The sequence below is a fragment of the Pararobbsia silviterrae genome (assembly GCF_003628125.1).
In the GTDB taxonomy this organism is placed as follows: Bacteria; Pseudomonadota; Gammaproteobacteria; order Burkholderiales; family Burkholderiaceae; genus Pararobbsia; species Pararobbsia silviterrae.
This window is the reverse complement of sequence record NZ_RBZU01000002.1, coordinates 403,161-460,831: the sequence shown is the minus strand read 5'-3', so window position 1 is coordinate 460,831 and position 57,671 is coordinate 403,161. Positions and strand designations below refer to the sequence as shown.

Annotated in this window: 51 protein-coding genes (2 of these 51 cut by a window edge); 15 read left to right on the top strand and 36 right to left on the bottom strand. The window is 62.6% G+C overall.

The genetic code is table 11. The features are described 5' to 3' along the window. Both D7S86_RS07395 and D7S86_RS07390 read right to left on the bottom strand, forming a co-directional pair. Positions 1–1,462, bottom strand: partial view of a sugar ABC transporter ATP-binding protein gene (locus tag D7S86_RS07395; protein WP_121085271.1) — the 5' portion only. 29 nt of this gene lie to the left of the window's left edge; only the first 1,462 of its 1,491 coding nucleotides appear in the window; its start codon is at positions 1,460–1,462; its stop codon lies beyond the left edge, outside the window. A gap of 88 nt (positions 1,463–1,550) precedes the next feature. Continuing rightward, complete coding sequence (locus D7S86_RS07390) at positions 1,551–2,804, bottom strand: sugar ABC transporter substrate-binding protein (protein WP_121085031.1); 1,254 nt, start codon at positions 2,802–2,804, stop codon at positions 1,551–1,553. Positions 2,805–3,293: 489 nt separating this feature from the next. Here D7S86_RS07390 and D7S86_RS07385 point away from each other — a divergent pair, with 489 nt between their 5' ends. After that, the gene (locus D7S86_RS07385) at positions 3,294–4,013 is read left to right on the top strand and encodes a dienelactone hydrolase family protein (protein ID WP_121085270.1); all 720 of its coding nucleotides are present in this window, start codon (positions 3,294–3,296) and stop codon (positions 4,011–4,013) included. A 150-nt stretch (positions 4,014–4,163) separates the two neighbouring features. On the opposite strand, the gene gabD is transcribed toward D7S86_RS07385, so the two are convergent. From gabD to D7S86_RS07370, 3 genes are read right to left on the bottom strand one after another with little or no spacing between them, the layout of a single operon-like run. Beyond that, positions 4,164–5,645, bottom strand: coding sequence for an NADP-dependent succinate-semialdehyde dehydrogenase (gene gabD, locus D7S86_RS07380; RefSeq protein WP_121085029.1), 1,482 nt, complete (start codon positions 5,643–5,645; stop codon positions 4,164–4,166). 58 nt (positions 5,646–5,703) lie between these two features. Beyond that, positions 5,704–6,690: a transketolase family protein gene (locus D7S86_RS07375; protein WP_121085027.1), complete on the bottom strand. Its 987-nt coding sequence runs from the start codon at positions 6,688–6,690 to the stop codon at positions 5,704–5,706. 2 nt (positions 6,691–6,692) lie between these two features. Next, entirely contained in the window at positions 6,693–7,562 is an 870-nt protein-coding gene (locus D7S86_RS07370; protein ID WP_121085025.1) for a transketolase, read from the bottom strand. 362 nt (positions 7,563–7,924) lie between these two features. Between D7S86_RS07370 and D7S86_RS07365 the strand changes: the two genes are divergently transcribed. Next, positions 7,925–8,620, top strand: coding sequence for an SDR family NAD(P)-dependent oxidoreductase (locus tag D7S86_RS07365; protein ID WP_121085023.1), 696 nt, complete (start codon positions 7,925–7,927; stop codon positions 8,618–8,620). Positions 8,621–8,672: 52 nt separating this feature from the next. Here D7S86_RS07365 and D7S86_RS07360 read toward each other — a convergent pair whose 3' ends face one another. The 7 genes from D7S86_RS07360 to D7S86_RS07330 form a co-directional block, all read right to left on the bottom strand. After that, on the bottom strand, positions 8,673–9,878 hold the full coding sequence (locus D7S86_RS07360) for a CaiB/BaiF CoA transferase family protein (RefSeq protein ID WP_121085021.1): 1,206 nt from the start codon (positions 9,876–9,878) through the stop codon (positions 8,673–8,675). A 448-nt stretch (positions 9,879–10,326) separates the two neighbouring features. After that, positions 10,327–11,007: a GntR family transcriptional regulator gene (locus D7S86_RS07355; RefSeq protein WP_121085019.1), complete on the bottom strand. Its 681-nt coding sequence runs from the start codon at positions 11,005–11,007 to the stop codon at positions 10,327–10,329. 117 nt (positions 11,008–11,124) lie between these two features. Further along, positions 11,125–11,955, bottom strand: a complete 831-nt coding sequence (locus D7S86_RS07350) for a shikimate dehydrogenase family protein (RefSeq protein WP_121085017.1) — start codon at positions 11,953–11,955, stop codon at positions 11,125–11,127. 83 nt (positions 11,956–12,038) lie between these two features. After that, on the bottom strand, positions 12,039–13,253 hold the full coding sequence (locus D7S86_RS07345) for a CaiB/BaiF CoA transferase family protein (protein ID WP_121085015.1): 1,215 nt from the start codon (positions 13,251–13,253) through the stop codon (positions 12,039–12,041). Positions 13,254–13,259: 6 nt separating this feature from the next. Further along, positions 13,260–14,075, bottom strand: coding sequence for a CoA-transferase (locus D7S86_RS07340; protein WP_121085013.1), 816 nt, complete (start codon positions 14,073–14,075; stop codon positions 13,260–13,262). Next, positions 14,072–14,962, bottom strand: coding sequence for a CoA transferase subunit A (locus tag D7S86_RS07335; protein WP_121085011.1), 891 nt, complete (start codon positions 14,960–14,962; stop codon positions 14,072–14,074). Before D7S86_RS07335 ends, D7S86_RS07340 begins: the two co-directional genes overlap by 4 nt. Positions 14,963–14,980: 18 nt before the next feature. Then, the gene (locus D7S86_RS07330; RefSeq protein ID WP_121085009.1) at positions 14,981–16,057 is read right to left on the bottom strand and encodes a LacI family DNA-binding transcriptional regulator; all 1,077 of its coding nucleotides are present in this window, start codon (positions 16,055–16,057) and stop codon (positions 14,981–14,983) included. Positions 16,058–16,235: 178 nt separating this feature from the next. Between D7S86_RS07330 and D7S86_RS07325 the strand changes: the two genes are divergently transcribed. The 5 genes from D7S86_RS07325 to D7S86_RS07305 are packed head-to-tail and all read left to right on the top strand — an operon-like array spanning position 16,236 to position 21,508. Next, complete coding sequence (locus D7S86_RS07325; RefSeq protein WP_240648026.1) at positions 16,236–17,744, top strand: sugar ABC transporter ATP-binding protein; 1,509 nt, start codon at positions 16,236–16,238, stop codon at positions 17,742–17,744. A 1-nt stretch (position 17,745) separates the two neighbouring features. Further along, a complete protein-coding gene (locus D7S86_RS07320) occupies positions 17,746–18,720 on the top strand; it encodes an ABC transporter permease (protein ID WP_121085007.1) in 975 nt (324 codons plus the stop codon). Between the two features lie 16 nt (positions 18,721–18,736). Beyond that, entirely contained in the window at positions 18,737–19,759 is a 1,023-nt protein-coding gene (locus D7S86_RS07315; protein WP_121085006.1) for a substrate-binding domain-containing protein, read from the top strand. 34 nt (positions 19,760–19,793) lie between these two features. Beyond that, a complete protein-coding gene (locus D7S86_RS07310) occupies positions 19,794–20,693 on the top strand; it encodes a CoA transferase subunit A (protein ID WP_121085004.1) in 900 nt (299 codons plus the stop codon). Then, on the top strand, positions 20,690–21,508 hold the full coding sequence (locus tag D7S86_RS07305; RefSeq protein ID WP_121085002.1) for a hypothetical protein: 819 nt from the start codon (positions 20,690–20,692) through the stop codon (positions 21,506–21,508). Before D7S86_RS07310 ends, D7S86_RS07305 begins: the two co-directional genes overlap by 4 nt. Before the next feature lie 148 nt (positions 21,509–21,656). Here D7S86_RS07305 and D7S86_RS07300 read toward each other — a convergent pair whose 3' ends face one another. The 7 genes from D7S86_RS07300 to D7S86_RS07270 all read right to left on the bottom strand — a co-directional run bounded on the left by D7S86_RS07300 (position 21,657) and on the right by D7S86_RS07270 (position 29,364). After that, positions 21,657–22,886 (bottom strand): D-arabinono-1,4-lactone oxidase, encoded by a 1,230-nt coding sequence (locus tag D7S86_RS07300; RefSeq protein ID WP_121085269.1) that lies wholly within the window; start codon positions 22,884–22,886, stop codon positions 21,657–21,659. 91 nt (positions 22,887–22,977) lie between these two features. Further along, positions 22,978–23,880, bottom strand: coding sequence for a dihydrodipicolinate synthase family protein (locus tag D7S86_RS07295; RefSeq protein ID WP_121085000.1), 903 nt, complete (start codon positions 23,878–23,880; stop codon positions 22,978–22,980). A gap of 23 nt (positions 23,881–23,903) precedes the next feature. Further along, positions 23,904–24,959 (bottom strand): proline racemase family protein, encoded by a 1,056-nt coding sequence (locus D7S86_RS07290; RefSeq protein WP_121084998.1) that lies wholly within the window; start codon positions 24,957–24,959, stop codon positions 23,904–23,906. Between the two features lie 3 nt (positions 24,960–24,962). Next, a complete protein-coding gene (locus tag D7S86_RS07285; protein WP_121084996.1) occupies positions 24,963–26,441 on the bottom strand; it encodes an aldehyde dehydrogenase in 1,479 nt (492 codons plus the stop codon). Between the two features lie 22 nt (positions 26,442–26,463). Further along, entirely contained in the window at positions 26,464–27,255 is a 792-nt protein-coding gene (locus D7S86_RS07280) for an amino acid ABC transporter ATP-binding protein (protein ID WP_121084994.1), read from the bottom strand. Positions 27,256–27,258: 3 nt separating this feature from the next. Further along, positions 27,259–28,134: an amino acid ABC transporter permease gene (locus tag D7S86_RS07275; RefSeq protein ID WP_121084992.1), complete on the bottom strand. Its 876-nt coding sequence runs from the start codon at positions 28,132–28,134 to the stop codon at positions 27,259–27,261. A gap of 492 nt (positions 28,135–28,626) precedes the next feature. Next, positions 28,627–29,364: a transporter substrate-binding domain-containing protein gene (locus tag D7S86_RS07270; RefSeq protein WP_205962762.1), complete on the bottom strand. Its 738-nt coding sequence runs from the start codon at positions 29,362–29,364 to the stop codon at positions 28,627–28,629. Between the two features lie 340 nt (positions 29,365–29,704). Here D7S86_RS07270 and D7S86_RS07265 point away from each other — a divergent pair, with 340 nt between their 5' ends. Together D7S86_RS07265 and D7S86_RS07260 are read left to right on the top strand one after the other, a co-directional pair. Beyond that, positions 29,705–31,114 carry a flavin monoamine oxidase family protein gene (locus D7S86_RS07265; RefSeq protein WP_205962761.1) on the top strand — a complete coding sequence of 470 codons (1,410 nt, stop codon included), beginning with the start codon at positions 29,705–29,707 and terminating at the stop codon, positions 31,112–31,114. 325 nt (positions 31,115–31,439) lie between these two features. Further along, on the top strand, positions 31,440–32,087 hold the full coding sequence (locus D7S86_RS07260) for a GntR family transcriptional regulator (protein WP_121084986.1): 648 nt from the start codon (positions 31,440–31,442) through the stop codon (positions 32,085–32,087). A 154-nt stretch (positions 32,088–32,241) separates the two neighbouring features. Here the strand turns inward: D7S86_RS07260 and D7S86_RS07255 are convergent, their stop codons facing one another. The 6 genes from D7S86_RS07255 to D7S86_RS07225 all read right to left on the bottom strand — a co-directional run bounded on the left by D7S86_RS07255 (position 32,242) and on the right by D7S86_RS07225 (position 40,491). Next, positions 32,242–33,777 (bottom strand): aldehyde dehydrogenase (NADP(+)), encoded by a 1,536-nt coding sequence (locus D7S86_RS07255; RefSeq protein WP_121084984.1) that lies wholly within the window; start codon positions 33,775–33,777, stop codon positions 32,242–32,244. Positions 33,778–33,918: 141 nt separating this feature from the next. Continuing rightward, on the bottom strand, positions 33,919–34,881 hold the full coding sequence (locus tag D7S86_RS07250) for a dihydrodipicolinate synthase family protein (protein WP_121084982.1): 963 nt from the start codon (positions 34,879–34,881) through the stop codon (positions 33,919–33,921). A 115-nt stretch (positions 34,882–34,996) separates the two neighbouring features. Continuing rightward, positions 34,997–36,103, bottom strand: a complete 1,107-nt coding sequence (locus D7S86_RS07245; RefSeq protein WP_121084980.1) for a mandelate racemase/muconate lactonizing enzyme family protein — start codon at positions 36,101–36,103, stop codon at positions 34,997–34,999. 469 nt (positions 36,104–36,572) lie between these two features. Then, positions 36,573–37,718 (bottom strand): porin, encoded by a 1,146-nt coding sequence (locus D7S86_RS07235; protein WP_121084978.1) that lies wholly within the window; start codon positions 37,716–37,718, stop codon positions 36,573–36,575. A gap of 686 nt (positions 37,719–38,404) precedes the next feature. After that, the gene (locus D7S86_RS07230) at positions 38,405–39,439 is read right to left on the bottom strand and encodes a proline racemase family protein (protein WP_121084976.1); all 1,035 of its coding nucleotides are present in this window, start codon (positions 39,437–39,439) and stop codon (positions 38,405–38,407) included. Next, positions 39,436–40,491 (bottom strand): proline racemase family protein, encoded by a 1,056-nt coding sequence (locus tag D7S86_RS07225; protein ID WP_121084974.1) that lies wholly within the window; start codon positions 40,489–40,491, stop codon positions 39,436–39,438. The genes D7S86_RS07230 and D7S86_RS07225 overlap by 4 nt, the downstream gene beginning before the upstream one ends. 117 nt (positions 40,492–40,608) lie before the next feature. On the opposite strand from D7S86_RS07225, the gene D7S86_RS07220 reads away from it, so the two are divergent. Beyond that, the gene (locus D7S86_RS07220) at positions 40,609–41,514 is read left to right on the top strand and encodes a transporter substrate-binding domain-containing protein (protein ID WP_121084972.1); all 906 of its coding nucleotides are present in this window, start codon (positions 40,609–40,611) and stop codon (positions 41,512–41,514) included. Between the two features lie 512 nt (positions 41,515–42,026). Further along, positions 42,027–42,791, top strand: coding sequence for an SDR family oxidoreductase (locus D7S86_RS07215; protein WP_121084970.1), 765 nt, complete (start codon positions 42,027–42,029; stop codon positions 42,789–42,791). Positions 42,792–42,859: 68 nt separating this feature from the next. Here D7S86_RS07215 and D7S86_RS07210 read toward each other — a convergent pair whose 3' ends face one another. After that, positions 42,860–43,786, bottom strand: a complete 927-nt coding sequence (locus tag D7S86_RS07210; protein WP_121084968.1) for a LysR family transcriptional regulator — start codon at positions 43,784–43,786, stop codon at positions 42,860–42,862. A 112-nt stretch (positions 43,787–43,898) separates the two neighbouring features. Between D7S86_RS07210 and D7S86_RS07205 the strand changes: the two genes are divergently transcribed. The 3 genes from D7S86_RS07205 (at position 43,899) to D7S86_RS29910 (ending at position 46,371) form a co-directional block, all read left to right on the top strand. Beyond that, on the top strand, positions 43,899–44,738 hold the full coding sequence (locus tag D7S86_RS07205) for an alpha/beta fold hydrolase (RefSeq protein WP_121084966.1): 840 nt from the start codon (positions 43,899–43,901) through the stop codon (positions 44,736–44,738). Positions 44,739–44,989: 251 nt separating this feature from the next. Then, positions 44,990–45,505: an SRPBCC family protein gene (locus D7S86_RS29915; protein ID WP_205962760.1), complete on the top strand. Its 516-nt coding sequence runs from the start codon at positions 44,990–44,992 to the stop codon at positions 45,503–45,505. Beyond that, on the top strand, positions 45,457–46,371 hold the full coding sequence (locus D7S86_RS29910; protein WP_338069166.1) for an NAD(P)-dependent oxidoreductase: 915 nt from the start codon (positions 45,457–45,459) through the stop codon (positions 46,369–46,371). Before D7S86_RS29915 ends, D7S86_RS29910 begins: the two co-directional genes overlap by 49 nt. Before the next feature lie 29 nt (positions 46,372–46,400). Here D7S86_RS29910 and D7S86_RS07195 read toward each other — a convergent pair whose 3' ends face one another. The 10 genes from D7S86_RS07195 to D7S86_RS07150 form a co-directional block, all read right to left on the bottom strand. Continuing rightward, entirely contained in the window at positions 46,401–47,381 is a 981-nt protein-coding gene (locus D7S86_RS07195; protein WP_121084964.1) for a sugar kinase, read from the bottom strand. 69 nt (positions 47,382–47,450) lie between these two features. After that, positions 47,451–48,455: an ABC transporter permease gene (locus tag D7S86_RS07190; RefSeq protein ID WP_121084962.1), complete on the bottom strand. Its 1,005-nt coding sequence runs from the start codon at positions 48,453–48,455 to the stop codon at positions 47,451–47,453. Between the two features lie 14 nt (positions 48,456–48,469). Further along, positions 48,470–49,453, bottom strand: a complete 984-nt coding sequence (locus tag D7S86_RS07185; RefSeq protein ID WP_158601888.1) for an ABC transporter permease — start codon at positions 49,451–49,453, stop codon at positions 48,470–48,472. Between the two features lie 26 nt (positions 49,454–49,479). After that, positions 49,480–51,048: a sugar ABC transporter ATP-binding protein gene (locus D7S86_RS07180; protein ID WP_121084959.1), complete on the bottom strand. Its 1,569-nt coding sequence runs from the start codon at positions 51,046–51,048 to the stop codon at positions 49,480–49,482. Positions 51,049–51,121: 73 nt separating this feature from the next. Next, positions 51,122–52,156 (bottom strand): substrate-binding domain-containing protein, encoded by a 1,035-nt coding sequence (locus D7S86_RS07175; RefSeq protein WP_121084957.1) that lies wholly within the window; start codon positions 52,154–52,156, stop codon positions 51,122–51,124. Positions 52,157–52,273: 117 nt separating this feature from the next. Further along, a complete protein-coding gene (locus tag D7S86_RS07170; protein WP_158601887.1) occupies positions 52,274–53,053 on the bottom strand; it encodes an SDR family NAD(P)-dependent oxidoreductase in 780 nt (259 codons plus the stop codon). A 12-nt stretch (positions 53,054–53,065) separates the two neighbouring features. Continuing rightward, the gene (locus tag D7S86_RS07165; protein ID WP_205962758.1) at positions 53,066–54,205 is read right to left on the bottom strand and encodes a mandelate racemase/muconate lactonizing enzyme family protein; all 1,140 of its coding nucleotides are present in this window, start codon (positions 54,203–54,205) and stop codon (positions 53,066–53,068) included. Positions 54,206–54,231: 26 nt separating this feature from the next. Further along, positions 54,232–54,921, bottom strand: coding sequence for a GntR family transcriptional regulator (locus D7S86_RS07160; protein ID WP_121084951.1), 690 nt, complete (start codon positions 54,919–54,921; stop codon positions 54,232–54,234). A gap of 111 nt (positions 54,922–55,032) precedes the next feature. After that, positions 55,033–55,929 (bottom strand): SMP-30/gluconolactonase/LRE family protein, encoded by an 897-nt coding sequence (locus D7S86_RS07155; protein WP_121084949.1) that lies wholly within the window; start codon positions 55,927–55,929, stop codon positions 55,033–55,035. A gap of 198 nt (positions 55,930–56,127) precedes the next feature. Beyond that, the gene (locus tag D7S86_RS07150; protein ID WP_121084947.1) at positions 56,128–57,021 is read right to left on the bottom strand and encodes an NAD(P)-dependent oxidoreductase; all 894 of its coding nucleotides are present in this window, start codon (positions 57,019–57,021) and stop codon (positions 56,128–56,130) included. Between the two features lie 190 nt (positions 57,022–57,211). Between D7S86_RS07150 and D7S86_RS07145 the strand changes: the two genes are divergently transcribed. After that, a protein-coding gene (locus tag D7S86_RS07145; protein WP_121084945.1) for an NUDIX hydrolase crosses the window boundary here: on the top strand, positions 57,212–57,671 show its 5' portion. It continues 5 nt past the right edge of the window; the window shows 460 of its 465 coding nt (coding positions 1–460); it begins with the start codon at positions 57,212–57,214; its stop codon lies off the right edge, out of view.

Sequence of the window (57,671 nt, the reverse complement as noted above, 5' to 3'; positions counted from 1 at the left end):
AGGCATGCTCGTTGATGTCGGCACCGCGCAATTCACCTGCGATTTCTCCCATTCGCATGACCAGCACCCGATCACACAAACCGATGATCTCCGGCATATCCGAAGACACGACGATCACGGCCACCCCTTGTTCCGCCAGCTGATTGATGATTTGATAAATCTCGATCTTGGCCCCGACATCGACGCCGCGTGTCGGTTCATCGAGAATCAGCACACGGCATCCCGACGAGACCCATTTCATCAGCGCGACCTTTTGCTGATTGCCTCCCGAGAGGCTCGACACGGGGTCTTCCATGCTTTGCGTCTTGACGCGCAAGGCACCGATCAGCCGCTGCGTCTCGCGTGCCTCGGCGCGTCGCGCGAGCAGCCATCCTCCACGCGCGAATCGATTGCGAGGCGTCATCATCGCGTTCGCGCGGATCGAAAGATTGAGCAGCACCCCCTGCTGCTTGCGGTCTTCCGGCAACATGCCGATACCCGACATCGCGCCTTGCCTCGGTGAGCGGTGCGCGATCGGCTTACCGTCCAGCAGAATGTCGCCGCCATCGCGTCGATCGGCGCCGAATACGGCGCGAACCGTCTCCGTACGGCCCGCACCGACCAGACCGCTGAACCCGAGCACCTCGCCCGCATGCACATCGAAGGTGACGTTGCGCACGCGCGCCTTCGCATCGAGATTGCGGACTTCGAGCACGCGTTGCCCGATCGTCGCGTGACGCGGCGGAAACAAGTCACCCAGCTCGCGCCCGACCATCAGGCGCACGAGCGCCGTTTCATTCGTGTCGGAGATCCTGACGGTCGCGACATCCCGTCCATCCTTGAGCACCGTCGCCACGTCGCAGATCGAGAAGATCTCCTCGAGACGATGCGAGATATAGATGATGCATACGCCATCGCGCCGCAGTTTCGCGATCAGCTCGAATAATCGCTTTGTTTCTCGATCGGTCAACACCGCCGTCGGTTCGTCGAACACCAGCACGCGCGAAGATCGCGAAAGCGCCTTGCTGATTTCGACGACTTGCTGCTCCGCGACCGAGAGATCGGATACGGGCCGCGTGACATCGAGCTCGCCGAAGCCAAGCGCGTCGAGCTGCTGCTTCGCACGCGCTCGCAGACGCCGCCAAGGGATGATCGACGCGCCCTGCGCAAGATCGTCCAGATAGATGTTCTCGGCGACCGACAAATGCTTCGCGAGAGAAAACTCCTGGTAGATCACGGAAATGCCGTACCCGCGAGCGGCATGAGGCGAATCGATCGCCAGCGTTTCGCCGCCCAGCTCGATGTCGCCTTCATCGGGTCGATACGCGCCCGAAAGGATTTTCATGAGCGTCGATTTTCCGGCGCCATTCTCTCCCATCAAGGCGTGAACCTGTCCCCCCTGCGCGGCGAGGTTGACCGTGCGAAGCGCCTGCAAGCCGCCGAAGCGCTTGCTGATGCCCCGCATCGCCAAATGATTGTTCATCGTGTCGTCCATGTCCGTCGTGTGCGTGCCGACGCATGCCGTCGGGCGATGCGAGAGGCCGTGTCGGCCTCCCTGCCTCACGCGCGCTTCAGCCCTTGCTGAGTTCGCTCTTGATCTGCGGAATCGACTTCACCGGCGGGATCGTGTACTTGTAGAAGGTGTCGCTCTTGTCCGGGTCGATCAACTGATCCACGTTCTCCTTGGTGATGACACCCGCGGGAAAATAGGAGCCCATCGGCAGATTGCTCGCGTCGAGCCCGCCATAGAAGATGTTATGGATGAACTCGACTGCGGCCGCACCGCACTCATCGCCCGAGAACATGCCCGTCGTCAGCAAGTTGCCCGCCTTGACTTGCTCGAGCGCGATCCGCAAGCCGTCGGCCGGCGCCGCGATCTGGATCGCATCGTGTTTCCCGGCATTCTTGACCGCGCGCATCGCGCCAAGCGCCAGCGAGTCGTTGTCCGCGAGGATGTAGTTCATCTCCGCGGCATGCGCCGAAAGCAGATCTTCGGCGGCGGCAAGCCCCGCTTCCTGAGTCAACCGGCCAATGCCGATGCCGACGATTTTGAATTTCAGTTGCGCGTCGTCGAACTTGCCGGACTTCTTGAGCTGTTCGAACAGATTGAAGCCGCGCAACATCGCATCGCTTTTCTTGGCATTCGGATCAGCATCCTTCATGCGTTCGTAGACGATGCCCGACACCATGCCATTGACGCGGCTTTCCGACGTCGAATTGCTAAGACTCGAAATAATCACCGCGGCCGTGATCTGGCGATCCTTCCCTGCGTGCTTGGCGACGTACTGTCCGACCCCGAATCCGCTCTCGTAAGGATTGGGCGTGATGGTCGTGAGAATCCGCGCACTGGGATCCGGCACGGACCCCACGGTGACGACGGGAATACCCGCATCGACGGCGCGATTGATGCACTTCGCGACGCCCGCGACGTCGGTCGGGTCGACCACGATCACATCCATCTTCCGCGTGACGAAACTATCGATCTGCGAGCATTGACGTTGAAGATCGAAATCGGCGACCTCGATATCGGTATCGAACCCGTATTCGGCGGAGGTCTGACGCACTTTGTTCGCAAGGCCGACCCACCACGGATTGCCAAGCGAAATCTCGGCCCAACCGATCTTCAGATGCGCGGGATCGCCGGGCTTCTTGGGCCACGCTTTCTTGATGTCCGTGCGGTCCGGCATATCCGGGTCGATGACGCCCGACAAGGCCGTGTTCGGCAACATCGAATAGATCTCGTCCTTGGCATGGACGGAAAGCGACGCGATCGCCATAAGGCCGAACACGATAGGCGCGCGAAGATGACGCAAGCTCAATTTCATGCATGTCTCCTGTATTCGAAGGGTGTCGTCCGTGCTGCCTTAGCGGCGCCTTCGGGTTGCGCTTGGCTTACCTTTGGGTCGCCTTTGGGCCGCGGCAGATCGACATTCGTCGTCTTATGATTTCGGATATATGATACATTTTATATCCTATACGATGAGATGACGGTCGTTGCGCAATGCCTGCGAATCCAATCTCTTTTTCTTATCGCCCCTTGCCGCACACGCGTGCGGCCGACACCATCCTCAACCGGCGATCCGGCGTCGCGAGCCTTGCCAGAAGGTGTTTCAGATCGCAGACGATTCCGATTCAGCATGTCGATACCCTATGCATTACAAAAGATGACCGAGCAGTCGTGAATGTTTTGGACACTTAAAAGACGCGCCGCAGCGCGGCATCGTCCAAACCTTATTTCGGTCATCGATCCCATAGAACATCGCGCGAGCGCCGCGCTGACGCGCAATATTTTTTCTAACCACGTGGAGCGTTTCGTGAATTCACCATCGAAGTGGATCGACATTCAAACCGACGAGGGCACGTTCAGCGCCTACCTTGCGCTGCCTCGTTCCGGCGAGCGATCCGGTCCGGGGATCGTGCTGATTCAAGAGATCTTCGGCGTCAACGATCACATTCGTGAAGTTGCCGAACACTACGCATCGGACGGCTATACGGTTTTGGCGCCCGATTTGTTTTGGCGCAGCGAACCGCGCGTCAGCCTCGGCTATTCCGATGCGGATCGCACGCGTGCGTTCGCCTTGATGAAGGCGTGCGACATCGCGCGCGCCGCCGGCGATGTCGGATTGACTGCACACGCGTTGCGCTCGCGGATCGCGCCGGGGGAATCCGTTGCCGCGGTCGGCTATTGTCTGGGGGGGCGGCTTGCGTATCAGGCTGCCGCGGCGGGCGCGGTCGATAAAGCCGTTGCGTACTACGGGGGCGGCATCGATTCGATATTGGATCAAGCCGAGCACATTCGCGTGCCCCTGCTCTTTCACTTCGGCGCGCGTGACGCACACATTCCGCAGACGGCGGTCGAAGCGATCCGGCAGACCTTTACCGGTCGCCCGGACGTCGCGGTCCATGTTTACGAGAATGCCGAACACGGCTTTAACTGCCCGATGCGACCTGCGTTCCATCGGCATAGCGCGGCGCTCGCGCGAGGACGCACGCTGACCTTCCTCGAAACGCCTCAGCCTGCCCAGGCTGCTTAGGCTGCATAACGACACCGGGTCGCGCATCGACGGCGCGACCCGGTCGCCCGATCCGGGCGGGAAGCCCGGAGCATCCGCGCTCAGCGATCGATCATCGACGCAAGGTCGTGCTCGATCAAGGCATGGAGCAAGGCCTACACACGATGCGGTTCAAACGATCCCGCCCATGCACAGATATTTGAGCTCCAGATAGTCTTCGATGCCGTACTTCGATCCCTCGCGGCCGAGCCCGCTTTCCTTGACCCCGCCGAACGGAGCGACCTCGGTCGAAATGAGTCCCTCGTTGATTCCGACGATGCCATAGTCGAGCGCTTCGGCGACGCGCCAGACACGACCGATATCGCGGCCATAGAAATACGACGCGAGGCCGAACTCCGTGTCGTTCGCCAGGCGGATCGCTTCGTCTTCGGTGTGGAAGCGAAACACAGGAGCAACGGGTCCGAAGGTCTCCTCGCCGAAGATCTTCATATCGCGGCGCGCTTCCGTGATGACGGTCGGCTCGTAGAAGTTCTCGCCCGCGTCGTGCCGCGTCCCGCCCGTGACCACACGTGCGCCCTTCGCGAGCGCGTCTTCCACATGCTCTTCCACTTTCGCGACGGCCTTCGCATCGATCAGCGGACCGATCTGCACGGTGTCGTCCAGTCCATTGCCGACCGTCAGCGCGCGCACCTTCGAAGTCAGCTTCTCGACGAAAGCGTCATATACCCCGTCCTGCACGAGAAAGCGATTCGCGCAGACACAGGTCTGCCCCGCGTTGCGGTATTTCGATGCGATCGCGCCCTGCACCGCCGCATCGAGATCGGCGTCGTCGAACACGATGAACGGCGCATTGCCGCCGAGCTCCATCGACGCCTTTTTCACGGTCGCCGCGCATTGCGCGAGCAAGCGCTTACCGATCTCCGTCGAACCGGTAAACGACACCTTCTTGACGATCGGATTGCCCGTGAGCTCGGCGCCGATGGCTTCGGCCGATCCGGTCACACACGAAATCACACCCGCCGGGATCCCGGCGCGCTCGGCAAGCACGCAGAGCGCCAACGCCGAAAACGGCGTTTGACTCGCGGGCTTGATCACCATCGTGCATCCGGCGGCGAGTGCGGGTCCGAGCTTGCGCGTCAGCATCGCTGCGGGGAAATTCCAGGGCGTAATCGCCGCGCAAACCCCGATGGGCTGTTTGATCACGACAATGCGCTTATCCGCCGCATGGCCCGGAATCGTATCGCCGTAGACGCGCTTGGCCTCCTCAGCGAACCATTCGATAAACGATGCCGCATACGCGATCTCCGCACGGCTTTCGGCTAAAGGCTTGCCCTGTTCGACGGTCATGATGAGGGCGAGATCCTCGCGACACGCGAGCATCAGGTCATGCCACCGGCGTAACAGCGCCGCACGTTCCTTTGCCGTCTTCGCGCGCCAGGCGCCAAGCGCCTTCGATGCGGCTTCGATCGCGCGCCGGGTCTCGGTCGCGCCCATTCTCGGCACCGTCCCAAGATGCGCGCCCGTGGCCGGATTCGTGACGACGATCGATGTCCCGTCGTCCGCATGCGTCCACTGCCCGCCTATCAAGCATTCATGCCTCAGAAGATCTGAATCACGAAGCGATACTTCCTGCCAACCATCTGCATTCGACATCAAGCATCCTCGCAAGCGAGCCTGCCGCGCGCCGGCGCCAGGCCCTGTAAAAGAGCGATCAGTTCACTTTCGCCAGCGCGCGGCGCGTGACTTCCTCGATGCCGGGTCCGTCGAGCTGATAATGGGCATAGAGATGCGTCGGCGGCGCGATAAGGCTGTATTCGTCATAGATCCCGTGACGCACGACGCGAACGCCTAGACCTTCATCCGCGACGACTTCCGCGACGGCCGCGCCCAGCCCGCCGATCACGTTGTGCTCCTCGACCGTGATCAGGATCTTCGAGCGGCGCGCGGCCGCGATGATGGCCTCGCGATCGAGCGGCTTGATCGTCGGCATATCGATGACGCCGATCGACTTGCCTTCGAGCCCCAGTCTTTCCGCGGCCTGCAAGGCGCCATGCACGGGCCAGCCGCAACCGATGATCGTCGCGTCCGTGCCGCGGCGATGCTCGATCGCCTTACCGATCACGAACGTGACATCGTCTTCATAGACCTTGGGATCACGTCCGCGGCCGATACGGAAATAGATCGGGTCGGGCCAGTTCACCGACGCCCGGATCGCGGCAGCCAGTTGCGCACCGTCGGCCGGCGAGATGACCGTCAGATTCGCCAGCGCGCGCATCGTCGAGATATCTTCGGTCGCATGATGCGACGTCCCATAGAATCCGAGCGAAATGCCCGTGTGATGGCCGATGAGGCGCACAGGCAACTTGCAATACGCGACGTCCATGCGGATTTGTTCGCAGCACAGCAGCCCGAGAAACGACGCAAACGTCGCGACGAAAGGAATCACGCCGGTCGTCGCCATGCCTGCCGCGGCCGACACCATGTTTTGTTCGGATATGCCGAATTGCACGTACTTGTCCGGATACGCGCGGGCGAACTTGTTGAGCCCGTTCGAATACTGGAGGTCCGCCGATCCCGCGACGATCGGATAGCCTTCTTCGACGAGGCCGATCAGCGCATCCGATAGGTAGTCAAGGCCGGGATTGATCGCGTTGAGCGCGCGGTATTGCCACGATTCCGGGTTTTGCGGTTTGGACATGTTCAGATTTCCTTGCTCTTGATTTCTTCGATCGCGCGCCGGCCGTCATCCGGTGCGAGGTATCCGAGGTGCCAGCCCGGCTCGGTTTCCATATAGGAAACGCCTTTGCCCTTGATCGTCTTGGCGATGATGCAAGCAGGCTTTTGACGTGCGCTGTCATGCTTGATCCGACGCAACAGCGGCACGAGCGCCATCAGGTCGTGACCGTCGACTTCATACGTCTCCCAACCGAAGGCTCGCCACTTATCCGCGAGCGATTCGATGCCGATCACGTCATCGACCTTCCCGTCGAGCTGGTAGCCGTTGCGATCGACAATCGCGATCAGATTCGACAGCTTGTGATGCGCGGCGAACAGCGCGGCTTCCCAGACCTGTCCTTCCTGCATCTCGCCGTCGCCGAGCAACGTAAAGACCTTGAACGCGCGCGCATTCATCTGCGCGGCCTTGGCCATGCCCGCGCCGTTGGACAGCGCATGACCGATCGAACCCGAACTGAAATCGATGCCGGCGACCTTCGTCATGTCCGGATGATCCCCAAGCGGATTGCCGAGACGGGTATAGCCGTCCAGCGTCTCGCGATCGATAAAACCGTAGTCGGCGAGAATCGGAAACAGGCCCACGGCCGCATGACCCTTGCCCATCGTGAAGCGATCGCGATCAGCCCACGCGGGTTCGTTCTTGCGCAACGACATGACGTCGTAGTAGAGCGCCGAAAAGATCTCCGCGCACGAAAAGACCGATGAATAGTGTCCGGTCTTCGCGATCTCGATGAGACGAATCGTCTCGAGCCGCACGAATTGCGCCTTCTCGCGCAACCGCGCGAGCTCGCTCGGCGAGAGCGCGCCCTGGCGCTCCTGAGTCACAGTCGACATACATTCTCCTGAGTGAATTCGAACTGACTTGACCGGAATCGAGTGACGCGCCGCGGACAACGGCCCTCGCCGTGCACTTGAGTCGATCCTGATTTCCGATATCCGCGTCATGGCCGCATGGGTTTCGACGCTCAAATCGATATAGGATATATGATGCATTATTTGACGAAGACGCGAAACCAAGGGTTTACCGCGATCGCCCGCCTTCGGTTGCCGCTGTTACTTTATCCATCATCATGCATCATATATTTTCAATGAAGACGCGATGACGCACTTCATCGACGCATGCTTGCTAACCCGATCGGCATCGCATCGCCCTGCCCGACGCGCGGCCGATCTTCCTTGACTCAAACCTAACCACCATGACGCAATCCGTAGCAGTTGTCACAGGCGGCGGCACCGGGATCGGCCGCGCCATCGCCGAATCGTTCGCGCAAACCAGCAAGGTCGTCTGCCTCGGGATGGACGCCGACAGCGATCTCCCCGACTCGATGACGTTTCGCAAAGCCGATGTCACGTCGAGCGCCGACGTCGAGGCCGCACTCGGTGATCTCGAGCGGATCGACGTGCTCGTGAATTGCGCGGGAATCATCCTTCACGAAGGCCGCGAGTTCGTGCCCGAAGGCTTCAAGAAAGTCATCGATGTGAATTTGTGCGGTTCGCAGGTCGTCACGCATATCGCCAAGGACCGCATCGTTCGAAGCCAGGGCGCGGTGGTCAACGTCGCATCGATGTGGAGCTACTTCGGCTCGAAGAACAACCCCGCGTATGCGGCAAGCAAGGCGGGCATCCTGGGTCTCACGCGCTCGTATGCGGTCGCGCTCGCCGAGCATGGCGTCCGCGTGAATGCCGTCGCGCCCGGCTGGATCAAGACGCGGCTGTCATCGGGCGCCATCGACAATGCCGAACGCAGCACCGCGATCATGGCGCGCCTCCCGATGAAGCGATGGGGCATGCCCGACGATGTCGCGCGCGTCGTGCGCTTTCTCTGCTCGGATGACGCGCGCTACGTCACCGGCGTGATCCTTCCTGTCGATGGCGGCTTCGGCATCGCCTGAAAGCGACCCCGCTCCGGGGTGCGGCTCCGCTCAATGGGCCGCACCCATCGATTTAGATGGCCTTCTTGGCACGCAATGCGTCCGCGACATCGGCCCGCATGCCAAGCCATTCGCGCAACACCTCGTCCGTATGTTCGCCGACCGAAGGCGCCGGATGCCGGATCGCCGGCGGCGTGGCGTTCATATCGATCGCGAATCCTTGCACGGGGACTTGACCGCCCTTCTGATCGAGCTGGACGATCAGTTCACTCTCGATGACGTTGCGGTCCTGCACCACGTCGGCAATCGTCGCGACCTTCGCGCTCGGAATCCCGCTCGCTTCGAGCTTTGGCAATATCTGCTCGACCGTATATCGTCCGACCCAATCCTGCACGATGGCCTCGATCTCCGGAACGTGGCGCATGCGTTGCGCGTTGGTCGAGAAATTCGGGTCTTCGAGCAGGTCGTCGCGATCCATGCAGGCCGCCAGCGCATTGAATTTGTCGTCACCGACCGCGAGCAAGAGAATCCACGCCCCGTCCGCGGTCTTGAACGTGTTGCCCGGCGCATTGAAGCGGTCGCGCGTACCGTTGCGCGTCGTCGTATGGCCCGATAGAAGCTGATCGGGAATCGCCGTCACGAGCATGGATAGCGCACTCGATAGCAAGGTCGCTTCGACCAATTGCCCTTCACCGGTCCTTTCACGATGCTGTAGCGCGGCGAGCGTGCCGATCGTCGCGTACATCGCGGTCGAATAGTCGACCACGAACGTCCCCGCCGCCGTCGGCGGACCGTCGGGGTGCCCCGTGAGATCCATCAAGCCCGACATCGCTTGCGCGATCACGTCGAAACACGGCCGGTGCGCATACGGGCCGGTCGATTTGAATCCCGAGATGCGCGTCATGATGAGCCGCGGATTCAGCGCATGCATGGCGTCCCAGCCGCACCCCATCTTCTCGAGTGTTCCGGGCACGAAGTTCTCGATGACGATATCGGCTTTCGCGATGAGCTCACGTAACACCGCCTGCCCTTCGGGGCTGCGGAAGTTGAGCGTCATGCCGCGCTTGTTGCGATTGAATACGATCGTATAGAGGCTTTCTCCGCCGACTTGCGGATCGAAGCTGCGCGTATTTTCGCCTTTGCCCGGCGTCTCGACCTTGATGACGTCCGCGCCCAGATCGCCCAGCAACATCGCGCAATACGGCCCCGCGATGAAACGCGACAGATCCAGAACCTTGAGCCCCGCAAGAGAGCCGGGTACAGCACTCGGTATTTTCATATCGGCAGATCAACTTAAAAAGCGGGGCCGCGTTGGACCCCATCGTTGACGTCGCCCCGCATCGGCACGGTCGACGGGTGTAGGTATGGGCGCGCACGACGACGATAAGAATCAAACACCGAAAATCGGCGACACGATCTTCGAATCTTCTCGTCGAAATTTAGGATATATCATGCGTCATATTTTTAAAGATGACAACGACGCGATGAGTGATCGATGGAAGAAGGAACAGCGGAGGCAAGAGAACGGCGCGTCGCGACGAGCACGAGCACGAGCACGAGCACGAGCACGAGCAGCATCGGTTCGATGCTCAGTCCGTCAAGCGCAGTGTGCGATGAATGTGACGACAGGGAACGACACGCATGCCACGCTTGCAGCGTCCGCAGCGTTCGGAGAGCGTGTTCGCCAATGAGGCATCAGCCGCGAAACGCGGCCTCGATTCGCGCGGCTAGGCCTCGCGCACGACGTTCTGCGCCATCCATTCGAGCAGGATCTTCTCGCCCCAGGCGATGTCTTCCTGGATCGCGCGCGACGTGGCCGCGGCATCTTTCTTCTTGAGTCCGCTCAGCACGCGATAGTGGGGATGATTGCGATTCGAGATCTCGCGACCCGGCAGATGCGAATGGAAAATCTGAAGCAGCGGCCCCATCCGGACCCACATGCTGGCCACGGTGTCATAGAGGCTCGGCATGCGCGCCGTCTCCATCAGCTTGAAATGGAAATCGCGATTGATCCGCGCGGCATCGGTCGAGCTCGTCGATACGGCCTCGATGAATCGCTCATGGATCTCCGCGAGTTCCTCGATCTCGCTCTTGGTCGCGTGTAGCGCGGCGCGTTCCGCCGCCGCGCCTTCGAGGAGCCTGCGCATGAGCTGGATCTCCTCGACGGTCGACGCGTCGAGCTCGGGCACCTTGATCGATGTCGCCGCCGTCATTTCGAGCGCCTGCTCGCTGACGAGCCGAAACAGCGCCTCGCGCACCGGCGTAATGCTGATGCCCAGCGATTCAGCGAGATTCGCAATACGCAACCGTTCGCCCGGCGAGTATTCGCCGTTCATCAGCGCGCTACGGATCTGGTCATACGTGCGGGACGAAAGATTGCTTTTCTCGAGGCGAAGAACGGTTTTCATGATCGATCTGGGCTGGGGCGTGCATCATACATCATAGTGTATTGCACCTTTCCGATGACGCCCGGATTTCCTGCGCAGGACGGCGGTTCGGCGCCGCTCACCGATCGCTTCGCGACGCTATTGCCCTCTCGATCCGCCCGACAGCAGAAACTCGACGAACAGGTCGAGTTGCGCATCGACCATCCGTTCCCCTTTGTGAATGCGCGCGCCGCGTCGCGATGCGTCCTCGAGAAATCGCGTGACCGCGGGCTGCATGACGACGTCCGCGACGACCGCGCCCGCTTCGAGGCCCGCAAGATCGCACGGCAAGGGATCGTCCGGTTTCAAGCCGAGCGACGTCGCATTGACGATGACGTCGTGTCCCGCGGCGTTCGCGTGGCCGGTCCGGACCCGGATGCCGGGCACGGTGTGCGCGAGCATGTCCGCGAGACGCTGTCCTTTCGCGGCATCCCGGTTCGCAATGGTCAACGCACCGATATCCTGCCGTGCGAGCGACAGGGCGATCGACGTCGCGGCGCCGCCCGCGCCGATCATCAACACGCGACGGCCCCGCAATTCGATCCCCGCGCGCAGCAGACCCTCGACGAAGCCGAGGCCGTCATAGATGCGCCCCGTGAACGTACCTTCGTCGTTGCGCCGGATCGTATTCGCCACGCCCAACGCCAAGGCATCGCCTTCCAGGACATCGCAAAGACCGGCCGCGGTCTGCTTGTGCGGAATCGTGAGGATCATGCCCGCGAGATTGTCGACGCGCCGCAGTCCTTCCCATGCGGTCTTCAAATCATCGGGACCGACCGCCCACGGCACCATGATCGCGTTGATGCCGCGCCGCGCGCACATGGCATTGAAGAACCCCGGCGTGCGGACGTGGCTGGCCGGCCAGGCAAGCAAAGCAATCACCTGTGTCTTGCCGTTGACCCGCGCGCCCGCGTCGGATGTCTCAGTCATGCCCGTGTCTCCCGTCTAAATTCATGTGTCGCACATAATATATGATGCATCACATAGCAACAAGGCAACCGTGCTTGGCGCGATCAGATCACACAGTCGTCGCGCAATGCCGCGATCTCGTGGCTCGATTTCCCGAGCCAGTCTTTCAAGATCGTCTCCGTGTCATGGCCGAGCGTCGGCGCCGCCGATCGGATCCGCGCGGGCGATTCGCTCAGCCGGATCGGCAGGCCTTGAGTCGGGAAGCGGCCGACCGTCGGATGATCCACATCGACGATATGGCCCGCATCGCGCATATACGGATCGTCCGTCACCTCGTCGATCGTCGCGACGCGCGCAACCGGAAGCTCCGCGCGCCGCGCGAGCGCGATGACTTCATCGGCCGTATGACGCGCGACCCATTGCGCCACGATCGCTTCGATGTCCGCGCGATGCGTCATTCGGGCTTCGAGCGATTCGAACTTCGGATGCGAAAGCAGATCGGGGCGCTCCATGACCGCGGCCAGGCGCGGAAACAGCGTGTTATTCCCCGAGATCAGATAGATCCAGTGATCGTCACGCGTCTTGTAGACCTCGGCGGGGGCCGAATAGCGATCCTTGTTGCCGCGTCTCGACATCGATTTGCCGAGCAGCAACTGTTCCGGGATCGCGGTCATCAGCAGCGACGTCGCGGCCCCCATCAGGCTCACGTCGACCCACTGCCCCTTCCCCGTCGTATGACGCCGTTCGAGCGCGGCCATGATGCCGATCGTGGCATAGAGCGCCGAACAATAGTCGACGACGAAACTGCCGGCCACCGTCGGCGGCCCATCCGCCTGCCCCGTCATCGACATGAGTCCCGACGACGCCTGCGCGATGCCGTCGAAACAGGGCTCACCCGCGAGCGCGCCCGTCTGCCCATACCCCGAAATACTCGCCTGGACGAGTCTTGGATTGAGCGCGTGAAGCGTCTCCCATCCGCAGCCCATCTTGTCCATCGTGCCGGGCCGGAAGTTCTCGACGAGCACATCGGCATCGGCCGCGAGTTCGCGCAGCAGCGCCTGCCCCCGCGGATCGCGAAAGTTCAGCGTCATGCTGCGCTTGTTCCGATTGAACGTCATGAAGTAGAAGCTTTCCCCGCCGATCTGAGGAAACACGGCACGCGTGTCGTCTCCCGTCGCGCGGCGTTCGATCTTCACGACGTCGGCACCGAAATCCGCAAGTTGCATCGTGCAGTGCGGGCCGGCGATGAAGCGCGAGAGATCGAGCACCTTGAGCCCTTCGAGCGCTGCCCCTGTGGTTTGCGAAAGCGCACTGTGCATGATGAATCAGGACGGACGAAGAAGCGTGCGATGCGGATCGATCACATCGCGAATCAGATGGATCTGCTCGGACGTCGGTGACGGCGTGACCTCGACGACATCGGCGATCACCGGTTCGAAACTCATGCGCGTCAACACGTCGTCAAGTTCGACGCCCGGATGAAGCGAACGCAGCCTCATCGTGCACGACGTCGGATCGAAATCGAACAGGGCCTTGTCGGTCACGACGAGTTGCGGCCCGCCGGGCGGCAGTCCGAGATCCGCGCGCGTGGCGTCGTTGCGCCGATGCCCGACGCTCGTCACGAAGTCGACTTGATCGACGAACACGCGACGATCGAGATCGATCATGACCACGGGATACGGGACAAACGCAAGATGCTCGGGTTGCGCGAGACATCCGACCAGTCGGACCGACGGCGCGCGATAGTCGCCGAGCGCCGTGATGTTCAAATTGCCGTAACGATCGATTTGCGCGGCCGAATCGAAGCAGACATCAAAGGCGCGACGCGTCAGCATGTCGCATTTGAGTCCCGTATCGGACACGCTTGCCGCCGCGCGCCATCGCGTCAACGTGTCCTGACGAATATCCGTCGGTGCGACCGAGAGATCCGGCTCGAGAAGATTGCCCCAGTAAACCGATGCAGCGGGCGCGTGGGTCAATTGCGCAAGACGCGTGGCCGCCAAGGGAATGCCGACGGCAAGCGTGAAGGCGCGCCCCGTCGACCCTACGCCGACGAAGGCGAGATCGCCGTCCTTGATTTTCGATGCGACCGCGCACACGGCAAGTTCGTCGGTCGAGAAAGCCTGCGATGCATGCGTCATGCGTGCGCTCCCACATGAAGCGCGCGCAGATTCGCCGCGCCGACATAGTCGACATACGCATCATGCGTGGGCCGTTCGAGTGTGAATTCGCGCAGATACGACGAGGCGCCCTCCTTCGTTTTGCAGCGCGCGACATAGTCGCGCAGATGCGCCTCGTCCTCGTCGTAGACCGTGTCGCACGCGACAGGATGCGCGCCGTACGGCGCCTCGACGACCGATTCAACCCATTCGCCCGGAATATACGTGAGCGCCGGCGTGTTCAGAATCTGCTCGGTCGGCACGATCCTTTCGACGGTCACGATCAACCGTTTCGCCGCGCTCGCGATCAGTTGATCGATGTCGTCGCTGTCGCGCACCACGGGCCACTGCACATTGCCGTTCTCGTCGGCCGCATAGCCGTGAATCAAGGTGAAATCGGCCTCGGCCGGCGGCACCGCCTGCAGCTTCGCGCCCGTGAACGGACACGCGATGTCCTTGAATTGTTCGGGGTTCAGGCGCGACACATCCGATCCCATCAATGCGCGCGTCGGGAAAAACGGCAGCCCCGCCGACGCCGCGCGAAACCGGCCGACCATCGTCGACTCCGAAAAATCGCGCACGTCGATATGCCCCTGCTCGACCTCGCGCCGAAAGTTCGGCGCGAGGCCGAAGCTGAACATGCCCGCATATGCGCCTTCGTACCGGCTGACCGCGCCGGCCGCGCAAAGCAAGTCGAGCGACGTCGTCGGCACCCATCCGAGCACCGTCAGATCGCTCACGCCGCGCCGAATGAGTTCGCGCACCGCGGCATTCGGTTGCCGCCGGAGCAATGCGCCGCCCAATGCGATCGTGTGCCCGGATTGAACGGGGGCCAGCGCGTCGCTCAACGCGCGCAACTTCCTTTTCATGTCTGCTCCTGCTTGGCGTTATTGCGGAATCAATTTGCGGCGCGTCGCGGGGCGCGCGCGCCCCGTCGTGCCCCGGATCTTCAGATTCGCGGTCAACATGACGACGCGAGGCGGTTCGGCAGGACCGCCCTCGATGCGCTCCAGCAGCAGGCGCGCGGCCGTCGTTCCCGTTTCGTATTTGGGTTGTTCGATCGTCGTCAGATTGATCAAGGGGTGGCTCGAAATCGACACATCGTCGAAGCCGGCGACCGAGACGTCTTCGGGAACCGAAATCCCTTTGTCCCGCAGCGCGCCGAGCACGCCGATCGCCATCATGTCGTTCGCCGCGACAATCGCCGTGGGCGGACTCGACATCTCGACGAGCCGGCGTCCGGCAATCGCACCCGACTCGATCGTGTAGTCCCCCTGGATCGTCAACTCGTGATCGACGAGAAGTCCCTGGTGCTTCATCGCCGCCCGATAGGCCTTGTGACGCGCGGCCGCCGACGTCGATGACGTCAGTCCTTTGACGAATGCGATGCGCTTGTGTCCTAGCGCAAACAGATGATTCATCAGATCCGTCACGCCCTGCTCGTTGTCGACCGTGACGTGATCGCTCGGAATCGCCTCGCTGACGCGATTGATCGTGACCAGCGGCGGCAGCCGCTTGATATCGAATGCGCTCGCCTCCTTGACGGTCAGCGTCTGCGTGACGAGGATCAATCCATCGACGTGCTTGTCGATCAACGACTGGATGTACGCGATCTTGCGTTCGGAACGAAAACCCGTATTGCACAGAATCAGATTGTTCTTGCGCTCCCACAGCGCCTCTTCGACGCCGCCGACGACCTCGGGACTGAACGGATTCGCGATATCGCCGACCACGACGCCGATCGACCACGTGCGGTTCATCCGCAATCCGCGCGCGGTCGCGGACGCCACGTACTTGAGCTCTTGCACCTTCGCGAGCACGAGCGCCCGTGTTTCGGCCGAAATATGCCGCTTCTCGGCGAGCACGTTCGATACCGTGGCCGGCGATACGCCGCACGCCGCGGCGACATCCAGAATGGTAGGACGGCGTCCGGAAGGTGCGAGCACCGGATCCTGCTTCGTCATGGTTAACCCCCGACTGACTTCGTTGTGACTTGCGGTGAATCTTAAAACGTTTTACGCTCCGTTGCACTTAAAACGTTTTACGTTTGTCCCTAGCGTAAAACGTTTTATGAAGAATGGCGCCGAAGCTGCACCCAAGCTCGATTCAGCGTCTTCGCTAAAAAAGAACCGGAGACTTGGCGTGTCAACATCTCGACAGCTTCTCGGCCTGTCCGGCATCACAAAGGACTTTCCCGGCGTCAAAGCCCTGCGCGGTCTCGACTTCAGCGTCAACGCCGGCGAAGTGCACGCCCTGGTCGGCGAGAACGGCGCCGGCAAGTCGACGCTCATGAAGATCATCGGCGGCATCTATCAGCCTACCTCGGGCGAGATCGTGATCGACGGCGTGCCGGTTCGACTGAAAACGCCGCATACGGCGTCGCAACACGGCATCGCGATGGTTCATCAGGAACCCAAACTGTGCGAAGCCCTGTCGATCGCGGAAAACGTCTTGCTCGGTCATCTGCCGACACGCGGCGCGGCCGTCGACTGGCGCGTCGCGCAAGCCCGGGCACGCACGCTGCTCGCGCGTGTGGGCTTGAAACACGATCCGCGCCGCCCGGTGCGCGAGCTCTCGATCGCCGATCGTCAGCTTCTGCAGATCGCCAAGGCGCTCGCGCTCGACGCCACGCTCATCATTCTCGACGAACCGACCGCGAGTCTCACGCCCGTCGAGGTCGATCTGCTGTTCGACGTCGTCGAGGAGCTTCGCCGAGACGGCGTCGGGTTCGTCTACATCTCGCACCATCTCGACGAAATCTTCCGGATCGCGCAACGCGTGACCGTGATGAAGGACGGGCAGAAAGTGGCCGAGCACGCCGTCCAGGCGACGAACAAGCAAACGCTGATCGCACAAATGGTCGGGCGCGAACTCGACGATCGCTTTCCGCCGAAGCACCGTGCCGCATCAAGCGTCGCGATCGAAGTCATCGATCTCGGCGGACGCGGCTTTCAGGCCGCCTCGCTCACGGTCAACTACGGCGAAGTGCTCGGCATCGCCGGTCTCGTCGGCTCGGGGCGCACGGAGCTCGCGCGCGCGATCTGCGGAGCGGACCGTTTCACGCGCGGCCGGATCCGCGTCGACGGCATCGAGACCGTCATGCGTAGTCCGAGGGCCGCAATCGAGCATGGGATCGCGTATATCGCGGAAGACCGCCGCGACGGCGCCTTTCATCCCTTGTCCGTCGAAGAGAACATCGTGGTCGCGGCCCCCGAAGCGGTCGGCCGGAACGGGCTCGTCCATCCCTCGGCCCGGCACGCGCTCGCATCCGAATACATCGATCGTCTTGCGATCAAGACGCCGAATTCGAAACAGCAGATTCGTCTGCTGAGCGGCGGAAACCAGCAGAAATGCATTCTCGCGCGCTGGCTGATCAAAGGCGTGAACGTGATTTTCTTCGACGAGCCGACGCGCGGCATCGACGTGGGCGCGAAGTCGGAGATCTATCGCATCATCGACCAGCTCGCACGCGAAGGTAAGGCCGTGGTCATCATCTCGTCCGAACTCCCCGAGATTCTCGGCATGGCGGACCGCGTGATCGTCATGTGCGAAGGCCGGATCAGCGGCGAAGTCGCCGGCGACGACGCGACGGAGGCCTCGATCCTGTCACTCGCCCTGCCTCATTCCTCCCGCGCAAACGAGATCCACTAACATGAATCGGACGACCACCCTCAACGTACACAGCCCGCGCAAACCGCTCGCGTGGACACATCATCTGTCGAAATCGAGCACCGTGCTCGCGCTCGCGGTCCTGCTCGTCGTCGCTTCGACGCTATCTCCGCACTTTCTCGCGCCGCGCAATCTATTCAACGTGCTGCGCGGCGCGAGCATCATCGGGATCGTCGCGATCGGCATGACCTTCGTGATCCTCAACAAAGGCATCGACCTGTCCGTCGGCTCGATCGTGGGCCTCTCTTCGGCGCTGACGGCCACGTTCGCGCCGTACGGCTTCTTTACGGCGGCACTGATCGGCATCGGCACGGGACTCCTGCTCGGCTTCGTCAACGGATTCATCATCACGTACTTGCGCCTGCAGCCCTTCATCGCGACGCTCGGCATGCTGATCTTCGCGCGCGGACTCGTATTCGTCCGCACGAGCGGCAGCAATATCGTCGTCGACAATCCGACCGATCTGTTTTCGTTCATCGGCTCCGGATATATCGGCCCCGTTCCGATGCCCGTCGTCGTCTTTGCGCTCGTGTGGGCCGTCGCGGCGCTCGCGTTGCGCTACACGACGTTCGGAAGACGGATCTATGCGGTCGGCGCGAACGAAGAAGCGGCCTGGCTCTCGGGCATCAATGTACGGCTGAACAAGATCCTCACGTATTGCGTCAGCGGCATGCTCGCCGGACTCGCGGGCGTCATTCTCGCGAGCCGGCTCGGCGTGGCCGAACCCAACGGCGGCACGCTCTACGAACTGGACGCGATCGCCGCCGCGCTGATCGGCGGGACCACGTTCGACGGCGGCATCGGCGGTGTGCTGGGCACCGTCCTCGGCGTGCTGATTCTTTCTTTCCTCTCGAACGTTCTGAATCTCCTGAACGTTTCGCCTTACTCACAGATGTTAATGAAGGGCGTCATCATCGTGCTTGCCGTCGTCGTCAGCGAATGGCGCAAGCGCGCGTGACCCCACGGAGACCACCATGTCCAGAAAAATCGAATTTGGCAAAGGGTTGACCCGGCGCGACGTCTTGCGTCTCGGGATCACGAGCGCGGCGGCGGCGCTCGGTTCGAGCTTCATTCAGACAAGCGCCTGGGGCGAGACGGGCGTCGAGGGCAAGACCATCGGATTCTCGATGTCGTACTCGAATCTCGAGTGGATCAAGCTTCAGCAGGCCGGCGTCGAGGAGACCGCGAAGAAATACAACCTCAAGACCGTGGTGTACGACGCCACCGATCAGCCGACCAAGGAAATTCAGAACCTCGAGGATCTGATTACGCGCGGCGTCGACGCCATCCTGATCTCGACGTACTACGCGGATGCGATCCGGCCCGCGATCAAGGAGATCAACAACGCCGGCATCCCGATCATCGTCCTGAGTTCGCCTTTGGCGCCCGGGGCCGATTTCGCCTGCCATCTCGCGACCGATACGCTCGGCACGGCACGTCAGGCCGGCGAGTTCTACGTCAAGAAGCTCGGCGGCAAAGGCAATATCGTCGAGATCGACGGCAAGCCCGGCTCGCTGATCAATCAACAGCGCGGCAAAGGCTGGCACGACGTGATCGACAAGGTGCCGGGCATCAAGGTCGTCTCGCATCTCGTCGCGAACTATGACCGGCAGCAGGCCTTGAAGGTCATGGAAGACGCGCTCCAGGCCAATTCGGGCATCGACGCCGTGTTCGCGCACAACGACGACATGGCGCTCGGCGCAATCCAGGCCGCGCGCGAAGCGGGCCGGCTCAAATCGATGATGTTCACGGGTTTCGACGGACTCACGATCGACGCGCTGCAGGCCATCGATCGCGGCGAACTGACGGCCACGTGGGAATACTCGCCGTTCGGCGTCGAGGCCGTCGAAGCCGCCGTCCGAGTGCTGCAAAAGAAGCCTATTCAGAAAGTGATCTCGTTCCCGTCGCCGCTGATCACCAAGGACAACCTCGCCGACTACTACGACGCGGCGGCCAAGAAACGTCGCGTTCTGCCGTCGCGCCTGACGTTCTCCTGATCCGCATTGGCCATCTTTTCGATTCGGAGGACCCGTGACTCGACAAGCTTCCAAGCTTGGCACGCTTGAAGACGCGGCCGCGCTGATTCCCGACGGGACTCGGCTCGCGCTCGGCGGATTCGCGATCTATCAGCATCCGATGGCGCTCGTCAGGGAATTGATTCGCCAGCGCAGACGCGATCTGACGGTCGTGGGCAGCGTCAGCGGCAACGAAATCGACATGCTCGCGGGCGCCGGATGCCTGAAGACCGTCGAGACCTCGTATGTCGGGCTCGAGAAATACGGGCTCGCGCCCAATTTCCGGCGCGCGGTCGAACACGGCGCGCTCGAGATGATCGATTATCCCGAGGTGCTGAGCTTCGACCGTTTTCGCGCGACGCAAGAAGCGATGACGTTCTGGCCTTGCGACTATCTCGGCGGCACCGATGTGCTGAACCACAATCCGCGCATCAAGCGCTTCGCCTGCCCGATCACCGGCCGCACCTTGTACGCCGTGCCGCCGGCCGATCCGGACGTGGTCGTGATTCATGCGATCGCGGCCGACGAACAAGGCAATGTGCTGTTCCCGCGTCGTCATCTGCTACCCCAGGGACTCGACACGACGATGGCGCTCGGCTGCGACACCGTCATCGTCACGGTCGAGAGCATCGTGTCGAAGGGCTATATCAAGCGGCATGCGGATTTGAATCTGTTGCCGTCGTACAAGACGACGATGGTCGTCGAAGCGCCCTTCGGCGCGCACCCGTCGTCGGTGCTGGGCCGCTACAACACCGACGACCGGCATTTCACGGAGTACGCCGCGGCGGCCAAGACACCCGAAGACTTCGCGGCGTATTTGCAGAAGTACGTCTTCGCCCCGTCGGACCACGCGCATTATCTGGACCTCATCGGTGCCCACCACCTCGCGTCCTTGCTGGAGACCGATACGCTATGAGCGCGATGCCGAACTATTCGCTCACGGAACTGATCACCGTCAATCTCGCCCGGTCGTTCAAGGACAAGGAAGTCGGCTTTACCGGGCTGGTGACGGGCGGCGCCGCGGCGATCTACGGCACATCGATGCCGCTCGCCGCGATGACGCTCGCGCGCCTCACGCATGCGCCCGATCTGACGATCCTGCTCGCGGGCTGGTCGCACAATCCCGATCTCTCGACGCTCGACGTCATGCCCGATTCGGAATTCGACGCTGTCCTGCGCGATCTGCCGTGCGAGGCCCATATGATGGATTACCCGGGCACCTGGGCGATCAAGCGCGGCGACATCGATTTCGGGTTCAGCTCGGCCGTTCAGGTCGATCGCGTGGGCAACATCAACAGCGTCTGCGTGGGCGACTACCGCGCGCCCAAAGTGCGTCTCGTCGGGCCGATTCTCCAGCCCGAACATATGGCGCTCTTCGGTCGCGAATACGTGATGATGCCGCATCACGGTGCGCGCAATTTCGTGGATCGCGTCGACTACATATCGGGCGTCGGTTATCCGGGCGGCGAAAAAGGACGACGCGCGCTCGGTCTGCGCTCGGGCGGTCCGGAATGGGTCGTGACGCCCAAGTGCATCTTCGATTTCGACCGGGTCAACGGGGCGATCCGCGTCAAGTCGATTCATTCCGAAGCGGATCGCGACCTGCAATCCCATACGGGCTTCGACGTGTCGGCCGCCGAGGCCGCGCTCACGCGGACGCCGACGACCGAGGAACTCGATATCTTGCGGCGGCATGTCGATCCGAAGGGCATTCTACTCGGCGGACATTGATGCACGTCTCACCGAGCTGATTCGTCAGATGCGCGCCTGCGTGCGCAACGCGCGGCATCGAGCTGCCAGGACCGCCCCTTGCGTGCGTCGCAAACCCTGCACGCCCCCCGCGCGTCGAATCGGCATCGACGCGCCGTGCCCCGTCGATTCACAAGAAGATCGGGGCGAGATACGGGTTCAGAAACAAACCCTGCGGATCCATGTTTCGGCGCACCTCGACAAAGCGGTCGAGCAAGGGATACACGGCATCCGTTCGGGCGCGATCCATGAAATTGATCTTGCCCCAATGCGGTCTCGGCGCGAACGCGGCGAGCGCCGCGTCAACGGCTCGCAGGAACGGCCAGTAGTCTCGCCCGATCTCGCCCGACACCGAGAGCGACGTACTGTCCCGTTGGCTCTGCGGCGAAATAAACGCGTCATCCGCCTTCTGCCAGCGCACCTGGAACGGAGAGATTTCATCCGTATAGCGATGCAGCATCATCTCGCGAATCACCTCGACGGCTTCGCGCGCGTCCGACGATCCGATCATGTACTCGAGCTCGTGAAATTCCGCGTCGGTCGTGCCGTCGGGGTAGATCTGATACGCACGCCCGACCCTTCGCATGGGCTCCGCGGATTCCATCACCGAAGGTTCCGCCGGCACCTTGTGCAGCAACTTCACGAAGCAATGATCCTTCGGCGTGCGCGGCAGGCGGTACATCTCATGCGATCTTTCGGCCGGCATCCACCAGAACGAAAAATGATGATGCGACGCCAACAGATCGTCCCAGCGCTCGCACACCTCCTGCCATGACATCACCACGAGCTCTTCGCGAAGGTAATACGCGGGAACGACTTGAAGCCCGACTCGGAGCACCGGCCCAAGCAGACCCAGCGATACTTGCCCGGCGCGCAGCCATTCCGGCCTGGATGCGTCGATATCGACGATCTCTCCAAGTCCGTTCAATATGCTCAAGCGCGTGACCGTCGCCGACATCGACACGTTCGTCAGGCCCGACCCCTTGGTCCCGGTCGCGATGGCGCCGGCGACCGATTGGGCATCGATGTCACCCTGGTTCGCGATCGCCAAGCCCGCTTCCCATAGCGGTTGACCGATCGTCGACAAGCGCGCGCCGCCCGCGACCACGGCCTCGCGCTTATCCGTATCGACGGACCATACACATCCCGTATCGCTGAGATCGAACAGACTGCCGCCGGTCTCGACGATCGGACTGAACGAATGACGTCCGCCGGCCACGCGAAGCGCGCGTCCCGCGCGTATTTCGCGACGCATCAGCTCGACGGCCTCGTCCTCGCTCGCCGGTTTGACGATCTGCGTCGGACGAAAGCTTTGATTCCTGCCCCAATTCGTCCATATTGCCGGACCGTTATGTTCCATCTTCATCCTCGATCACTCAACGATTGGGCAAACAGAGGCGGCGTGGCCGCCTCTTGCCGCAACGCCCCCGAACAATCGAAGGCGACGCGCATCAGCGGCGTGCGCCCGTCAGCAGCGACGGATCGAGCTTCGACAGCACGTCCTTGAGCGTCGCAAGACGCTCGGCGGGCAATGCGCGAATCGGCGCGCGCACCGGACCCACACGCAGACCCAGCAGTTCGCACGCGGCCTTGACGCCGCTGTTGTACGAACCTTGACCCAGAACACGGATCACGGGATTGATCTGGCGCCAGAGATGCGCGACCGTCGCGTCGTCGCCGGCCTGGCTCGCGTCATGCAATTTGCGCAGCGCCGGCGCCATGAAGTTGGCGATCCCCATCACCATGCCCGGCGCGCCGAGCATCAACGCGGGCAACATGATGATGTCTTCGCCGTTCAAGAAGCTGATGCGGTCGCGGTAGTCGCCGAGCAACGTGTACATCTGCGCGATATCGGCCGACGAATCCTTGACGTACTGCACCTGAGGAATCTTCTCGTTCAACTTGAGCAGGAATTCGACGTTCAGATGCAGGCCCGTGGACGGCGGAAAGTTATACGCGCAGATCGGCAAGCTCGTGGCGTCGGCCACCGCGGCATAGTACGAAAACGCCTCTTCGAAGCCGATGCGCTCGTAGTACGGCGTCGCCAGCATGATCGCCGTCGCGCCGACGCGTTCGGCATGGCGTGAAAACTCGACCGCTTCTTTCGACGATGTCGCACCGGTGTGCGCGAGGACCGTCGCGCGGCCGTTCGTCTGCTCGACGACGACCTCGATCAGCTTGAGCCGCTCCTGATGCGAGAGCACGGAAAACTCCCCTGTCCCGCCCGCCGGCACAAAGCCATGCACACCGTCCGTGATGCTCTGGTCCACCAACGCGCGCAGCGCCGGTTCGTCGAATTGTCCTTCACTATCGAACGGCGTGACGATCGCCGAGAGTACGCCTTGCAATTTCATGGTCCAACCGTAAAAAAGAGAGGTTAAAGAGGAGCAAATCCATCGGCCAACGCGTCGTGTTCGTCGGCGGCGATGGTCAGGAATCCGTTGATATAGGCGCTGCCCGTGACGTCGGGCGTCACGAATACGCGTTGGCCCTTGCGGACGGCGTGGGCCGTGACGGTGAAGGTCGAACCGATGATGCTTCGTGTCGTCACGACATCGGTCGGCTTGACCGAGCCTTCGGTCACGAGCTTCGCGAACATCGCGCTTGAGCCCGTTCCGCACGGCGATCGATCGATCACGCCGGGCGGCGCGACCACGACGATCTTGACGCGATGCGCCGACTCGGGATCGCGTTCGTAGAACAGCACCTGATAGACATCGAGCGACTTGCCGTCGAGCGGATCGCGCACACCGCCTTGCGTGTATTCGGCCCGCAGCGCGCGCGCCACATGAACGATTTCCGTCGCGTTGTCCCGGTCGAGCGACAGGCCGATCGCCTTGGCGTCCACCGAGATGTAATAGTCGCCGCCGTAGAGCAGATCGATCGACGTGTCGACACCGTTGACCTTGCCGCGCGTCGTACCGACCACAAACGATTCGACATTGGTGAGCGTGACGCTCAACAGCCTGCCGTTCTCGCGATGCGCCGTCAGACCGATCGGCCCGGCCGGTGTGCGCACGCGAAACGATGTGCTCGTCTCGCTGTCCCGCCAGAGGTTGGGCAGCAAATCGAGCTCGACGATCACGGAACCGAAACCGATCATGCAGTGGCCGCACATCGGAGGATACGAACCCGGTTCGAGAATCACCGCGCCGATATCGCAGCCGTCTTCCTTCGTCTCGATCGGCACGACCGCGCAGGTGAGCCCCCCGCCCCGCGGCTCGTGCACGAGTCTCGTGCGCCAGTGATCCGCATGGTCGCGCAGCCACGCGCGCGCGGCATCCACGGTCTTGACGCCGGGCGGCAGGGTGATGCCCGATAGCACGATACGCGTCGGATTACCGGCCGTATGCGAATCCACCGCGACGCACTGCTGACGTTCCGAGCGAGCGAGCCAATCCAGCGCGGACGGGGGAAATAGAGTCTGCGTCATGGTTTAGCCGGCGAGCGTGAGCGAGACGTAAATCGTCTTCAGATGCGTGTACTGATCGAACGCCTCGAGACCCTTGTCATAGCCGCCGAAGCCCGACGTCTTGTAGCCGCCGAAGGGCGTCATGATGTCGCCTTCGCCGTAGCCGTTGACGGCGACCGTGCCGGCCTGGATCTGACGCGAAACACGAATCGCGACGTTGACGTCCGTCGAAAATACCGTCGCGGCCAGACCATAGCTCGAATCGTTCGCGAGACGCACGGCTTCGGCCTCGCTATCGAACGGAATCACCGCCACGACCGGTCCGAAGATTTCGTCCTGCGCGATCGCGCTATCGGGTGCGACACCGTCGATGATGGTCGGCTCGACAAACCAGCCGCCGGTTTCGTTCATGACCTGATTGCCGCCGAACACGACCTTGCCGCCTTGTTCCTTCGCTTGCGCAATCGCGCCGAGCACACGGTCAAGCGCCGACGGTTCGATCAAAGGACCGAGCTTGCTCGCCGGATCGGTCGGCAAACCGACGGTCCAACCCGCGGCCGCCTTCTTGAGCGCCGCGACGAACGCGTCCTTGATCGACGACTCGACGAGGATGCGCGAGCCGCACGTGCAGTTCTGCCCCATGTTCCAGAACGCCGCGCCGGCAAGATTTTCGGCAATCGCTTCGAGGCGATCCTTCGAATCGGCCATCACGATCTGCGGGCTCTTGCCGCCGCATTCGAGCACGACGCGCTTGAGATTGCTGTCGGCCGCGTAGCGCAGGAAGTGCCGCCCGACCTCGGTCGATCCCGTGAACGACACCATGTCGACGTCGGGATGCAAACCCAGCGCCTTGCCCGCGACATGGCCGAGACCCGGCACGACGTTGAACACCCCCGCGGGGATGCCGGCTTCCAAGGCCAGTTCGGCGATCCTCAACGTCGACAGCGGCGCGAGCTCCGCCGGCTTGACGACGATCGAGTTGCCCGCGGCAAGCGCGGGCGCGATCTTCCACGACAGCGTGCCGGCCGGGAAATTCCACGGCAGCACGAGTCCGACGACACCGATCGGCTCGCGCACGATCAGCCCGAGCTTTTCTTCTCCGCTCGGCGAAATCTTGCCGAACACTTTGTCGATCGCTTCCGCGTACCAGCGAATATTGTTGACGACATCGGGAATGTCGAGCGTCTTGCAATCGGTGATCGGCTTGCCTGCGTCAACGGAATCGAGCAAGGCGATCTCGTCGCCGTTCGCTTCGATCAGATCCGAGAATTTACGCAGGATTTTTTTACGCTCGCGCAAATCCATCTTGCTCCAGACGCCTGAAGCGAACGCTTTGCGGGCCGCCTTGACGGCCTTGTCGACATCGGCTTCCGAGCATGCCGCGACGGTGTTCAACACCTTGCCCGAAGCGGGCTCCATATTTTCAAAGACCGCGTCGCGCTCGGCGTTGACGAATTCGCCGTCGATCAAGGCCTGCGTGCGTACCGTATAGGGAAAAAACATCGATAAAGCTCCGTATATCACCCTAGAGAACCCTGCCGAGAAACGCTTTCGTTCTGGCCATCTGAGTGTTGTTGAATATCTGATCGGGCGTGCCCTGCTCGACAACCACGCCGCCGTCCATAAACACGACCAGATCACTGACCTCGCGCGCGAATCCGAGCTCATGGGTCACGACGACCATCGTCATGCCCTCGTCGGCCAGATCGCGCATCACATTGAGCACTTCGCCCACGAGTTCGGGATCGAGCGCGCTCGTGGGTTCGTCGAAGAGCATGAGCTTCGGCTTCATCGCGCAAGCGCGCGCGATCGCCACACGCTGTTGCTGTCCGCCCGACAAGGTGCGCGGATAGGACGACGCTTTCGAGGTCAGCCCCACTTTGTCGAGCAGCGCCATCGCGCTGTCGATCGCATCGCCCTTGCGCATGCGACGCACGCTCATCGGCGCCTCGATGATGTTTTGCAGCACCGTCATATGCGGGAACAGATTGAAGCTCTGAAACACCATGCCGACGTCGGCACGTTGCGCGGCGATTTCGTGCTGCCGCAATTCATGGAGCTTGCCGCGGTGCTCGCGATATCCGACCATCTCGCCGCCCACCTGCAAATAGCCGCCTTCGATGCGTTCGAGATGATTCATGCATCGCAAGAACGTACTTTTTCCGGAGCCCGACGGACCCAGAATGCAGGCGACCTTGCCGTATTCGATACGAAGGTCGACGCCCTTGAGCACCTTCAGATTGCCGTACGATTTTTCGACTCCGCGGGCGACCACGGCGTAGTCGCCTTTCTTGCCGGCATACGCTTCGTTTCTCATGGCTTAAATCCCCGCGTTAGAAATCTTGACCGCATCGACGGTCATGGACTTGGTCGTCTTTTCCCTGCGCTCGCTCTTGCCGAAGTGCCGTTCGAGAAAGCTTTGCCCGATCGACAAGACCGTCGTGAGCACGATGTACCAGATCGACGCCACGATCAGCAGCGGAATCGTCTGGAAGTTCGCGGTATAGATAAGTTGCGCGGAGTACAGCAGCTCTTCCATCGCGATCACGCTGACAAGCGATGTCGTCTTGAGCATGCCGATCAATTGATTGCCGGTCGGCGGCACGATGACGCGCATCGCCTGCGGCAAGATCACGCGCGACATCACGCGGAATCGCGACATGCCCAGGGCCTCCGCGGCTTCGCGCTGACCGTGCGGAACGGCGGCGAGTCCGGAGCGCACGATCTCGGCCATATACGCGCCTTCATTGAGACCGAGGCCGAGCAGCGCCGCGATATAGACGGAAATGACCTTATTCGTTTCAAAGACGCCGAGCGCCGGACCGAACGGAAAACCGAGCGTCAAATGCGGATAAAGCGCGGACAGGTTGTACCAAAAGATCAATTGAACAAGCACCGGCGTGCCGCGGAAAAACCAGACGTAGCCCGATGCGACGGTATTCAGAACGGGATTTGCCGAAATCCGCATCAACGCGACGAGGGTCCCCAGCACGATGCCGATCGCCATCGCGGCAACCGTCAGCCAGATCGTCGTCAGCAGCCCCTCGATGATCGAGGCGTTGGTCAGAAACTCGGCCACGAGGTGCCACTTGAAGCGCGGATTGGTCACCATCGATACGCCGAAGCCGGCAAGCATGATGAGCAAAACGGCTGCCGCGACCCATCTGCCGTGATGCTTGAGCGGTACCACCGGCATGATGCTTGGGTCCTGTTGTTGAATATTCCGTTTCACTCTGTGCCCCTACGTCTCGACCTGCTTAAACATAAACCGGTAATCGATAACCGGTAGCCGTACACATGGTGACAGTTGCGATTTTTGACGTCAAGCGGAGCCAAAAACATCGACACGGGCCTTTTTGACGCGTCCGGTTGCACTGCGAATCCGCCGTGTCCGCCGATAGCCGCGCCTCTCGGCCGAATGCGCGCGTGGCTCGATGCGCTCCCGCATCGGAATCGAACTAGGGTAAACATGCAGCGCCGCACCGCAGACATCTCGCGTGCTTGAGACACCGCGCGGCAGCAAGCCCCGCTACAACGATAAGCACTTAAACGCGTGATTGATCGAACGGATCGAACGGATCGAACGCGGCACGCCAACCTTTGCGCCGCCTCAAGCTCGCAAGGCATCTTCGCAAGGGATCCGCGCAGCGAAGCGGCGTGGATCCCGCACCCTCGCGTGCTTGGCCGATCAGAAACCGTACTTCGGCGGCGTGGCGCCTGCCTTGTAGACGGCGGCGTCTTTAAGCGCGCCGTATTCGGTATCGTTCGTTTTCAGAATCTCGGCGTACGCGCCGCTCTGCATGAGCTGTTCGAATGCAGCCTTCACCGCCGCATCCATCGCATCGCTGTGTCCGTTTCGGGCCACCGCGACCGCGCACGGGCCGCCGCCGATCTCGCCCGTCGCGGTCAGTCCTTGATCCATCCGGATCGATTCCTGCGCGCCGCTGCGATTGATCAGCACACCCGCGACACGGCCGCTGTTCAAGGCGAGCACGGCATTGCTCACCGAAGGAAAGCTGCTCACCGTCGTGCCGGGCGCCGTGCACTTAGGCACCGCCGTCTTGAGCATTTCGAGCTCGGCCGAACCCGCCATGCCGCCGACCGCTTTGCCGCAAATATCGGACAACTGATTGAGTTTCGCGTTTGAAGATTTCAACGCGAGGAACGAGCTATAGTCCTGCCAATCGGTCACGAAGTCGACGACCTTGAGCCGTTCATCGGTCACATAAAACTCGCCGAACGAAATATCGAACTTGTCCGCCTGCAGACCCGTGAGCGCGCCCGAGAACGGGATCAGCGAAATCTCGGGCTTCAAACCCATGACCTCCGCAAGCGCCTTGGCAAAATCGACATCCATGCCCTTGAGCGTGGTGCCATCCTTGTAAGCGAGCGGCTTGCCGATATCCGGAACGGCGATACGGAGCACACCCGCTTGACGAATCGCGTCAGGTACGAGCTTGGCGACCTGATCGACTGGCTTGACGCTTTCCGCAGCGCTAGCGATACCAGTTGTCAGGACAGCTGAAAGAACTACGGCGATGAGCCGCGACGCATAACGCGTGTGATCGAACATCAGGCACCCCTCGAGTCTTGTGGCAAGTGGCAAGTGAGGCAGCCGGCCCGGGCCCGCTGCGACATTTTTGGTCAGTTGACAATTGAGACTGACGGGTAATACATTACCGCTTACCGATAGAGACAGCAAGCGATCAAAATTATTCGAGATCGATGCCGCCCATTGTTAACGATCATTTAATTCATGGCAGGACATGATGGACAGAGTAACTACTAGCAAGCCCGAATATGACGTCATCGTGATCGGCGGCGGCCCTTCCGGAATTTCAGCATCATGGGAGCTGCGCGAACGCAAACTGCTCGTACTCGAGAAAACACATCGCATGGGCGGACGGCTGTATTCGATGACGCGCGGCGATTACTGGCTCAATCTCGGCGGACATTTGTTTCCCGGGGTCGGCTCGCATATGCGCAATATCCTCCATTCGATCGGTCTCGACATCATTCCGATCCCGGGCAATAAGTTTGCGATTCATTGGGGCGGCAAGGTCTATGCGCCCAAGGTCGTGTCCGCCCTGCCCTTCACGTTGCCGATGTCTTTGCGCGAACGTATTTCGATGGCGAAGATCGGTCTGCGCACGATGAAAGCCGTCAAGGGCTGGCAAGAAGTCATGAAGCCCGTCTACGGCGTCAGCAACGAGAAGCGCCGCGATCGCGTCGCCCGGTATATGTCGAACATCTCATTCGGCGAGTTTCTCGGGCGCACGCCCAAGCGTGTCTACGATCTGTTCCAGTCCGCGAGCCGGCGCGCCGCCGCGGAAATGGAAGAGCAACATGCGGGCGTCGGCGTCTCGCTGTTCGGCGCGGTATGGGCGGGTAAATCGGATTCGATGGCGTTGAATCTGAACGGCGGTTCGGGACGTCTCGGCGAAGTCATGATGGAAATGCTGGGCGACCGCGTCCAATACCACGCGACGGTCACATCGGTCGAAAAAGGCGACGGCATGGTGACGGTTCGCTATGAAGTCGACGGCGTCAAATGCACGGCGACCGCGTCGCAAGTCATCGTCGCGGTCCCGGCGCCCCAAGCGGCCGCGATCGTTCGCGATCTGCCGGAAGCGCTTCTGAAAACGCTGAATAACGTGCAATACGGTCCGTTTCCCACGATGGGCATCATCACCGACGAAACGGAACCGATGCCGTACGACGATATCTACGCGATCACCACGCCCGATGCGTCGTTCGATATGTTCTTCAATCATGCGAATCCGCTGCGCACGGGCAAGGGTCCGCGCAAGCCAGGCGGCAGTCTGATGGTGTATTCAGGGGGCGCACCCGCGCGCGAAATGCTCAAGTTGACGGACGAGCAGATCCGCGACGCCTATCTGACCGATCTCTACAAAATGTTTCCGCAACTCAAGGGCCACGTCAAAGAGACGATCGTGCAGCGCTGGGTGCCCGGCAATACCTATCGCCCGCCGAATTTCGACTTCGATCCGATGCTCAAATACTGCGAGCGCGATGACGTCGACATTCATTTCGCCGGCGACTATTTCGCGGAAATCGGCAATATGGAGATCGCGACGGGTACCGGCCACGAAGCCGCCAAGCGCGCACGCGCGCGTTTGAAAGCGATCGAGCGCGAGGAAGCGAAAACCCGCTGACACAACGCAATAAAGGCAGACGCATGAAGAAAAACGCCGGCGCGAGACATGCTCCGGCGTTGTTGTTTGAGCGCTCGCGCCTGATCGTAGCGCGCGATGCGAATTCGCTATCCGTCCAAGCGCGCGTTGCCTAAGACTCGCGGCCGATCGAGTGCGGCTTAGCGATCACCGAGACACGATCCGCGCACGCCACGCCCTCGTTTGCGGGATTTTCGGCGAGGTACAGGAACGGCGATGCCTCCCGAGGTTCGATCCGACAATCTGCACTGTCGCTCGCGCGGACTCGTATGATATATTACCGTTAATATTTTACAGCGAGGGTGCAATGGATCACGTTCTGCATCAGACGAACCTGCGCGATCAAGCGCTCGCCGTGCTCAAGCTGCGCTTGATTTCCGGAGACCTGGCTCCCGGAGAGATTTACTCCGCCGCCGCACTCGCCACCGAACTCGGCGTATCGAACAGTCCCGTGCGCGAGGCCATGCTGACGCTGGTCAACGACGGTCTGATGGAAACCGTCAAGAATCGCGGCTTCAGAGTCATTCCGCTGCGCAGCGAAGAACGCCGCAATATCTACGATCTCCGACAACTGATCGAAATCCCGTCGATGGCGAAGCTCGCGACGATGGGCACGGAAGTTCAAGCACGTCAGGACGAGTTCTCGACGATCGCGGCGGACATGGTGACGGCCGCGCGCGCGGGCGATATCGTCGGCTATCTGAACGCCGATCGAAATTTTCACATCGGGCTGTTGTCGATTCTGAAGAACGATCGCCTCACGACGATCGTCGAAAATCTGCGCGATCAAAGTCGGCAATACGGCCTCAAGGCGCTCTCGAAGCGCGGTGAACTCACGAAATCGGCCGAAGAACACCAACCGATCCTCGACGCGATTCTCGCGGGCGACAGCAAGTTGACCACCAAGCTCATGACCGCGCACCTGAGCCATCTCATCGGCGATTGGGCGGGCTGATCGCTTATCGGGGATAGCGCGGCTAAGCGATGCACGTGCGCTCCCGGCCCGATATCGCTTTACGCCGGGGCGTCCGTGTGCCGTGAATACGTCACATCGCCCGTGCGAGACCGGGACCCATCGTCACGATCTCGCGCGGGCGCCCGCATCGGCTTCACGCGGAATGACGCGAATCGCTTCGATCGAAGTCCTTCGGCAAGAGCGCGAGCGGCACGTTCTGATAGCACACGGGCCGCAGGAAGCGCCGAATCGACATCGCGCCGACACTCGTTGCGCCGAAGTTCGTCGAGGCCGGATACGGGCCGCCATGGACCATCGCATCGGCAACTTCGACCCCCGTCGGAAAACCGTTGAACAACACGCGCCCGGCCTTACGTTCGAGAATCGGCATCAGCCTCGCGGCCGCATCGATATCGGCATCGTTCATATGGACGGTCATCGTGAGCTGACCCGCGAAACGCAACGCCACGTCTTCCATCTCGCGAAGACTTTCGACCTCGACGATCAAACCGACGGGACCGAACACTTCCTCGCTCAGCGCGGCGTCCTTCAGAAAGACCGCGCCCGTCGTGCTGTACAAACTCGGCGACACCACGCGTCCGTGCGAGACGGCGGTCAGCAGCGTTCGCACCTTCCGCAACGATAGATCGGCTTGCCCCTCGACATAGCGTCGCGCGATCTGATCGGTCAGCATCGTTTGGCCCGCGGTCTCTTGCAAGGCACGCAATGCGGCCGCGGTAAACCGATCCGCATGAACGCCTGCGAGCAGCACCACGATACCGGGATTGGTGCAGAATTGCCCCGCGCCCAAGGTCAGCGACGCCGCCCAATTGCGTCCCAATCCCTCGGCGTTCTGCTCGACCGCGCAGGGCAAGACGAATTGAGGATTGACCGAACCCAACTCTCCAAAAAACGGGATCGGTTCGGCTCGCCTCGCGCACAGATCGTATAAGGCCCGGCCGCCCGACAAGGAACCGGTAAAACCGACGGCCTTGATCCGCGGATGTTGGACCAGCGCTTGACCGACCTCCTGACCGGCGCCCTGCACCATCGAGAACACGCCGGCGTCGAGGCCGCAACGCTTGATTGCCGCGTCGACCGCTAGAGCGACACGCTCGCCGGTCCCCGGATGAGCGGGATGTCCTTTCACGACGACGGGACATCCGGCCGCCAGTGCGGCAGCCGTGTCGCCGCCGGCCGTCGAGAAGGCCAGCGGAAAGTTCGAAGCGCCGAATACGGCAACCGGTCCGATCGGACGCTGCATCAGCCGCAGTTCGGGGCGCGGCATCGGCGTGCGCTCGGGAAGCGCGGCGTCGTGGCGCAGATCGAGATAGTCTCCGTCCTCGATATGACGCGCAAACATGCGCAGTTGCCCCGTGGTCCGAACAAGTTCGCCATTGAGTCGCGATGCGGGCAAGCCGCTTTCCCGCGCGGCGATCGTCACGATCGCTTCGCTGTCCGCTTCGATTTCCTCGGCGATCGCGACCAGGAAGCGCGCGCGCTCGCGGCGGCTGCTATATCCATAACGCCAGAACGCGCGCTCCGCGGCTTCACAAGCACGATCGACGACATCGACCGTCCCTTCGCAAAACTTCGACGACGCACCCTCGCTCGGCGACGATTCAAACGTCGTCCACGTCGCAATCCACTCACCCGCGACAAGATGTTTTCCAATCAATTCGCTAGCCACGATCCGTTAGGCCAATCCATACGCAAAGGGCGTCCGACGGATCATGTGCGAGCCACCGGACGTATCACATCGACAAAGCCGAACGTCGTTCGAATCGTGTTATCGGCAACAGCGAAGCCGGACGACGTTCGTGCATCGGCCTTAAGCCTTGTATTTCTGGACCGCGCCGGGCAGCGCGCTCCACTCGGCGTACCACGCGTTGAACAGCGCAAATTGCGCGTCGACGTATCCGCGTTGACTTTCGCTGAGCACATCCGTCTCGTTGAAGTGAAGCGCGTATTCGGCGTCGCCCTTCAAGGTCATCATGTGCTTGAAGTAGAGAACCAGGTCGGGGCCTTCGTCGAACGACGACAGCACCGCCAAGGCCCGCTCGAGTTCGACAGCGCGTTGACGCGCATCGACATCGCCCGTCGCGGCGGCTTTCGCCAGATTGCACAGATGCAATACCTCGGTCGGCAGCACGTTGCCGATCCCGGTGATCGCGCCCGTCGCGCCGCAGTTGACGAAACCATGGACGACCGTGGTATCGACGCCGATCATCAGCGAGACGTCGTCATCGCGGCTCGTGATGTTCTCCGCCGCATAACGCATATCGTCCGCGCCGCCGAATTCCTTGAAGCCGACGAGATTCGGATACTGCGCGCGAAGCGCGAAGAACAGATCCGCACGCGTCGCGTAACCGTAATAGGGGCTGTTATAGATCACGGCCGGCAGCGTGGGCGCCGCCGCGAGAATGGCTTCGAAGTGCGCCTTCTGCGCCGCGACGACCGATCCGCGCGACAGCACGCGCGGAATGACCATCAATCCCTTCGCGCCGACACGTTGCGCGTGGGCCGCATGCGCGACGGCGGATTTCGTATTCACCGCCCCCGTCCCCACGATGACCGGCACGCCGGCAGCCACGAGTCGGGCAACCCCTTCCATGCGTTGTTCGTCGGTCAACAAAGGCCAGTCGCCCATGGAGCCGCAATACACGACAGCCGTCATGCCGGCCGCGACGAGTTCCTTCGCCTTCTTGACCAAGGCGTCGAAATCGGGCTTTCGGTCCGCCGTACACGGTGTCATCAGCGCGGGCACGACGCCCGAAAAAACATTCGCTTTCATTCAATAGTCCTCACGTATTCGCTTCAATTCTGTCCGACATAAAACGGCAACCTGTCTTCCTCGATGCTTCGGCCGGATAAGCCCTCTGTTCTGATTATTCGGTGCTGACGTCGCTTCACTTCGCGATCGAAAAAATGGGCGCCCCGAGCATGGCCTCGTCAACCGTGATGCCGAGCCCCGGCCCCGTCGGCGCCGTGCCGCGTCCTTGGCTCGAGCGCGGGGCATAACCGGCCACGTGTTCGTTGGTCCAATCGTTGAAGAAGGACGCGTGCATGAGCGCCCCGGGCGCCGTGCTTGCGGCGACATGGGCGACGGCGGCGCTCACGACGTCGCCGCCCCAGACGTCCTCGATGCACATCGTGAGTCCGAGATCCTGCGCGGCATCGCGAATGCGTCGTGTGCCGCTGATGCCGCCGAGACGCGCGAGCTTGAGGTTGATCGCCACGGCGCCCGCCTCATACTTCGCGCGATAAAGTTCGGCCGTGTTCACCACGCTTTCGTCGAGGCTCAGCGGCAACGTGCTCGATCGCTGGACGAGCGCGCAGTCGCTCGTATCCCGGCACGGCTGCTCGACATAAATATCGAGCCCGGCCAATTGCCGCACGGCGATCACGGCGGCCGACACATTCCAACCGCCATTCGCGTCCGCGACGATCGTCGCACCGGCGCCCGCGGCTTCGGCGACATGCCGAACACGCTCTGCATCCTCGTAGGGATCGTTCCCGACCTTGACCTGGAAGCGCTGAATCCCCGCCATGCTTCGCTGACGGACAAACGCGGCCATGTCCTCCGGGGCACCGAGGGGAACCGCCTCGTAAAGCGGAAAACTGCCTTGCTGCGCACCGCCGAGCAAGGTGCAGATCGGCTGCCCGCACGCTTTGCCGAGAATGTCCCAACACGCGATATCGATCGCGCTTTTCGCGCTGTGCTGCCCAAGCAGCACGCGGTCCATCTCGCGCTGCACGTTCGCGATCTGCGTGGCGTCCATACCGATGAGGTGCGGCGCCAGTTCTTGAATCGCCGCGCGCGTGCCGCCCGCGAATGCGGGGAGATAGGTGCCGCCCAGCGTGCAGGTCTCGCCCCATCCCGTGATGCCTCCGCTCACACGAATGCGCACGAGCGTCGACTCCTGCGACGTCGCGGCCCTACCGTTCGACATCACATATTCGCCATGCGCATAGGTCAGCGCATAGGCAAAGACATCGATCGATTCGATTCTCACGATTTCATCCTTCTCAAGCGGCTTTTGATGGGTGCATGGCAGAGCGTCGGCTCGAACGATTCGAGCTGATTGATCCGACTGGGCTCACTGAGCTGATTGAGCCGATTGATCCGACCGAACCGACCGAACCGACCGAACCGACCGAACCGACCGAACCGACTGAACCGACTGAACCGACTGAACCGACTGAACGGCTCAGCGCCGCGGCACGTTCCATGTAATGTATTACCGATAACATATTATGTCAACCATCGAAAGCAGCGTGCGCGGTCTTGCGCATCGGACATGGGCGCCGCAGCCATGTCGCATCGAACCGCGGCGAGCCCCGTACGGGCCGAACGACTGGCTTGAACCGACAACACGGGATGCGCCGTGGCGTGATGCCCGGTGTTTCGGCGCATCGTCCGCATTGCGTGTGATTCCGGTCATCGAGGGATCGGCCAAATCGCCGATCCCTCGCCGCCCCGCCTTAAAACTTGTGAATCATCCCGACACGCGTCGCGAGCTGGTGATTGGTGGTGGATGCCGTGCCCGTCACGCCTTCGAAAATATCGGCCGGCTGTCCTGCTCCAGCCGCGATTTCGTATGCGGCCGAGAAATAGACATTCGTGCTTTTGGACAGCGCGTAATCGGTGATGAAATTGATTTCGTGATATTTCGGCTTCGCGTCCGAATAACCAATATCGCCCGCGGTCAATTCATACCCGAGCGCGACCGAGGTGGCCGCGCCGAATTTGTATTGGCCCCAGAGTTCGTAGGTGCTGAATTTCACCGTCGAAGTCGTGCCATTCGCATCGTCGAATTTGACGTTCGAATAATCGACGGCAATCAAGCCGTTGCCGATCGCATACGTGGCGCCGAGGCCGATGGTTTGCGTGCTCGACGGTTGACCGACGTAACTCCATGCTCCGGTTGCGCCGATTGCCGAACCTTGCGTGGTGGGCATGTAATCGCCGCCGAGGAAGCTCGCGGGATCCTTCACATAGAGATACGCGGCAGCGACTTTCAAGTTGCCGAGCGAGTAGTTGGCGCCCGCGCCCCAAAGCGCGATCGCGCTCGTATCGGCCGCGTTCGAATTGGAGAACGCCACCATACCGCCGAAGTTGACGCCCGCGATGTTCGGGCTCGCATACTTGATCGCATTGTCGACGCGGAAAGACATGCCGATATTGTCGAGATCGCCGCCATGCCAGTTCACCCCGCCCCAGCTTCCCACCATCGTCGTGGGGCCGTAGTAATCGATGACCGAGTCGTATTGACGCCCGATGGTCAGCGTCCCCCACTTGTCGTCTTTCAAACCCACCCAGGCCTGACGTCCGAACAGAAGCTGGCCTTGACCGGCTTCGCCGCTCGGCAGATTAAAACCGTTCTCGAGTTGAAAGATGGCCTGAAGTCCGCCGCCCAGATCCTCATTGCCCTTCAGGCCCCAGCGGCTGCCATATTCGCCGTCATACGTGCCGTCCTGCATATGCCAAAGCTGGCCGCCGCCGCTGTTATTCGTGAAATCAAGGCCGACGTCGATCACGCCATAGAGATTCACCGAACCGTCCGCGTATGCGACCGATACGAATCCGGCGAGCCCGGAGGCGACGAATGCTACGACTGTTTTCTTCATGAATATCTCTTAAGTGTGTGTTGATGCGACAACTGCTTTTTGGCCAGTCAATACGGCAGGCCGCAAAGCCCGAGCTTCCCCTACGGAATACGAAGCGAGCCTTGTCATGGCTCGCCGGCGAATCGGTCTTGGCCGCGCAACGTCGAGATCACGGCGCCGCGGCGATCGATTCCTGGGGCCCGGACCTGGACGTGCGGCGCGCGCCCGGATCAAGTACTCGCTTATCGATCACCAATGGTTGGTAACATATTATCGACAACCAAACGATGTCAAGACGCCAAAAATCCTGAGTTGTCTGCGGAAAACAGCGGCCGGTTCGATCGGCGCCGCTTGCGATGAGGACGTGGCGCGAACGTCAGACCTCAGACCTCATGCGCGCGTGGGCCGGAGCGCAGATGCGGCGAGTTCGCTCGGGGCTCGAGCAATGGAGGGAGATGTCCGATACGCGCGGCGCATCATGAGATTGAAGCCGGGGATCGTCGAAGCGAGGCTTCGCGATTGCGCGAAGCCCTGTGCATGCCCAATCGACCGTATGTCGATTGGGCTATTTATTTCTTGGCGGCGTCATGCCGAGGGCCTCGGGCGATCGTCGAAGATCGGCGGGCATCAAATAGGTCTGAACACGCACGCTCGGCCGTGCCGCTTGGTCGCATCCCGCCGGACACGACACGCACCGAGCGAGACGCCTATACCGTCGGCGGCGCGGCATCGCTCGCATAGCCGACACCGAAGCCTTCCCTGAACGGGTCTTCCGGATCGAGCAGAAACGTCGACTGAGCAATGATGTGCGCGCGACCTCGGATTCTTGGAATAATCGCTTCGACATCGCCGAGCATCGTGGTCTCCTTATAAACCCCCTCGAAGACGGAGCCGATGATGCTCTCATGCGAAAACGTCTCGCCGAGGGCCTGTTGACCCCGGTAATGACGCTGGGCCATCCGCGCGGAAGTGCCCGTGCCGCCGGGCGAACGATCGACGCCGGATTCGCCGAAAAACACGAGATTCCGATATGTCCCGCTCGAATTCATGTCTTCCGTGAAGATGACCATCGGTACGCGGAACGTCAGTCCCGTCACGGGATCCTTGCGTACCAGATCATGGTTCACACGCTCGCGGATCAAGCGACCGACCTCGACGAGACGTTCCGCGAAATCCGGACGAACTTCGAGCCCCACCGCCGACGCGGACACGAGCGCGTAGTAATTGCCCCCGAAGACGATATCGACGCTGACCTCGCCTAAGCCGGGCACGTCGAGCCTCTGATCCGGCGCGACCATATACGAGGGCACGTTCTGGATCGTGACCCCCGTCACCTGTCCGTCGAGCACGTCGACATCCGCGGCGACGAGGCCTGCCGGCGTATCGAACGTGATGCGGGTCATCGGTTCGACGACCTCGACGTAACCGCTTTCGACCATGACGGTCGCGGCGCCGATCGTGCCGGCGCCGCACATGGTCGGCCATCCGCCGGCTTCCATGAATACGATGCCGATGTCGGCCAGCGCGTTGCAAGGCCGCATGAGCACGCTGCCGCACATTTCCGAACTGCCGCGCGGTTCGTACATCAGCAGCTTGCGGACCGCGTCGCGGTGTTCCATGAGATGGATGCGCTTCTCGGCGATCGTGTCGCCTCGAACGGGCGCCATGCCGCCGACCACGACGCGGGCCGGCGCGCCCGCGCTATGCGCATCGATGACGGAGTAATGGACTATCGATTTCATGCGAGCGCCTTGATGAGAGAGGGGCTGGGACGGATCGCGTCCGCGGCATAGCCGACGCCGAAGCCTTCTTGAAACGGATCGGCGGGATCGACGTAGAAATTGCGCAGGCCGATGATGAAGGCGCGGCCCTTGACGCGCGGCACGACCATCGACGTGTCGCCGACGACCACGCGCTGCGTCAGCCTGCCTTCGAAAACCGAGCCGATGATGCTTTCGTGGATGAAGGTTTCGTCGAGCCCGAGTTCGCCGCGTCCGTATAACTGCGCCATGCGCGCCGACGTCCCGGTCCCGCCGGGCGAGCGGTCGACGCCGGCCTCGCCGAACAGCACGAGATTGCGATGCGCGCCGGCGCGCTCGCCCGGGCCGGTGAAGATGACATTCGGTATCGGCACGCTCGTTTCCGCCAACGGATGCTTGACCGTTATCGAGGCATTCGTGAGCGCGCGCACTTCGCGTCCGACCTTGACCAATCGATCGGCCTGCTGCGGTTTGATCTCGAGTCCGAAACGCGCGGCGGGGACGATCACGTAGAAGTTGCCCCCGTAAGCGATGTCGACGTTCACTGCGCCATGGTCCGCCATCTCGATTCGATGATCGCGGACCGCGAGATAGGACGGCACGTTTTCGAGCGACACGCCTTTGACGCTGCCGTCCCTGACTTCGACCAGGGCCGTGACCAATCCGGCGGGCGTGTCGAAGACGATCGTCGTCTGCGGCTCGGTGGCCGCGAACATGCCGGTCTCGACCAGCGCCGTCGCGGCGCCGATCGTGCCGGCGCCGCACATCGTGAGCCACCCGCCGGACTCGATAAAGATGATCCCGACATCCGCGCGCGGATCGCATGGCTCCACGATCAAACTCCCGCTCATCTGCGCGCCGCCCCGAGGCTCGTACATCAGCACTTTGCGCACATGGTCGAAATGCTCGCGCAGGTAGAGCCGCTTTTCATTGATCGACGCCCCCGGCGCTTGCGGTATCCCGCCTATGACAACACGCGCCTGGGCCCCCGCCGAATGCACGTCCACAACGGAATAGTGAAATCGAGATCGCATCAGTTCTCCTATGTCGTCGAATACCGATAGCCGGTAATCTATCACATATCAATTGACACGCTATTGTGGATGGTTACCATCTACCGATCACCCACCACCTAGCGTCAGGAGCCTGAAATGCCAAGTTGGAAACACATGCTGCTTGCTTCACTTGCCAGCTCGATGCTGTTTGCCCATGTCGGTTTTAGCCAAACGCTGCCGGCCGGGCAGATCGGCGCATTGCAGCCGGATCCGGCTGTCGAGGCGCTCGTGCCGGCAAGCATCAAGCAGCGCGGGACGTTGAACATCGCGATGATGACCAAGTACCGGCCCTACTCGTTCACGGCGGCGGGCAAGCAGGTCGGCATGATGCCGGAGATGGCGGTGGCCGTTGCCCAGACCATGGGGCTGAAACCCGTGATCACGACCATGGACTTTCCGTCGATCCTGCTCGGTCTTCAGGCGAAGAAATACGATATCGGCATGGGCGAATTCTTTGTCCGCCAGGACCGCCTCGAAGTCGCCGACTTCGTCACCGAGTGGAGCAATTACGATGCGTTCGTCGTGAACAAGGACAGCACCTATATCCCGAAGAGCCTCTCGGACGTATGCGGTCATAAGATCGCGATCCTGGCCGGGTCGTCGGGCGTTCCGGCCATGGCCAAGGGCGTGCAGCTCTGCAAGGATGCGGGGCAGCCGGCGCCGGAAGTCAGCAGCTTCCCCGAGATGTCGGATGCCACGCTCGCGCTCTCCAGCCATCGCGTGGATGCCGTGCTTACGGGACATGAAGTCGGCGTCGCCTTGATTGGCGAAGGCCAACCGTTCGTCGCCTCGGGCAAGGTGGGCGGCGGCCCGACGGCCACCGCCGTAGCGCGCAACGAAGACAGTGACGGCCTGCTCAAAGCGATTCAAGCGGCCTATCTTCATCTGATCAAGACCGGCACCTATGAACGCATTCATAAGCGCTGGGGCACCGACTACGGCGTGATCAACAACCCGACGATCTATCGGAAGGGCGATCAGACTCCGTCCTATGCTGACTGAGCGCGTCGACTGAGTATGTCGACTGAGTACGTCGGTCAGATGCGTCGATGAGGTACGTCGATGAGGTGCGTCGATGAGGTGCGTCGATTAGGTGCGTCGATGAGGTGCGTCGATGAGGTGCGTCGATTAGGTGCGTCGATGAGGTACGCCGCCTGAATCGGCCGACTCAGTCGCCTTCCAAGGGCCTTGGCGACGGTGCGACGCACCGTCGCTCGCTCGTTAACACCGGCCCGTGGCCGCCGCGCGCTGCCTGCGCGTTCTTCATCGATACCGTCATCGATACTCCGCTCGATGACGTGCCACGTTCGGACAGATCGGTCCTGTATCGCGCAGCTTGCCGCGTCCGACCCGCTCCTCCACAATCGCTGCACTCGGCACTCGACACCCAACGCAACACGGCATGGGCATGCGAAGTTCGATGCGCCACGTCGTGCCGCGGCCCCGCTACCCCATTGCATCCACGATTCGCATCGCTCGGATCGGACTCGGCGATCCCATCGAGAGGACAGACCATGAAGCATCCGCTATTCGACTTGACGGGTCGACGCGCCCTGATCACGGGCTCAAGCCAGGGTATCGGCTTCGCGCTTGCCGAGGCGCTCGCCAGTCACGGCGCCTCGATCATCCTCAACGGACGCAATCCGGACAACGTGCTCGCAGCGGCGCATGGACTTTCGGCCAAAGGGTACGCGGTCACGACCGCCGCGTTCGACGTCACCGATCAGAACGCCGTGTGTCAGGCCGTCGCCGAGATCGAGGCTCAAGGCCCGATCGACATCCTGATCAACAATGCGGGGATCCAGTATCGGGCGCCGCTCGAGTCGTTTCCCGCCGAGCAATTCGAAGCACTGCTTCAGACCAATGTGGGCAGCGTGTTCTATGTGAGTCAGCCTGTTGCGCGCGCGATGATCCAACGGCAGCGCGGCAAGATCATCCATATCGCGTCGGTGCAAAGCGAACTCGCACGCCCCGGGATCGGACCGTACACCGCGACAAAAGGCGCGATTCGCAACCTGACCCGCGCGATGTCCGCCGAATGGGCGCGGCACGGATTACAAGTGAATGCGATCGCGCCCGGCTATTTCCGAACGCCGCTCAACGAAGCGCTCGTCCATGACCCGGCGTTCTCGACATGGCTCGAAAAGCGCACGCCCGCAGGCCGGTGGGGCAATGTCGACGAACTCTGGGGCGCGGCCATCTTTCTGGCCAGCGACGCGTCGTCGTTCGTCAACGGCCACACGCTCTATGTCGACGGCGGCATCACGACCAGCCTGTAACGCGCGTCGTTCCGATAAGCCCGATTAGCCCGATAAGCCCAAGACCGGCTGTCGTTCATGTCCCGCCTTCAACGCCGCTTACGCCGGCCGCCGCGGTCCCACGGCGGCACGCCTTCAAACGCCTCGGCAAGATAGTCGACAAAGCGGCGCACCTTGAGCGGGATGCGCCGCGCGCTCGGATACACCGCTTGAATATCCAGATCGGCCGCACGATAGCCGGGCAGCAATGCCACGAGCGCGCCCCGCCTCAGGTGTTCGCCGAACACGAAGGTCGGACCATACGCGACACCGGCGCCCGCGAGAGCCGCGGCAAGCAACATCTGCGTGTTGTTCGCCGTCAATCGACGCGGGCCATCGACACGGTGCGCGCGGCCATCCGCATCGAGCAATGTCCAGTCCCCGGCCGACACGGCCTCGCTGAAAACGAGGCGCGGCGCACGGCGCAACGCATCGGGTTCGCTCGGCACGCCATGGCGTTCGAGATACGACGGGGACGCGCACACAACCATGCGGCACGGCGCAAGCCGTCGGATCACGAGTCCCGGATCCTGCAGCCGTCCGATCCGGATCGCCACGTCGACACCCGCATCGATGAGATCGATATAGCGGTCCCCGAGCACCACGTCGACATTGACGTTCGGGTGATCCTCAAGATAACGCGCGACCACCTCGCCGACATGCATCGCGCCGAACGTCACGGGCGCGGCGACCCTCAACACGCCACGCGCATTCCCCTGCGCATCGCTCGCTTCTCGATTCGCTTCGTCGAACGCTTCGAGAATGCGCTTGCAGCGCTCGTAGTACGCCTGGCCCGCATCGGTCACGTTCAAGCGCCGCGTCGTGCGCTGAAGCAGGCGCGTGTTCAGATCCGCTTCGATGGCGCTCACATGTTTGCCGGCCATCGCCGCCGATAACCCGAAGCGGCGCGCCGCCGCCACGAGGCTGCCCTCCTCCACGGCCGCGACAAAGACGCCAAGGCTCGTCATCCGGTCCATTCCCCCTCCGATTCGATCGCGAGACGATCGACTAATCACACTGATTCGCTCATTATCAAACACAAAGCGCGAATCTAAGATCGAGCCCGTCACTCAGGAGAAAGGCTCGAACATGAAAATCCATTCGAACGGTACGCAGATTCACGTAACGCAGCGAGGTAACGGCGCCTTGGCGCTCGTCTTCCTGCATTACTACGGCGGATCCTCGCGCACATGGGACGGCGTCGCGGACGCGCTCGCCGAGCAAAACCGGATCGTCGCGATCGATCACCGCGGCTGGGGCGATTCGGATGCGCCCGCCGACGGTTATCGGATCGCCGACCTGGCTGCCGATGCGCAAGGCGTCATCGAGGCACTGGGCCTGCAGCGCTACGTCCTCGTGGGTCACTCGATGGGCGGCAAGGTCGCCCAGCGCATCGCGTCGGATCGTCCGCGCGGACTCGAAGGTCTCGTGCTCGTCGCCCCTTCGCCGCCCTCGCCGATGCACCTTTCCGACGAACAACGCGCGACCTTGAGCAGCGCGTATCAATCGCGCGAATCGGTCGAGTTCGTCATCGATCACGTCCTCACGGCGCGACCGCTCGATGCCGCGCGCCGCATGCAGGTCATCGAGGACAGTCTGAAAGGCGCGCCCCAGGCCAAGACCGCATGGCCGAACATCGCCATGCAGGAAGACATCACGCACGCCGTGGCGTCGATCGATACGCCGACCGTCGTGATCTGCGGCGCGCTCGATCAAGTCGAACGCGTCGCGACGCTTGAGACCGAATTGATGCCGCGTATCCCGCACGCGACGATGCATGTCCTGCCCGGCGTCGGACACCTGTCGCCGCTCGAAGCGCCGGCCGAGGTCGCGCAGATCATCGCGCGCTTCGTCGCTCAATTCGTCGCAACGATCGAAAACACACCGGCCGCACCTGCCTCGGCCGGTGCGTCCGCGCGTTCTGCCTAGCCCGCACGGCGCGCACGACCGGATTGGACGAAGATAAGCCAAGCGCTCGTTCAATCCGGTTCCACCGACGAATCCAGTCATCAGCACGATTGATGATCGAAATCCGGATTCGTGATTTCCCTTATTTCACGCGCGCGATCATCATGCTCGTCAGCAGGTCGCGCGTCGCCCTCACGTGCACGCCATCCCCGTCGTGCACGCGATGCCCATGACGGCGCGGCCCCTCCTTTTCATTTCGATCGGAAGCGCATATGAGCGACATCGTTTGGCCCGAGGGCTATGTACCGGGATTCACCGACAATTTCTGTTCCAACGAAGTCATCGTCACGGGACTGACCGTCGACGACGTCTGGCCTCTTCTGAACATTCCCGATCGTTGGCCGACCTACTACGCCAACTCGGCCAACACGCGCTTCTACGACGGCAAGGGTCCCGCGCTCGAAAACGGCGTGAGGTTCTTCTTCGAGACCTTCGGCTTTCCTGTCGAAGCACAGGTCGTCGAGCACGTCGCGCCCGTCAAGGGCCAGCCCGCTCGCGTCGCCTGGCACGGCTGGGCGGGCAGCACACCCGAGGATCGCCTCGACGTCCATCACGCGTGGCTACTCGAAGACCTGTCGGCGGGCCGCCTGCGGATCCTCACGCAAGAATCGCAGAAGGGCCAGCCCGCGATCGCGCTCGCCGCGGCGAATCCGAATCCGATGATCAACGGTCATCAGGACTGGCTCAACGGCCTCGTCGCGGCCGCACGCAAGGCCAAGCAATCATGAGCATGGCCGTCGCTGTGTTAGGCCTGGGCGCGATGGGCAGCCGCATGGCCGCGCGCCTGCTTGCGGCGGGTCATCCGGTCACGGTCTGGAACCGTTCGCCCGACAAGGCGCAGCCGCTCGTCGCGCAAGGCGCGCGTGTCGCGCCGACGCCGGCCGCGGCGGCACGCGATGCCGACGTCGTCATCGCGATGGTGCGCGACGATGCGGCGTCGAACAGCGTCTGGGTCGATCCGCACGACGGCGCGCTGATCGCGATGAAACCCGGCGCCATCGCGATCGAAAGTTCGACGCTCTCGCCCGACTATGTGGCCACGCTCGCGCGATTGGCCGAACACGCGGGCGTCAAACTGCTCGACGCACCCGTGTCCGGCTCGCGCGCCGCGGCCGATGGCGGGCAGCTCGTGTTTCTGGTCGGCGGCGACGCCGAAGTCTTCGAGCATGCATCGCCCGTGCTCAAGGCCATGGGGTCGGCCGTGCATCACGTCGGCCCGATCGGGCACGGCATGCTCGCGAAGCTTGCGACCAACGCGCTGCTCGGCATCCACGTCACCGCGTTCGCCGAGATCGTCGGACTGCTTCAGCGACACGGCGCGTCGGCGGCCAAGGTTCTGCAGGCCGTCAGCGCAACGCCGGTCTGGGCCCCCGTCGATGCGTATCTGTCGGGCACCATGCTGAGTCGCGATTTCCGCCCGCAATTTCCGATCGAGCTGATCGCCAAGGACTTCGGCTACGTGCTCGATGCCGCAGACGGCGCCGAACACGCGCCGACCGCGGCGGCCGCGCTGCAGGTGTTCAAACGCGCCGTCGAACACGGCCTCGGCGATCTGAACATGACCGGCGTCGTCAAGCTGTACGGCTCGAATTAAGCGGCGTTTAGAAGCACGATTAAGTCGGATCAGACGTGCTGCGGCTCGGCCGATCCGGACCGACGCCGCGCCTCGTATTCGTGCAGCGCCGCGCGCGTCGGAAACCCTTCGGAGTCGCCGATCACCTGTATCGCGAGGGCCCCGATCCAGTTTCCGCGCGCCACGGCGTCGGCCACCGATTGGCCCTCGATCAACGCGCTGATCACGCCTGCCGCGAACCCATCCCCCGCGCCGACCGTGTCCACGACGCGCTCGACCGGATAGGCGGGCACGTGCCCCGACGTCTCCGCCGTGCTGAAGTACGCGCCCTCTTCGCCCAGTTTGACGATCACGAGACGCGCGCCCCGCTCGAGATAAAAGCGCGCGATGTCCTCAGGCGTGCGATGCCCCGTCAAGATCGCCCCCTCGGCGAGGCCCGGCAGCACGATATCGGCCTGCGCGGCGAGCGCATTGAGCGTGTCGATCATCTCGCGTTCCGATCGCCACAACGCAGGCCGCAGATTCGGATCGAACGACACGGGCTTGCCCGCCGCGCGCATCGCCGACGCCGCATGAAACGCGAGTTGCCGCGTGTCGTCCGAAATCGCCGCGAACACGCCGCTCAAATGCAGATGCCGCGCGCCCGTCACGTAGTCGCCGACAAAATCGGCCACCGACAAGGCGCTCGCGGCCGATCCCTTTCTGAAGTACTCGGTCTTCGGGTCCGACCCGTCGTCGGTCTTCGTCTTGAGCATCATGCCCGTCGGGCGCGACGCATCGACGCGCACGCACGCGGCGTCGATCCGCTCGGCCGCGAGCACGTCGAGCACGAAGCGCCCGAACGAGTCGTCGCCGACACGGCTGATCCAGCCGACCGGATGCCCGAGCCGGGCCACGCCGATCGCGAAATTGAGCTCCGCGCCCGCAATCCGCTTGATAAACCCGTTCACGCGCGACAAAGGTCCATATTCGCTCGCGACGAACAACGCCATCGCTTCGCCCATCGTCACGACGTCGAGCGCTTGTGTCATGCTTTTTCCCCTACCTTTGTCCGAGCGCGCCGCACGCGGCCGCACTCGGAAAAACTGTACTTGGCATCGTCACGCATCGGGATCGAGACGCACGTTGATCGCGATCGCGACGATGATCACCACGCCGCTGATGGCGTCCTGGATATGCGGCGAAATCAGCAAGATATTGAGCAGATTGCTCAAGGTCGCCAGAAACAGCACGCCGAAGAATGCGTTGCGGATTGTACCTTTGCCCCCCGCGAGACTCACGCCGCCGACCACGACCGCCGCGATCGTGCCGAGCAGGAAGTTGTCGCCCGAGGTCGGCGAGACCGAACCCGTACGCGCGAGAAACAGGAAACCCCCGAGGCCCGCGAGCAAACCCGCGATCGTGTACACGCCGATCGTCGCGCGTTCGACCGGAATCCCCGACAAGCGCGCCGCGCGCCGATTGCCGCCGAGCGCATACAACATGACGCCGAAGCGGCTTCGCGCAAGCACGAAACCCACGAAGATCGTCACGCACACGAGGATATAGACGGGCGCCGGCAACGTGAGCATGCGCACCGCGCCGAGATTCGCAAAGAACGGATCGGGGTTGTAGATCGGCGCGCCGCCCGTGAACAGCATCGAGAGGCCGGCGAGCACGAGCGCCATCACGAGCGTCGCGATAAACGCGGGGATCCGCAGCACGACCACCATCAGACCGTTGATGAACCCCGCGGCCGCCGCGCCGAGGATCGCGACGGCGATCGCGGGCAGAAAGCCCAGGTACGGCAACGCATTGGACATGCTCATCTGCTGCTGCGCTTCGGAACCCGCCCCGCCCATGAAGATCGCCGTGACGACCATCAGCGCGACGATCGACAGATCGATACCGCCGGCGAGCATCACGAGCGCCTCGCCCAATGCGAGGACGCCGATCACGGCGCTTTGAAACAGGATGTTCGAGATATTCGTCGGTTCGATCAGACGGCCCGCCGACATCGCGGTCCCGAACACGACGAACAGCGCGAAGATCAGCACGATGGCGTTCTTGCGAACCCACGCGCCGCGCCACCAGGGGGTGCGTGCTTGATGCACGATGGTATTCATACGATGACTTCCTCTTACACGTGGTCGCGCTTGCGCTGACGGAACACACTCAAGCCGACGGCGACGACGATGACCAGGGCGCGCACGATGCTCTGGTAGTAGGGATCGATGCCGGTCAGATTCATGACGTTCGCAATGAGCTGATAGATCAACACGCCGGTCATGGCCTTGGGCAGACTCCCCTCGCCGCCGAACAGACGCGCCCCGCCGATCACGATGGCGGCAATCGAATCGAGCTCCCAGCCCGCGCCGACATTCGGCACGCCGCTATCGGAGCGGATCACGAGCGCAAGGCCCGCGATACCCGCGATCAGGCCCGACACCGCGTACACGCCGATCTTGATCCGGTCGGCGCGCACACCCGCGAGACGCGACGTCGTTTCATTGCCGCCGATCGCGTAGCAATGCAGCCCCGCGCGCGTGAGCCCGAGCCACAACGACAGCACGATCACGAGCGCGAGCCAGATCAGCGTCGGCGGCGTCAGCACGCCGCTCGCGCCGCTCAAGCCCGTAATCCAGGGATTGCTGACGAGCAGACTCTTTTCGCTGACGCTGAACGCGAGGCCGCGTGCCACGCCCATCATCGCGAGCGTCGTGATCAAGGGCTGCACGCGCCCCACGACGACGGCAACGCCGCTCGCGATGCCGCACGCGAGCGCGGCCAGCAAGCCTTCGGTGATCGCCAGCGCCAGATGCGTATCCGCGTGTTTGGCGATCAGCACGGACGAGAGCGCCATCACCGCGGCGACCGACAGATCGAATCCGCCGATCAGCACGACGAGGAACTGGCCGGTGGCGAGAATGCCGAGCACCGCGGCCTGCGTCAGCACGTTGCCGATATTGGACAGCGTCAGAAACGACGGACTCAGCCAGCACGCGACGACGAGCAGCGCGGCGAGAATCAGATACACATCGAGCGCGGACAGCACGTGCAACACGCGCTCGCGCGTACGGGGGGCGCTCGCCCCGGGGTGTTGAATCGACGCGTTCGGAGTCATGGCGGAACGAGAAGAAGAAAGAGGACTCATGCGTCATGCTCCACGGCGGACTGCGCAGCAGACTGTGAAGCGGGCTGTGAAGCGGGCTGTGAAGCGCGCGGCACCGCATAGCGCATGACTTCGACCTGCGACGCTTCGTCCGCGGTCAAGACCTTGACGGCGCGCCCCTCGGCCATGACAAGAATGCGATCGCTGAGCGAGAGGAGTTCGAGCATGTCGGACGACGCCATGATGACGGACACGCCCTCATCGACGAGCGAACGAATCAGCTGATGGATCTCGAACTTCGCATTGATATCGACGCCGCGGCTCGGTTCGTCGAGCAACAGAATCCGGCTGCGCGCCGCCAGCCATTTCGCGAGCACGATCTTTTGCTGATTGCCGCCGCTCAGCGTGCGCACGACCTGGTCGAGCGAAGGCGTCTTCACGCGGAGATTCTTGACGAGCTCCGTCGCGATATCGCGCAGCTTCGAGCGGCGCAGCAGCGACAGCCAGGAAATCTGCTTGAGGATCGGGAACGCGATGTTGTCCGCCACCGAACGTCCGAGCACGAGCCCGCTTTCGCGACGCTCTTCGGGCACGAGCCCGAGGCCGGCGCGAATCGCATCGCGCGGCGATCTGAAACGCACGCGCGCACCATTCACATGGATCTCTCCGGCAGCGGGCTCCGACATGCCGAACAGACATTCGAGCAGCTCGCTGCGCCCCGCGCCGACGAGACCGCCCAGACCGAGCACCTCGCCCTGGCGAAGCTCGAGGTCCACGTTTTCGAACTGCCCGGCGACGCTGAGCCCGCGCGTGCTCAGGACGATCTTGCCCGTGCCCGATGCGCGCTTCGCGTGCTGCGTCTGTTCGAGCGGACGCCCGACCATCGCCTCGATCAAATGATTCTCGTCGATGTCCTTGACGTCGTGCGTCTCGATCTTCGTGCCGTCGCGCATGATCGTCACGCGATCGCCGATCTCGATGATCTCCTGCAGCCGGTGCGAGACATAGACGATGCCGATGCCTTCGGCCTTGAACACCGCGAGCAGCTCGAACAAGTGCCGGATTTCATTGTCGGTCAGCGAGGCGGTCGGCTCGTCGAGCACCACGACGCGACTGTCGCGCGAGACCGCCTTGACGATCTGCACGAGCTGACGCTGCGCGGGTCCGAGATTGCGCACGGGCTCGTCGATCGGAAACCGGAGATTGAACCGCTGCATGAGGCGCACGACTTCGGCGCGCATCCCCGCGCGATCCAGCACGCCGCCGCGTCCCACTTTCTCGTGCCCGAGATAAATATTCTCGGCGACGCTCAGCGGCATCACGAGATCGGTTTCCTGATAGATGACGGTGATGCCGAGCGCATGGCTGAGCACCGGAGACAATGACGCATAGGTCTTGCCGTCGATCTCCACGCTGCCGGCATCGGGTGTTTCCGCGCCCGACATGACGCGCATGAGCGTCGACTTGCCCGCGCCGTTCTCGCCGATGAGGCAATGTATCTCGCCTGCGCGCAGATCGAAGTCGACGCCTTTGAGCGCTCGAACCCCGGGATACGATTTGACGATCCCTGTCATCCGTAACAGCGGGGTGCGATTTGGTTGATTCATAACGAACACTCCAGAAGCAGCCCGGCCGGCCGCGCTTCGCGCGCGGCCGGCGAGCTTCCTCGCGGTCTGCCGATCAGCAGCAGCCCACTCCCATTGCCTTGAGTTCCTTCAGGCGTTGCTCGATCAGCGCACGATGCTCGGGCGTATGCGCGTCGAACTCCTTCTTGTCCGAGTAGAGCACCGGCGCGACGGGCTTGCCGCTTTGCGAATCCGTGTACGCCTTGACCGCTTGCGCGCCGAACGTCGGCGGCGTTTGCACCGTGTAGCTCGCCCAGCCGTCGAGAATCGCGTGCAGGCCATCGGCGGTGCCGTCCTTGCCCCAGAGATAGCCCTTGAGGTCGTCGCGGCCGGCCGCCTTGATCGCCGTGAGGCCGCCGATCATTTCGTCATCGCTGTCGAACACGATGCCGTCGATCGAACCCTTCGGGAACGACTGAAGGAAATCTTCCGTGCACTTGCGGCCGCCGTCGCGGCTATAACGGCCGTCGCACGTACCGACGAACTGAATGCCGGGGTTCTTCGCGAACACGGCGTTCAAGCCCTTTTGCTCTTCAAGCACCGGCGCGGCGCCCGTATTGCCCGTCACGTGCAGCAGCTTGCCCTGCGGCTTGCCGTTCTTCTTCGTGAGTTGAGCGACGACGTCGTTCGCCACGCGTTCGCCGGTATCTTCATAGCTGATCGTCAGCAAGGTGATCCAGCCGTTCTTTCCGGGTTCGCCGGGCAGCGCGCGATCGGCGACGATGAGCGGCACGCCCGCCTTCTGGGCCAGGCCCGGCACCGGCGCGGCCGGCTCATATTCGACCGGCTCGACGATCAGGACCTTGGGCTTGCGCGACAGCAAATCCTGGACGTCGGAGAGCTGCTTGGCCGGATCCCAGTTCGCGTTGGTCCACGTAAAGTCGTAGCCGGCCGCGCGCCACGCCTTCTCCATTTCCTTCGTGTTCACGACACGCCATTCGTTTTCCATGCCCGACTGCGAAAACGCGACCAGCCCCTTGCTGCCGTCGGCATTCGCACTGAACGACGTGGTCAACGAGGTCGCCGCGAGCGCGAGACCCGCCGCAAGCCGTCCATAACGCATCCAGGTGTTGTTTCGCTTTCCTAACATTTACGTCTCCATGTAGTTAATGTTATTGCGCCACGCTTTGGCGTCGCGACCGACCGCATTCGAATCCGTCGTGCCGCCAAGACTTTGGAACCCGGCTCCGTCGAGCCGGGCGCGACCTCAGGTCATCAGAAAACCGCCCGTCACGTTCAGCGCCTGCCCCGTCATCGCGCTCGACTCGTCGCTCGCGAGGAACAGCATCGCGTTCGCGACTTCGTCAGGCTTCACGAACCGGTTCATCGGCGCGGCCTCTTCCCAGGCCTTGCGGACGTCGGCAAGCGACTTCCCTTCGACTTTCGCGTGATGGGCCATCACGTCCTCGATGCGATCGCCTTCGACCGGCCCCGGGCACACCGCATTCACGCGAATGTTGTGCGACGCGTTTTCGAGCGCGAGCGTCTGCGTCAGGCCGAGCAGCGCCCATTTCGAGCACACGTAGTCGGCGCGATACGGCAGGCCGCGCCGCGCGACGTTCGATGCGGTGCTCACGATCGCACCGCGCTTGGCGGCGATCATGCGCGGCAACACGGCGCGCGTGACGAGCATCGTGCCCGTCAGATTGATCGCGAGCGTCTCGCTCCATTCGTTGAGCGGCATGTCCTTCACGAGGTTGTAATGCCCGTTGAACCCCGCGTTGTTGATCAGCACGTCAATGCGTCCCGCGAAGGCATCCGCGGCTTGCGCCACGGTCTCGTTGACAGCCTGTTCGTCGCGCACATCGCATCGGTAGACCGTGCAGCGGCGACCGAGCTTCTCGATTTCGGCGCGCGTGGTCTCGGCGCTCTGGAAATCGAGAATGGACACGTCGGCGCCTTCTTTCGCGAACCGTATCGCAGCCACCTGCCCGACACCCGCCGCGGCGCCCGTCACCAGCACGTGCTTGTTGGCAAACCTCTCCAAGATATCCTCCGTTTATCGATCCAGAAATTGTTCGAGTGCGGACTCCTTGACCGTCACGCCGAGGCCCGGTCCGTCCGGTATCGCGATGCGTCCGTTTTCAAGCTTGAATTCATGCTCGAGCAGGTCGTCGCGCAAGGGGTTGTGTTTGCGGTCGAATTCGATGACCGGCTCGTTCTGCAACGGCACGGGATTAGCCGTATGCGGAATCAAGGGGATCGTCGCGATCGCCTGCAAGGCCGCGGCGACCGCGATGCCCGAACCCCATACATGGGGAATCACGGTCACGCCGTGCGTGCTCGCGAAGGCCAGAATCTGATGCAAGGCCGTGAAGCCGCCGCACACCGCGAGATCCGGTTGCGCGATATCGACGCAGCCCGTCCCGATGAGTTCCGCGAAGCCGTAACGCGTGAACTCGCATTCGCCGCCCGCGACGGGGATCGGGTTTTCCTGCCGCACGCGCCGGTATCCGGCCTTGTCTTCGGGCACCACGGGTTCCTCGAAGAACCGCACGTCGAGCGGCGCCATCATATGACCCATGCGGATCGCGGAAGACGCGTTGTACGCATGGTTCGCGTCGACGAGCATGCCGATCTGAGGACCGACCGCGCGACGAATGACGCTGAGCCGTTCGAAGTCGTCCTTGAGGCTCAACAGTCCGATCTTGACCTTGAGGAATTCGAAGCCCGCTTCGGCATAACCGGCGGCTTCCGTTTCGAGCGCGTCGAGCAACACCGGCAAGCGGCTGAAATCCTGCGGGTAGTAGCAGCCCGTCGCATAGGCGGCGACCGATTCGCGGAAACGCCCGCCGAGCATCTTCCAGACGGGTTGACCGACGGCCTGACCTGCAATGTCCCAGAGGGCGATGTCGATGGCCGACATCGCTTCGATATACGTGCCCTTTTGCCCGAAGTCGCGCGAGAAGTTATAGAGCTCTTCCCAGATGCGCACGGGTTCGGTGGGATCGCGCCCGATGAGCTTCGGGGCCAGCACACGATCGATGCACGTCGCGACGGGCTCGGGGGGGCCGTATTGACCGCCTTCGCCCCAGCCGACGAGGCCGGTGTCCGTCTCGATGCGCACGAGATAGCTATTGCGTTCGGGGAAAGCCGCTTGCGACGAGTAGAACAGCTTGTCGCCCAACGGAACACGCAAGATGAACGATTGAATCTTCCGGATCTTCATGTGGGTGGAGTGGAGTAAGAACGCTCTACGTCGGCAGAGCTGATGTGCGTGCTCAAGCGCTCGCGCGATTTTTCGAGGTGCTTGCGCATCGCGCGCGCGGCGCCTTCGGCATCGCGTTCGCAGACCGCCTTCATGATGGCGATGTGTTCGGGCAGCGCGATCTCGTACGCGGCCGACACCTTGCGCACGATCATGCGTTGCGCCCAGCGGATGAGCTCCATATGCGAGGACAGCGCTTTTTGCAGCCGCGGGTTGCCGCAGTGCACGTGGGCCAGCTCGTGGACGAGACGGTCCGTGGTCTGCAGCAGCGACGTGTCGCCGCGCTTGCACGCGTCTTCGGCATCGAGATAAGCCTGATAGACACGCTTCGCCTCGGCCTCGGGGACCGCGGGCGTCGCGCGCTCCACGGCCATGCATTCGAGCGCGATGCGCAGATCGAAGATCTCGCTGATCGACTGCGCGTTGATCGGCGCGACATAGACGCCCTTGCGCGCCTCGACGGTCACGAAGCCCTGGATTTCGAGCGCGCGCACGGCATCGCGAAACGGCGTCGAGCTGACTTTCCAGGCGGCCTGAAAGTCGGTCACGTTGATGCGCTGACCGGGCAGCATGCGGCCGCCGATGATCTCTTCCTTGAGTGCCAGTTCAACTTGCTCGCTCAGCGATGCTCTGTCGAAGACTTTCATATCGATTTCGTCCCGGGAGTAGACACGGTCCCTTGATGAACCGTGCGGATATCACACAGCCCAGCATTGTCCGGGAAACAGATTCGCGCGTCGTCGGCGCAAAACAAGGGCTTACCCTGCATAACGCGCCTCGCTAAGACCACGCACGCCGGGCTTGATCGCGAAGAGACTGCCCGCATGCGGTTCGCGCGCGCGGGTCGCATCGTCAAGCAGAAACCAGGCGGTCGTGATGTACAGCGTGTCGAGATCGGGGCCGCCGAACGCCACGCATGTCGGGTGCGACACGGGCAATGCGATTTCGCGGTCGATCGTGCCGTCGGGCCGATAGCGCACGACCTTCGCACCGCCCCACTGTGCGTTCCATAGATACCCTTGCGCATCGACGACCGAACCATCGGGTGCGCCGGCCGACTGCATCGTCGCAAACGGACGGCGGCCCGAAATCGCCCCGGTCGCGACGTCGTAGTCGAACGCGTCGATGCGGCGCGTCGCCATATCGGAGAAGTAGAGCGTCGCGCCGTCGGGACTCCAGCACGTCGAGTTCGCGCAGTGAATGCCGTCGAGCGTCGCGCTCACGCGATGATCGCGTTCGAGCGTATAGACGCGCGCATTCGGAAGCTGCGGCGTCTGCTCGTTCATCCCGCCGCAGACGAAGCGGCCCGCTGGGTCGACGCGTCCGTCATTGAGCCGCGTGTGCGGCGCGGGCGACGGCACGTCCGCGATCCGCGCGAGCGCGCCCGAGTCGAGATCGAGCAAGGCGAAAGCCGACGCGAGCGCGATCACGAGGCCGCCGGCCTCGCGCAACCCGATCGCGCCGACACGCTCCGGCAGCGGATAGCAGCGCGGCGCGGCGGTGCCCGACGGGTCCCACGCCCAGACCTGGGCGTCGTGGATATTGGCCCAGTAGAGCGTTGCGGTCCGCGCGTCCCAGACCGGGCTTTCGCCAAGGCATTGACGGCAATCGAGCACGACGCTCGCCTGCATCGAGTCAATGTTCGGGCTTGTCATGGTGTCTCTCGTAAAGTTTGATGCATATTGCCTGATGCATCATACATCACACATCAGGGAAATCCCGGAGGGACACCCACGGGGAGCGACGTCAGCCGTGTGCCGCGTGTTTGAGCAGTATCCGAAGAAGGCGCGCGCCGGTGCCCCGATCAGCGCATCGCCAAGACGAGGCGCGCCGGCGCGTGCAACCCGATCGCCTCATCGCGAGGCGAGGTCCGGGCGCGCGAACGCATGGACCACGCTGATCATGTCATCGCCCGCATAGCCGATCGACTCGGCCCTCGCATAGAGCGCGAGGCATGCGTTCATCAACGGCGATGCGACACCTGCAGCCTCGGCGGCCTCGACGGCGTAGCGCGTGTTCTTGAGCACGTCCGAGATGCCGGCCTGACGCGAGAGGTCGCCGGTACAGAGCTTGTCGAGCTTCATCCGCGATACGGCGCTGGCCATCGGGCCCGCGTTCAGCACCTCCGCGAATTGCGCCAGATCGAGTCTGTGCGAGAGCGCGAAATGGGCCGCCTCGGCAAGCCCCGTCACCATCGTGATGAGGAAGACGTTAACGGCGAGTTTCATCGTCAGCGCGCCGGGTACGGGCCCGCACATCACCGAGGTCTTGCACATCGGGGCGAGCATGGGTCGAATCGCGGCCAGATCGTCGGGCGCACCGGCGAGCATCGCGACGAGCTCGCCGAGCTCGGCCGGTTTTCGCGAGCCCGAGACCGGCGCTTCGACATAGCGTCCGCCGGCCGCCCGAACGTCCGCGTCCAGCATCGACGCGTAACCGGGCTCGACCGTCGACATATTGACGACGATACGATCGCGCACGGTTCGCATGAATAGGGGCGGCGTGTGCCTGCCGAGCACCGCATCGACGGCATCGCCGTTCGCGAGCATCAGGATGACGCGCTCGCACTGTGCGAAGACGGCTTGAGGATCGGGCGCAATCTGCGCGCCGGCGGCAGCGAGCCGATCGCATTTGTCCGCGGCACGGTTCCAGACAACGAGCCGCACGCCCGCCCTGCAAAGATTCATCGCCATCGGCTCGCCCATCGTGCCCAATCCGATAAAGCCGGTCGGCTCGGTCGAGTTCATCGTGATCGTCTCCTGTCGTGAGGCCGTGCGGCGCGATGCCGCAGGTCCGATCGCACGGCGCGTCTTATGTCATGCTTGCCGTCGACGAAGCGATCGCCGCGGCCGAATGAATTGCAGTTGCAATCGTATCAGGCGATCGCTTTTCCGCAAACCGCGGCATCCGTGCCGTGGGCAACACACACTCGCAGATATGAACGAGCCTCTCGACATCCCACGCATTGAATCGTCGACATCGCGCACCGCGCCCGTTGCGGCGGTCATCGGCGTCGTCATCCGCGATGCGCACGTCCTGCTGGTTCAACGCCGCAACCCGCCCGATGCGGGGCTCTGGGGCTTGCCCGGCGGAAAGATCCACTATGGAGAGTCCATCGGCGCGGCTGCGGTGCGCGAAATCCTCGAGGAAACATCGGTAACCACCGAAGCGCTGCACGTGTTCACGGCGATCGACGCCTTGGATGCCGATCGATCGGGCGCGTGGCAACATCACTTCGTCCTCGTCGCCGTGCTGTGTCGATGGCTCGACGGCGAGCCGCTCGCCGCCGACGATGCGTTAGAGGCGCGCTGGTATCCGTTGGATCGTCTGGACAAGAGCGAACTCGTGTTGAGTGCAGGCGTCACCGACGTCGTGCGCCAGGCCTTCGACCTGGACC

What these genes read in the sequence shown, in the direction of transcription:
- D7S86_RS07390 (WP_121085031.1), bottom strand. Translation starts at nt 2,804, where the DNA reads ATGAAATTGAGCTTGCGTCATCTTCGCGCGCCTATCGTGTTCGGCCTT.
- gabD (WP_121085029.1), bottom strand. Translation starts at nt 5,645, where the DNA reads ATGTCGAATGCAGATGGTTGGCAGGAAGTATCGCTTCGTGATTCAGAT.
- D7S86_RS07375 (WP_121085027.1), bottom strand. Translation starts at nt 6,690, where the DNA reads ATGTCCAAACCGCAAAACCCGGAATCGTGGCAATACCGCGCGCTCAAC.
- D7S86_RS07370 (WP_121085025.1), bottom strand. Translation starts at nt 7,562, where the DNA reads ATGTCGACTGTGACTCAGGAGCGCCAGGGCGCGCTCTCGCCGAGCGAG.
- D7S86_RS07365 (WP_121085023.1), top strand. Translation starts at nt 7,925, where the DNA reads ATGACGCAATCCGTAGCAGTTGTCACAGGCGGCGGCACCGGGATCGGC.
- D7S86_RS07360 (WP_121085021.1), bottom strand. Translation starts at nt 9,878, where the DNA reads ATGAAAATACCGAGTGCTGTACCCGGCTCTCTTGCGGGGCTCAAGGTT.
- D7S86_RS07355 (WP_121085019.1), bottom strand. Translation starts at nt 11,007, where the DNA reads ATGAAAACCGTTCTTCGCCTCGAGAAAAGCAATCTTTCGTCCCGCACG.
- D7S86_RS07350 (WP_121085017.1), bottom strand. Translation starts at nt 11,955, where the DNA reads ATGACTGAGACATCCGACGCGGGCGCGCGGGTCAACGGCAAGACACAG.
- D7S86_RS07345 (WP_121085015.1), bottom strand. Translation starts at nt 13,253, where the DNA reads ATGCACAGTGCGCTTTCGCAAACCACAGGGGCAGCGCTCGAAGGGCTC.
- D7S86_RS07340 (WP_121085013.1), bottom strand. Translation starts at nt 14,075, where the DNA reads ATGACGCATGCATCGCAGGCTTTCTCGACCGACGAACTTGCCGTGTGC.
- D7S86_RS07335 (WP_121085011.1), bottom strand. Translation starts at nt 14,962, where the DNA reads ATGAAAAGGAAGTTGCGCGCGTTGAGCGACGCGCTGGCCCCCGTTCAA.
- D7S86_RS07330 (WP_121085009.1), bottom strand. Translation starts at nt 16,057, where the DNA reads ATGACGAAGCAGGATCCGGTGCTCGCACCTTCCGGACGCCGTCCTACC.
- D7S86_RS07320 (WP_121085007.1), top strand. Translation starts at nt 17,746, where the DNA reads ATGAATCGGACGACCACCCTCAACGTACACAGCCCGCGCAAACCGCTC.
- D7S86_RS07315 (WP_121085006.1), top strand. Translation starts at nt 18,737, where the DNA reads ATGTCCAGAAAAATCGAATTTGGCAAAGGGTTGACCCGGCGCGACGTC.
- D7S86_RS07305 (WP_121085002.1), top strand. Translation starts at nt 20,690, where the DNA reads ATGAGCGCGATGCCGAACTATTCGCTCACGGAACTGATCACCGTCAAT.
- D7S86_RS07300 (WP_121085269.1), bottom strand. Translation starts at nt 22,886, where the DNA reads ATGGAACATAACGGTCCGGCAATATGGACGAATTGGGGCAGGAATCAA.
- D7S86_RS07295 (WP_121085000.1), bottom strand. Translation starts at nt 23,880, where the DNA reads ATGAAATTGCAAGGCGTACTCTCGGCGATCGTCACGCCGTTCGATAGT.
- D7S86_RS07290 (WP_121084998.1), bottom strand. Translation starts at nt 24,959, where the DNA reads ATGACGCAGACTCTATTTCCCCCGTCCGCGCTGGATTGGCTCGCTCGC.
- D7S86_RS07285 (WP_121084996.1), bottom strand. Translation starts at nt 26,441, where the DNA reads ATGTTTTTTCCCTATACGGTACGCACGCAGGCCTTGATCGACGGCGAA.
- D7S86_RS07280 (WP_121084994.1), bottom strand. Translation starts at nt 27,255, where the DNA reads ATGAGAAACGAAGCGTATGCCGGCAAGAAAGGCGACTACGCCGTGGTC.
- D7S86_RS07275 (WP_121084992.1), bottom strand. Translation starts at nt 28,134, where the DNA reads ATGCCGGTGGTACCGCTCAAGCATCACGGCAGATGGGTCGCGGCAGCC.
- D7S86_RS07265 (WP_205962761.1), top strand. Translation starts at nt 29,705, where the DNA reads ATGATGGACAGAGTAACTACTAGCAAGCCCGAATATGACGTCATCGTG.
- D7S86_RS07260 (WP_121084986.1), top strand. Translation starts at nt 31,440, where the DNA reads ATGGATCACGTTCTGCATCAGACGAACCTGCGCGATCAAGCGCTCGCC.
- D7S86_RS07250 (WP_121084982.1), bottom strand. Translation starts at nt 34,881, where the DNA reads ATGAAAGCGAATGTTTTTTCGGGCGTCGTGCCCGCGCTGATGACACCG.
- D7S86_RS07235 (WP_121084978.1), bottom strand. Translation starts at nt 37,718, where the DNA reads ATGAAGAAAACAGTCGTAGCATTCGTCGCCTCCGGGCTCGCCGGATTC.
- D7S86_RS07230 (WP_121084976.1), bottom strand. Translation starts at nt 39,439, where the DNA reads ATGAAATCGATAGTCCATTACTCCGTCATCGATGCGCATAGCGCGGGC.
- D7S86_RS07225 (WP_121084974.1), bottom strand. Translation starts at nt 40,491, where the DNA reads ATGCGATCTCGATTTCACTATTCCGTTGTGGACGTGCATTCGGCGGGG.
- D7S86_RS07220 (WP_121084972.1), top strand. Translation starts at nt 40,609, where the DNA reads ATGCCAAGTTGGAAACACATGCTGCTTGCTTCACTTGCCAGCTCGATG.
- D7S86_RS07215 (WP_121084970.1), top strand. Translation starts at nt 42,027, where the DNA reads ATGAAGCATCCGCTATTCGACTTGACGGGTCGACGCGCCCTGATCACG.
- D7S86_RS07210 (WP_121084968.1), bottom strand. Translation starts at nt 43,786, where the DNA reads ATGGACCGGATGACGAGCCTTGGCGTCTTTGTCGCGGCCGTGGAGGAG.
- D7S86_RS07205 (WP_121084966.1), top strand. Translation starts at nt 43,899, where the DNA reads ATGAAAATCCATTCGAACGGTACGCAGATTCACGTAACGCAGCGAGGT.
- D7S86_RS29915 (WP_205962760.1), top strand. Translation starts at nt 44,990, where the DNA reads ATGAGCGACATCGTTTGGCCCGAGGGCTATGTACCGGGATTCACCGAC.
- D7S86_RS07195 (WP_121084964.1), bottom strand. Translation starts at nt 47,381, where the DNA reads ATGACACAAGCGCTCGACGTCGTGACGATGGGCGAAGCGATGGCGTTG.
- D7S86_RS07190 (WP_121084962.1), bottom strand. Translation starts at nt 48,455, where the DNA reads ATGAATACCATCGTGCATCAAGCACGCACCCCCTGGTGGCGCGGCGCG.
- D7S86_RS07185 (WP_158601888.1), bottom strand. Translation starts at nt 49,453, where the DNA reads ATGACTCCGAACGCGTCGATTCAACACCCCGGGGCGAGCGCCCCCCGT.
- D7S86_RS07180 (WP_121084959.1), bottom strand. Translation starts at nt 51,048, where the DNA reads ATGAATCAACCAAATCGCACCCCGCTGTTACGGATGACAGGGATCGTC.
- D7S86_RS07175 (WP_121084957.1), bottom strand. Translation starts at nt 52,156, where the DNA reads ATGTTAGGAAAGCGAAACAACACCTGGATGCGTTATGGACGGCTTGCG.
- D7S86_RS07160 (WP_121084951.1), bottom strand. Translation starts at nt 54,921, where the DNA reads ATGAAAGTCTTCGACAGAGCATCGCTGAGCGAGCAAGTTGAACTGGCA.
- D7S86_RS07155 (WP_121084949.1), bottom strand. Translation starts at nt 55,929, where the DNA reads ATGACAAGCCCGAACATTGACTCGATGCAGGCGAGCGTCGTGCTCGAT.
- D7S86_RS07150 (WP_121084947.1), bottom strand. Translation starts at nt 57,021, where the DNA reads ATGAACTCGACCGAGCCGACCGGCTTTATCGGATTGGGCACGATGGGC.